At 48.1% G+C, this 43,391-nt stretch carries 29 protein-coding genes, 1 pseudogene and 1 riboswitch (1 of these 31 cut by a window edge); of the genes and pseudogenes, 13 read left to right on the forward strand and 17 right to left on the reverse strand.

Annotated features, from left to right (window positions below; all coding sequences use genetic code 11):
- The 3 genes from QNM19_RS07535 to QNM19_RS07545 all read left to right on the forward strand — a co-directional run.
- Window positions 1-270, forward strand: partial view of a CoA transferase subunit A gene (locus QNM19_RS07535; protein WP_010381521.1) — the 3' portion only. 429 nt of this gene lie to the left of the window's left edge; only the last 270 of its 699 coding nucleotides appear in the window; the start codon falls outside the window, past its left edge; it ends in the stop codon at window positions 268-270.
- A 10-nt stretch (window positions 271-280) separates the two neighbouring features.
- Window positions 281-943, forward strand: coding sequence for a CoA transferase subunit B (locus QNM19_RS07540; RefSeq protein ID WP_010381523.1), 663 nt, complete (start codon window positions 281-283; stop codon window positions 941-943).
- A gap of 400 nt (window positions 944-1,343) precedes the next feature.
- A complete protein-coding gene (locus QNM19_RS07545; protein WP_284026548.1) occupies window positions 1,344-2,921 on the forward strand; it encodes a BCCT family transporter in 1,578 nt (525 codons plus the stop codon).
- Between the two features lie 105 nt (window positions 2,922-3,026).
- Here the strand turns inward: QNM19_RS07545 and QNM19_RS07550 are convergent, their stop codons facing one another.
- Window positions 3,027-3,734: a 3'-5' exonuclease gene (locus QNM19_RS07550; protein ID WP_049864204.1), complete on the reverse strand. Its 708-nt coding sequence runs from the start codon at window positions 3,732-3,734 to the stop codon at window positions 3,027-3,029.
- Window positions 3,734-5,629, reverse strand: coding sequence for a putative nucleotidyltransferase substrate binding domain-containing protein (locus QNM19_RS07555; RefSeq protein WP_049864206.1), 1,896 nt, complete (start codon window positions 5,627-5,629; stop codon window positions 3,734-3,736). The genes QNM19_RS07550 and QNM19_RS07555 overlap by 1 nt, the downstream gene beginning before the upstream one ends.
- Window positions 5,630-5,961: 332 nt before the next feature.
- Here QNM19_RS07555 and htpX point away from each other — a divergent pair, with 332 nt between their 5' ends.
- Window positions 5,962-6,822, forward strand: a complete 861-nt coding sequence (gene htpX / locus QNM19_RS07560) for a protease HtpX (RefSeq protein ID WP_049864203.1) — start codon at window positions 5,962-5,964, stop codon at window positions 6,820-6,822.
- Window positions 6,823-6,931: 109 nt separating this feature from the next.
- On the opposite strand, the gene QNM19_RS07565 is transcribed toward htpX, so the two are convergent.
- Entirely contained in the window at window positions 6,932-7,588 is a 657-nt protein-coding gene (locus QNM19_RS07565) for a DUF2987 domain-containing protein (protein WP_082225411.1), read from the reverse strand.
- On the reverse strand, window positions 7,578-8,399 hold the full coding sequence (locus tag QNM19_RS07570; RefSeq protein ID WP_049864202.1) for a glucosaminidase domain-containing protein: 822 nt from the start codon (window positions 8,397-8,399) through the stop codon (window positions 7,578-7,580). Before QNM19_RS07570 ends, QNM19_RS07565 begins: the two co-directional genes overlap by 11 nt.
- Before the next feature lie 305 nt (window positions 8,400-8,704).
- Here QNM19_RS07570 and QNM19_RS07575 point away from each other — a divergent pair, with 305 nt between their 5' ends.
- A complete protein-coding gene (locus QNM19_RS07575; protein ID WP_049864201.1) occupies window positions 8,705-10,033 on the forward strand; it encodes an anti-phage deoxyguanosine triphosphatase in 1,329 nt (442 codons plus the stop codon).
- 46 nt (window positions 10,034-10,079) lie between these two features.
- Here QNM19_RS07575 and QNM19_RS07580 read toward each other — a convergent pair whose 3' ends face one another.
- From QNM19_RS07580 to QNM19_RS07590, 3 genes are all read right to left on the reverse strand, one after another.
- Window positions 10,080-13,766 (reverse strand): serine/threonine-protein kinase, encoded by a 3,687-nt coding sequence (locus QNM19_RS07580; protein WP_284026549.1) that lies wholly within the window; start codon window positions 13,764-13,766, stop codon window positions 10,080-10,082.
- Between the two features lie 8 nt (window positions 13,767-13,774).
- Window positions 13,775-15,898 carry a flavin monoamine oxidase family protein gene (locus tag QNM19_RS07585; RefSeq protein ID WP_049864199.1) on the reverse strand — a complete coding sequence of 708 codons (2,124 nt, stop codon included), beginning with the start codon at window positions 15,896-15,898 and terminating at the stop codon, window positions 13,775-13,777.
- Window positions 15,899-16,233: 335 nt separating this feature from the next.
- Window positions 16,234-17,304 (reverse strand): hypothetical protein, encoded by a 1,071-nt coding sequence (locus QNM19_RS07590; RefSeq protein ID WP_049864198.1) that lies wholly within the window; start codon window positions 17,302-17,304, stop codon window positions 16,234-16,236.
- Between the two features lie 176 nt (window positions 17,305-17,480).
- Here QNM19_RS07590 and QNM19_RS07595 point away from each other — a divergent pair, with 176 nt between their 5' ends.
- The gene (locus QNM19_RS07595) at window positions 17,481-17,726 is read left to right on the forward strand and encodes a hypothetical protein (RefSeq protein WP_049864197.1); all 246 of its coding nucleotides are present in this window, start codon (window positions 17,481-17,483) and stop codon (window positions 17,724-17,726) included.
- A gap of 40 nt (window positions 17,727-17,766) precedes the next feature.
- Here QNM19_RS07595 and QNM19_RS07600 read toward each other — a convergent pair whose 3' ends face one another.
- Genes QNM19_RS07600 through QNM19_RS07610 form a run of 3 tightly spaced genes read right to left on the reverse strand, consistent with a single transcriptional unit; the run spans window position 17,767 to window position 21,129 of the window.
- On the reverse strand, window positions 17,767-18,903 hold the full coding sequence (locus QNM19_RS07600) for an ABC transporter permease (RefSeq protein WP_049864196.1): 1,137 nt from the start codon (window positions 18,901-18,903) through the stop codon (window positions 17,767-17,769).
- Window positions 18,900-19,634 (reverse strand): ABC transporter ATP-binding protein, encoded by a 735-nt coding sequence (locus QNM19_RS07605; protein WP_284026550.1) that lies wholly within the window; start codon window positions 19,632-19,634, stop codon window positions 18,900-18,902. The genes QNM19_RS07600 and QNM19_RS07605 overlap by 4 nt, the downstream gene beginning before the upstream one ends.
- A 1-nt stretch (window position 19,635) precedes the next feature.
- Window positions 19,636-21,129 carry an alpha/beta hydrolase gene (locus QNM19_RS07610; protein ID WP_049864195.1) on the reverse strand — a complete coding sequence of 498 codons (1,494 nt, stop codon included), beginning with the start codon at window positions 21,127-21,129 and terminating at the stop codon, window positions 19,636-19,638.
- A 219-nt stretch (window positions 21,130-21,348) separates the two neighbouring features.
- Here QNM19_RS07610 and QNM19_RS07615 point away from each other — a divergent pair, with 219 nt between their 5' ends.
- A complete protein-coding gene (locus tag QNM19_RS07615; RefSeq protein ID WP_049864194.1) occupies window positions 21,349-21,597 on the forward strand; it encodes a hypothetical protein in 249 nt (82 codons plus the stop codon).
- A 71-nt stretch (window positions 21,598-21,668) separates the two neighbouring features.
- Here QNM19_RS07615 and topA read toward each other — a convergent pair whose 3' ends face one another.
- Together topA and QNM19_RS07625 are read right to left on the reverse strand one after the other, a co-directional pair.
- Entirely contained in the window at window positions 21,669-24,311 is a 2,643-nt protein-coding gene (gene topA, locus QNM19_RS07620) for a type I DNA topoisomerase (RefSeq protein WP_049864193.1), read from the reverse strand.
- 323 nt (window positions 24,312-24,634) lie between these two features.
- The gene (locus tag QNM19_RS07625; RefSeq protein WP_284026551.1) at window positions 24,635-29,110 is read right to left on the reverse strand and encodes a hypothetical protein; all 4,476 of its coding nucleotides are present in this window, start codon (window positions 29,108-29,110) and stop codon (window positions 24,635-24,637) included.
- Window positions 29,111-29,288: 178 nt separating this feature from the next.
- Here QNM19_RS07625 and QNM19_RS07630 point away from each other — a divergent pair.
- Window positions 29,289-30,635: pseudogene (locus tag QNM19_RS07630) on the forward strand (dicarboxylate/amino acid:cation symporter).
- 81 nt (window positions 30,636-30,716) lie between these two features.
- On the opposite strand, the gene QNM19_RS07635 reads toward QNM19_RS07630, so the two are convergent.
- On the reverse strand, window positions 30,717-31,601 hold the full coding sequence (locus tag QNM19_RS07635; protein WP_049866180.1) for an NAD(P)-dependent oxidoreductase: 885 nt from the start codon (window positions 31,599-31,601) through the stop codon (window positions 30,717-30,719).
- A gap of 132 nt (window positions 31,602-31,733) precedes the next feature.
- Here QNM19_RS07635 and QNM19_RS07640 point away from each other — a divergent pair, with 132 nt between their 5' ends.
- Both QNM19_RS07640 and QNM19_RS07645 read left to right on the forward strand, forming a co-directional pair.
- Window positions 31,734-32,249, forward strand: coding sequence for a glutathione peroxidase (locus QNM19_RS07640; protein ID WP_049866179.1), 516 nt, complete (start codon window positions 31,734-31,736; stop codon window positions 32,247-32,249).
- Window positions 32,215-33,192 carry a 2-hydroxyacid dehydrogenase gene (locus QNM19_RS07645; protein ID WP_049866178.1) on the forward strand — a complete coding sequence of 326 codons (978 nt, stop codon included), beginning with the start codon at window positions 32,215-32,217 and terminating at the stop codon, window positions 33,190-33,192. The genes QNM19_RS07640 and QNM19_RS07645 overlap by 35 nt, the downstream gene beginning before the upstream one ends.
- Before the next feature lie 63 nt (window positions 33,193-33,255).
- On the opposite strand, the gene QNM19_RS07650 is transcribed toward QNM19_RS07645, so the two are convergent.
- The 4 genes from QNM19_RS07650 to nhaD all read right to left on the reverse strand — a co-directional run bounded on the left by QNM19_RS07650 (window position 33,256) and on the right by nhaD (window position 38,354).
- A complete protein-coding gene (locus tag QNM19_RS07650; RefSeq protein ID WP_049866177.1) occupies window positions 33,256-34,581 on the reverse strand; it encodes a sodium-dependent transporter in 1,326 nt (441 codons plus the stop codon).
- A gap of 182 nt (window positions 34,582-34,763) precedes the next feature.
- Entirely contained in the window at window positions 34,764-35,294 is a 531-nt protein-coding gene (locus QNM19_RS07655) for a DUF924 family protein (protein WP_284026552.1), read from the reverse strand.
- A 90-nt stretch (window positions 35,295-35,384) separates the two neighbouring features.
- Window positions 35,385-36,731, reverse strand: a complete 1,347-nt coding sequence (gene lysC, locus QNM19_RS07660; protein WP_284026553.1) for a lysine-sensitive aspartokinase 3 — start codon at window positions 36,729-36,731, stop codon at window positions 35,385-35,387.
- Between the two features lie 84 nt (window positions 36,732-36,815).
- Window positions 36,816-36,989: riboswitch (Lysine riboswitch) on the reverse strand.
- A 117-nt stretch (window positions 36,990-37,106) separates the two neighbouring features.
- Window positions 37,107-38,354 carry a sodium:proton antiporter NhaD gene (gene nhaD, locus QNM19_RS07665; protein WP_049865110.1) on the reverse strand — a complete coding sequence of 416 codons (1,248 nt, stop codon included), beginning with the start codon at window positions 38,352-38,354 and terminating at the stop codon, window positions 37,107-37,109.
- A 157-nt stretch (window positions 38,355-38,511) separates the two neighbouring features.
- On the opposite strand from nhaD, the gene QNM19_RS07670 reads away from it, so the two are divergent.
- Genes QNM19_RS07670 through QNM19_RS07680 form a run of 3 tightly spaced genes read left to right on the forward strand, consistent with a single transcriptional unit; the run spans window position 38,512 to window position 43,102 of the window.
- A complete protein-coding gene (locus QNM19_RS07670) occupies window positions 38,512-39,768 on the forward strand; it encodes a hypothetical protein (RefSeq protein WP_049865109.1) in 1,257 nt (418 codons plus the stop codon).
- A gap of 8 nt (window positions 39,769-39,776) precedes the next feature.
- Entirely contained in the window at window positions 39,777-40,328 is a 552-nt protein-coding gene (locus tag QNM19_RS07675; RefSeq protein WP_049865108.1) for a condensin complex protein MksE, read from the forward strand.
- A complete protein-coding gene (locus QNM19_RS07680; protein WP_049865107.1) occupies window positions 40,325-43,102 on the forward strand; it encodes an ATPase in 2,778 nt (925 codons plus the stop codon). The genes QNM19_RS07675 and QNM19_RS07680 overlap by 4 nt, the downstream gene beginning before the upstream one ends.
- Window positions 43,103-43,391: the final 289 nt, after the last annotated feature.

Raw genomic sequence — 43,391 nt, forward strand, 5'->3', positions numbered from 1 at the left:
TACATCCTGGAAGAGTCCATTACCGGTGAGTTTGCTATCGTGAAAGCGTGGAAAGCAGATCGCTACGGTAACCTGGTATTCCGCCACACCGCAATGAACTTTAACCCTATGGCAGCAACAGCAGGTAAAATTACCGTTGCCGAGGTGGAAGAAATCGTAGAGCCAGGCGAGCTTGCGCCGAGTGAGATCCACACACCGGGGATCTATGTTAATCGCGTGATTCAGGGTAGCTTTGAAAAACGCATCGAACGTGTCACAACTCGTAAGTAAGGAGATCACCATGGCTTTAACTCGTGAACAAATTGCAATGCGCGTGGCGCAGGAGCTTCAGGACGGTTACTACGTGAACCTGGGCATTGGTATCCCTACCCTGGTTGCTAACTATGTACCTCAGGGTATCGAAGTAATGCTGCAATCAGAAAACGGTCTTTTGGGCATGGGTCCTTACCCAACAGAGGACCAGGTTGACGCGGATATGATCAATGCGGGTAAAGAAACCGTGACAGCAGCCACAGGTGCGGCTATTTTTAATAGCGCTGAAAGCTTTGCCATGATCCGCGGTGGTCATGTAGACTTGACGGTACTGGGTGCATTTGAAGTGGATCAGAACGGCAATATTGCCTCGTGGATGATCCCGAAGAAATTAATCAAAGGCATGGGTGGCGCAATGGATTTAGTTGCAGGTGCACAGAATATCGTTGTCACCATGACTCATGCCAGCAAGCACGGCGATTCAAAGTTACTGGAGTCTTGTACTCTGCCACTTACGGGCGTTAACTGTGTGAAGAAAATCGTCACAGATTTAGCGGTGCTTGAAGTGAAAGACGGTGCGTTCCATTTGCTAGAGCGCGCACCGGGTGTTAGTGTAGACGAAATTATCAGCAAAACAGCAGGTAAGCTTATTGTGAATGGCGACATTCCTGAAATGCAGTTTGCCAGCTAAATACACGCGGTCTGACACGAAAACACCAAACATGTACCGACCTCATTCCCAGTGCCAAAGGCGCTGAGTTACCCAAAATCCCTCGCAAGAGGGATTTTTTTTATCTTTTTCACTCGCATTGGTGTGAATTTATTCAGTTAAGCGCGCATTCGTTTACTTTTATATTCTAACGCTTACACTAATAGACGAAGATCTTTCTGGGCAAGGTGGCCAGAGGACCTCGTTTTGGTTGGTTTATCTTAATTACATCGAAACGACTTTTTTGATACTAAAAAGACGATCGTAATGGCAAGCCTCAGGCACCCATTACCGCTGTAACTAACATAAGCCCATCGCATGCAGTTTGCATCAAAGCTGGGTATTCCTGCCTTGCCATTCACTTCTCAACCATGAGGTAACAATGGCAGACAATCACGACAAGTACAGTATTGACAATACTGACTACACGGTGGGCCAGGACAACGTACAAAAATGGGGGTTTGATGTTCATAACCCGGTTTTTGGCGTCAGTGCCGGCCTGATTTTATTTTTTCTAATTGCAATCCTAGTGAGCGATGCCGAATCAGCGAAGGCAACACTGGATGGGCTGAAGTGGAAAATCATCGGCGCGTTTGATGCCGTCTTCATGTGGTCTGGCAACTTCTTTGTGTTGTTTTGTCTCGCGTTAGTACTGTCTCCCTACGGTAAAATTCGTCTTGGCGGCGATGCCGCCAAACCGCAATACACAACCCTCTCCTGGCTGGCTATGCTGTTTGCCGCCGGTATGGGGATAGGATTAATGTTCTGGGGTGTTGCCGAGCCTGTAGCTTATTATACGGGCTGGTACAAGACCCCTCTGAATGTAGCCGCAAACACACCTGAAGCTGCAGAGCTTGCTATGGGCGCGACTATGTACCATTGGGGCTTGCACCCCTGGGCTATCTATGCCGTAGTGGCGCTCTCGCTGGCCTTCTTCGCTTATAACAAGGGCCTGCCACTGTCCATTCGCTCTATCTTCTATCCGCTGCTGGGTGACAGAGCCTGGGGCTGGCCGGGTCATGTGATAGACATTCTGGCGGTACTGGCAACTTTGTTTGGCCTGGCTACTTCGCTCGGTTTGGGTGCACAGCAGGCCAGTGCCGGGATCCAGCATGTGTTCGGGATCGAGGCAGGCCTCGGACTGCAAATCGCAGTCATTGCCGCAGTTACTTTGCTGGCCATTGTTTCTGTGGTGCGAGGCATTGAAGGAGGTGTTAAAGTGCTTAGTAACACCAATATGCTGCTTGCTTTTGCCTTGTTGTTATTTGTTATGCTCGCCGGGTTTGCTGTTGCACTGGGTAACATCCCCACCACAGTGATTGCCTACGCTGAAAACATCATTCCGCTTAGTAATCCGCACGGACGTGAAGATAAAGCCTGGTATCAGGGCTGGACGGTATTTTACTGGGCCTGGTGGATCTCCTGGTCTCCGTTTGTAGGTATGTTCATTGCCCGTGTATCTGAAGGCCGAACTATTCGTGAATTCATCATCGCCGTATTGCTAATCCCAACACTGGTGACGACGCTATGGATGTCAGTCTATGGAGGCATCGCTATTGACCAGGTGATGTCTGGTGTTGGCTCACTGGGTGAAAATGGCCTGACCCAGGTACCACTGGCAATGTTTGAAATGTTTGAACAACTGCCGCTGGGCGATGTGTTGTCATTTGTCGCCATCGTACTGGTACTGGTGTTCTTTATCACCTCCTCAGATTCAGGCTCTCTGGTGATAGACAGTATTACGGCTGGCGGTAAGATTGACGCCCCAATTCCGCAACGCGTGTTCTGGGCTACAGTCGAAGGAGCCATTGCTGCTGCGCTGTTGTGGATCGGCGGTACAGAGGCTATAGAAGCCCTGCAGGCTGGTGCAATCTCGACCGGCTTACCTTTCACTCTGGTGTTATTATTGATGTGCCTGAGCCTGATCCTGGGCCTTCGTACGGAGCAAGCTCAGTCCTGATCCGGTATGACACCAACATAACAGCTCAAAATGGCATGTTCAGTTACATGCCATTTTTGTCTCAATCATAGGGTATGTTGTCGAAGTGTCAGGCGCACTGAACCGCTACATCCACAGAGTTTTAATCTCTGTCTGTAATGTATAATGGTGCTGCAATTGTGCCTGCAATAGCTCAGCAGTCGCCAGCGCATCGCTGAGTGCGTGATGTGCAATATAGTAAGGTAACCCATAACGTTTTCGACTATCGGCCAGGCGGATTGATGGGATTGGCTGGCGCTTAATTTGCTGCCACCAGGTTAAGCGGCTGGTCTCAATATGATGCTCCAGTGCCATAGTATCAATCAAGGGAAACTCGATGCCTTCACCCAAACGTTGCATTAATGCCTGATTAAAGAACGGACGTTCTATGTGGCGATAATGAACCACAATCACTCTGCCAGCCAGGCTCGCCAATAATTCTTCAAGAATGGTGTCCAGATCCGGCGCTTCGCGAACCTGAGAATGCGTAATTTGATGCACCACCACAGACTCTTCATGCAGCGGCGTAGCAGGCTTTAAGATCCAATGTTTGGCATCACGACAATAGGCCCTGCGTGCATCAAAAGGCACCAGGCCGACGCTGACTATGTCATCGGTTTCATGGTTTAACCCGGTTGTTTCAAAGTCGAGCGCGACAAAACGCGCTTCAGACACAGGTGTGTCGGGTAACTGAACACCTGCGTTATAGAACGCGCGCAGCCGCTCATCATTACTTCGCCGCGCCAAATGCGTAAAGCGATTTGGCCAGGATAAAATATCACCTTGTATCGCCATTACTTGAGTATCGCCTTGTTCTGATAACGTATCTTAAGATAGCTTTGGGCTTTATCCAGTACAGCAAAGGCTTCTTTGAGATTGCGCTGTTCAAACTCAGATAGCCGCTTGGGCAAAATATTATTGTCTGGTTGTTTACCCTGCTCTATTTTTCTCGCCTGGTGACGAATGCGGATCGTGGCGATATACTCCAGCGCGGCCTCTAAATCTTCTACCTTGCCAGGAGGCAATAACTGGGCCTCTTTAATGTCTTCCAGTCGTTCAAACGAGTTGTGTTTGCGCGAACCGATAGCCAGGGCATGGACGCGTACCAGATCAGATAAGGGTGCGGTACCACGTCGTTTGATGTTTAACGAATGCTTATGTTCACCATCTTGTTCCAGTACAAAGTCCTTAAAAAAACCAAGCGGCGGTGTTCTGCGCAGCGCATTATTTGCCATCGCAGCAAGGAAACGAGGAGCGATTTTCGCTTTTTTGGCCACCAGCTCACTGAGTCGACTGGCTAATTGAGTGTGTCCATAGACCCCATCGAGATCAAAAAAAATCGAGCTGTGTAACAAGGCTTCGGGTTTCGGGTTGTCTATCCAGTCTTCAAACTGTGTCTGCCATTCACAGGCCCGTAACCGCCACTGCGGGTTGGTGGCCATAATGCCCCCATCGCAAAGCTTATAGCCACATTGCGCAAGGCCGTCACAAACAAACTTGGCAAGCGCTGAGAAGTAACTGTCATGCTTGCCCGATTCAAAGGTATCATCGAGTATCAGCGCATTGTCCTGGTCCGTGACGATCAACTGTTCATCGCGTGCCATCGATCCCAGCGCAATAAAACAATAAGGTACAGGCGGCGCGCCCAGCTCGTCCTCTGCCAGCTCCAGTAATCGTTGCTTTATAGTACGACCAATCACGGACATGGCCGTACCAACCATGTGTGAGTTGGCGTCTTCATTGACCAGACGTACAAAGACACTGGCCAGCAACTGTGCATAATGAGCCAGATCCTCAACACTTTGCTGCTCCATAATCCCTTTAACAAACAGCAGGCTGCTCTGCGATTCATAACGTAATATATCCGACAGCGCTATCACGCCAATGGGTCGGCGTTTATGGACCACTGGTAAATGATGCAAGTTATCTCTAAGCATCATCATCATGGCTTCAAACACATAGGCATTGGAGTCAACTATGGTGAGCTCACGGGTCATAATGGTGGCGACCGGCTGATTGGTGTCTAAACCCTCGGCCACCACCTTAATACGTAAATCTTTGTCACTCAGGATCCCGACTATTTGTCCGTCATCATCCTCCGGGTCATCGCTGACAGGCTTACTGGGGTCATAGATCAGCAACGCCGATACCTGCTCTTCGGTCATCAGCTTCGCCGCATCACGAATTGAGCGTGTTAACTCAACCGACACTAACTCCCTGAGCAGGAGTGTTTTTACTTTGGCCGTGGTCAGGTCATTATTGTCGGCCTGATCGGAAACAGCCTGGATCAGGCCACCGCTGTCGTCCGCTTCAAAAAAATCGGCAAACGCCTCGTGCTCGTCGCAAAATGCCTCGAATAGGCTCACAGGGATGCAATAAACCAGCGTGTCTTCCAACGCCATGACCGGAAAACGAACTTTGCGGTTTGTTAACAAGCCTCGCTGACCAAACAGGCCGCCTTCCGAGATGCGGTTGTACAACTCACCATTGCGACGATATACCTCGACCGATCCGGCCCGCACCACATACAGGTTTGAGATGGACTCCCCGTAATGCAGTATTTCGCTGCCTGCGCGGTAATACCCAACCTCGACCTCGCTGGCAAGTTGCTGCACAGCGCTTTTGGGTAACTCGTTAAATGGCGGATGTGCAGACAAAAACTGCATGATCTCAAAGTGCTCTATTTGCATAATGACTTTTTTGTGACGCTGATAATCACTATTGTGGGTAATTGCCTGATTGAACGCAAGGAAAGTACCTGCTGCATCACACATATTCTGTCACACGAATTTTTTAGAGTGTGACTTGTAATGCTGGCGATATGCCATCATATACACAAGGTGCTTTGGAAGCTGAAACATACTGCAACTAAATCTATGATAAACCGTCTTGTCGCAGGAAATGGATCCCGCATGACGCTGTAGGTAAACGTAAGCAAGTATAAACAGTCCACCGTTTAAAAAAACTAATCCCGGTTTAAGTGGGCTGAACACAATGAGTTGAGTATAAGCTTGAGGTTAAGATGAAACGAATCGTGCTATTTTTAATCACCAACCTGGCAGTCATGCTGGTGCTGGGGGTTGTCCTGTCTATCGTCATGTCTGTGCTAGGTCTGTCTAGCCGCAGTTATGGCGGTATGTTACTGATTGCCGGTGTATTCGGTTTTGGTGGTGCCTTCATTTCGCTGTTTATGTCGAAATGGATTGCCAAAAAATCAACGGGTGCCTATGTCATTGAGCAACCGCGCAATGAAAGTGAGCACTGGCTGGTACAAACGGTTGCTAATCAGGCAAAACAAGCAGGTATTGCAATGCCTGAAGTTGCTATTTACGACAGCCCCGAAATCAATGCCTTCGCAACGGGTCCAAGTAAAAACAACAGTCTGGTAGCGGTTAGTACTGGGTTACTTCACAACATGACACAGGATGAAGCTGAAGCGGTGCTGGCACATGAAGTATGCCACGTTGCTAACGGTGACATGGTCACACTGACCCTGATCCAGGGTGTCGTGAATACCTTTGTGATTTTCATCGCTAAAGTGCTGGCGAACTTGGTGGATGGCTTTCTCAATGGCGACGAGGAAGACAACGGGGTAAGCTGGACTTACATCATTTTTGATATGATTTTCCAGATCCTGTTCGGTATTTTGGCATCAGTGATCGTTGCCTACTTCAGTCGTCAGAGAGAGTTTGCTGCTGACAAAGGCGCGGCAGAGCTGGTCGGCGCGCACAAGATGCGTGCTGCCCTGGAACGTTTGCGCAACAACCATGAGTCACAGCTTGAAGGTTCTATGATGGCCTTTGGTATCGCCTCAGGTAAGAGTTTGTCGGAGATGTTTGCTTCTCACCCGCCACTGGAGCAACGTATTCAGGCACTGCGCTAAATCGCACGGCTGAAAAAGAAAAAGGCTTCGCAATGCGAAGCCTTTTTTGTATAAGTGTCATTTCGACTAATACCAATTTGCTTAATTAAGTGTTCAGATAGCCAACAAGCTACTTTTCAATCCAGGGAGTCACCGTCACGACTTCACTTAGCGTGTTAAAGCGCGCAGTATCATTCTCCCAGTCATCGGTTACCTTGAACTGACAAACCTGCTTTTCACAGGTCACGCCGGGTGCCGACAAATTTGGCTCACTGGCAAATGTTACCTTCACGCCCTGTTGTTCAGGTAACAAAAAGCCCATTAGCTTGCTGACAAAAAAACCTGACAAGTCAGACAGGAGCTCGTCAAACTCATGATGCAGTTGATATAAGCGCTGCTTGGTCAGGTGAGTATTCGTGAAGTACGCGGACTCAATCTGAAATTTAATTTGACAATCATGTTGTGGATCCAATGGTTCTACAACGATGACCGCTTTATCTTTATCGAGTTTTTCACTAAAGGGCAGCAACAATTGTGCTTCTTGCGTATAGTTGAGCGGCTGTTCACTGGTTTCTGTGACAATTTTTCCTGACTTAATCCCGCACGGAGCCAAAGTCGCAATGTCTACCAGGTAAAAATTTACCCGGGCAAATTCAAACTCACCCTTTTCAATCACTTTAAGACGGTCATAAAACCCATCATACGAAACCACAAACTCTTCTTGAGCCTGTACTCCAGTGGCAACACCTGCCAGCCCCAGCAGCAGTGCCAATAAATTACTCTTCATCAAAATAAGCCTTGTTGTGTCTTATCATATCGTTAAGTTCTTCAATATAATGCACGCCCCGCTCTGAATATGACAAGAGTCCTGCGGTCAATGCCGTTGCTTCTATCGGCTTTTTTTGCTCGCGTAGCTGGGCACGTGTGGCCCTCAGTTCTTTATACGCATCGTGCGTATTGATATTTCTGAAATAAGATTTGACCGATGCCCGGACCGACTGAAACGCAGCCACTTCGTGCACGGCTTCGTCGCTGCGACGTTTTGGGATCATGCCGCACCCTTTTCGATAACACCACTGGCCAAAAAAGTTAAGGCCGATCCGGGCGAATCGTGACGTACCCCAGGCTGACTCGTTGGCTGCCTGCATTAACGCCAGCTCTTTAGGAATGATGTCCACCCGCCTTAACGCCCGTTTAAGATTCTCAATGGAAACGGTGTCATCTTCTATTCTGTAGAGTTCAAACACCTGATCAATCCTTTGCTGCTGAATATCACTGAGCGGCTCTTCAAACTGCAGCATCATCAACGCAATTTCTATGCTTGCTCGTTGTTGCAAGATCAATTCATTCTCTGCTTCAACATGAGGCTTAATAAAATCGAAGAACTGTTTCTTCTTGGTGGCGATATCACGGATTTCCCCAAACTCTGGTAGCTTCACCGAATGTAATGGCTGTTCCACTTCCTTAACCTGCGGCTCAGTCACGACGACTTCGGGCTCTGGCTCTGGCGGTGGGAGGGCTGGGGGTTTGACAATAAATGGATACAAAATCGCGAATATTGAAATCGCGGCAATAATAAACTTCACTAGTAAACGCATGATTCTCCTCACACTAGTACCAACTACCAACTCAAAGTGTCGAAAAAACACAGTGATATAGGCATGACTACGCAGGTTTTCTGAAAATCCCTAACAGAATGTCCCTGCTGTACTTTGCTCTTTCATTTTCAAATTAGCGGACAATGATACCAAAATTTACCACTAAACGCGAATTTCTGCATTTTATCGTGGCCCCGCCACTCAACAGACATTAAATTCACCTACTGCTTTGATTACTTTTTCTTTTATACCGGCATATTCCGTGGATATACTGAACACAGTAGCGTTTTGAATAAAGGACACCCATGAGTCAGTCACCCTGGCAACAAAGACAGCTGGATCAAAAAAAATATCGCCCTAATGACAACCGCTCAGCCTGGCAGATTGATCGCTCCCGGATCATCCACGCGGCAGCATTCAGGCGCTTGCAGTCAAAAACACAGATTATGAGTATTGGCGTCAATGACTTTTACCGCACCCGCCTGACTCACTCACTGGAGGTTTCTCAGATAGGCACTGGGTTACTTCGCCATCTCAGCAGTCAGCATCCCGAATTTGCCTGGTTTCCTTCCTCCAGCCTGATGGAAACCATCTGCCTTGCACACGATATTGGCCACCCTCCTTTTGGTCACGGCGGAGAAATCGCGCTGAACTATCTGTTGCGCGACCATGGCGGCTTTGAAGGCAATGCACAAACCCTGCGGATCGTGACTAAACTGGAGCCCTACTCCAAAGGGTATGGTATGAATCTGACCCGCCGCACTTTACTCGGGTTTATAAAATACCCGGCTGTGATCGATGAGCTATGTCTTAGCATGCCACAGCCCGACCCCAGTCAACGCTTTATCTATACTCAACAATGGCTGCCAGCCAAAGGCATTTATCAGTGTGACAAAGACGTGCTGGACTGGATCCTCTTACCGTTCAATGAAGACGATCGCAACTTGTTGCAAAGCCATGTTCCGGTCAATGAATTTAAAGCCAAGACCCGCTTCAAGTCGCTCGATAGTGCGATCATGGAATATGCCGATGATTTCGCCTATGCAGTTCACGATCTGGAAGATGCGATTGCCACCGAGACTCTGAGTGAGCGAGAGTGGCAACGATACGCCCTGCCTGAACTACAAAAAATCAATTCTCCGTGGCTGGATGAGCACCTCGACAGTATCAGTGAACGACTGTTCTCACACGATGAATCGTTGCGTAAAGATGTGATTGGAGAGCTGGTGAATCTGTTTATTGTCAACTGTGAACTGACCATTCAGGATACCGGATTCAGCGATCCGCTGCTACGTCATACAGTAAAGCTCTCGGACGAATTTGAAGCCATTTTGGGTGTGTTAAAACACTTTGTTTTTTCGCGGCTCATCCGCGACCCCAAAATGCAACAAATCGAATTCAGCGGCCAGAACATGCTGATTGATTTATTTGGTGCGTTCCAGAGCGATCCGTTGCGACTACTACCCTATACAACTCAGGCGCATTTCACGCAAGCCTCCGATGAAAGAGCGCAAATGCGTGTACTGGCCGATTATCTTTCCGGTATGACAGATGAATACGCTAGGCGTTGCTATCAGCGTTTGTTCGGTAACACCGGGATGCAATCCCCAATAAAAAGCGGCCCATCTATGTGAGCCGCATTGCAAAATAAAAAACCAGCTGGTTGCAACATTCAGGTACTTACTCTGGATAGAAAATCCGCTGGTACAACGCCGGTTCCTTGACCCCTAAACCACAAATATGTTCGTTTATTTCAATGACTCGTTCACCATCCTTGAGTGCCACCACCGCACAGCGTTTCATTATTAACTGATGTAGCTCCATTTGCGCTTTTGCAAAATAGTTTTCTGCACTTGCCAGCGCATCAAGAGGCGCCTCTTCAGCCCCCTTTATCCGCGCAATCCCGGCGCGTAAACAATAACCATATCCTCTCGCTGAGTGAGCTATCTCTTTCAGCAGGCTCTTTGCGTCCTGTTCTGCAACTTTAAGCATTTGAGATGCCTGTGACGGGTCGCGTTGTGCGCAGGCCAGTGCCACTCTGCCATGTAAGAACAGGTAATCCGTCCTGACCGCAAGCGAGCCAAACAGCCCGGCACGTTTCGCCAGGCGAACATCTTCACGCAATTTAACCCAGGTATTCTCGATATCCCCTGCCATCAGACCAATTTGAACGAGCGCTTTCGATGCAACCCAATGCTGATAAGTAAACTCGGCAAGCGGCCATGATGCTATCGCCTCATTGATAATGCCCCTGCCTTGCTCCATCTCACCATTGGCGGCGTGAAATACCCCCATAAACATAGTCAGTTCAACCAAAGAGAAGTGGTCTCCCCGAGATTTCGCATCCTGGATCCATTGTGGTGCTAATTCACCGATCTTGTGTATACGACCCATTAACCAAAAAATATGTGCCGCCGTTGTTCGCGCTATCACAGCGTTATTTTGCGCATTGAATATCTTGGTAGAGAATTGCTCCTCGGCATGCAATATCATTTCGATACTTGCCTGGTATTCACTCTGGATTGACAGAGACACCCCCTCCAACAGCGTTCGATGCATTTCATACTCAGGCTCTGTGAGGCGCTCACCTAGCTTACTCGCCTGCTCAAAGATCCGCGAGCTAATCTTCTTATGTCTTGCTGTTCCGCCATAAGACAGCGCAAATGCGTATATATTCAATCCCTGAACCGTCCGTTTCAAATCCTTTTTATTTATGGCCAAGCGCAAGCTTAGTAACGAAAAGTACAATCCTCTGATAGGATCCCAGTTACTTAAAGAGTTGGCCACAGAGAAGACTAGCTCTATTTTTGGGTCCGAGATATCAGCGCTTAACTTGTCCTTTTTCAGCCATCTCCGTTTCACTTCAAGCACCACAATACTCCAGATAATACGTAGCATCGCCGTTTTTGTTGAGCCCGGATAAGGTAATCGCCATTGTCTTAATAAGGGTTTAAAAAGGTCTTCGCCCTTTTCTATGTGTCCACCGTACATGAACTGACTGGCGGCGATGCCATTTAATCTGGCTCGCTCCGAGTCGCAGAGACCGTCTGTTTTTGCCAATTGAGCGAAAAGTTCAGCAGCCTGAACCCCATAACCACCTCTGGATAACGCAATGGCTCTTCGCTCAGTAAACTTATACTTTTCTGCCTGTCTGCTATCTGGCAACCAGGTGATCACCTGATGACAGGTGTCAGCTTCCCGACTAAAGGCCAGTGCCTGCTCAGCTTCGTCGGCCGCATGTATCATATAATCAATAGCACGTTGTGTTTGGCCAGACTGATAAAACAGTTGTCCCAAAAACGCATTATCCGTTTTACGATCTTCAGCCAATGCCTCAGCCAATTTGCCAGCTCTGCTCTTCAAAAGCACACTACACTCAATCGACAAGATTGATTCTCGAATTTGATCATGAAAGCACTGTACCTGATCGCCAGCCTGCACAACCAAAAGCCGCTGAGCTCGCAGACAGGTAAAGGCGAAATCATCAATATGAATATCACCCACAATGGCAAGGATCGTATCAAGCTTGACTGGTTGGCCCGCAATGGCCACTAAGCTGAGGATCTCTTTGGACTCTGGAGACAATTCATTTAATCGTAATTGTATGATCTCATAACCGTCTATTTCGCCAATATCCGATTGCAAACCAAACTGGAGCAGCTGCTCCATTAAAAAAGGTACGCCCTTACTGATCCGCACAATATCGAGTGCACTGCTTGACTGAGCGGCCTGGCTGTCCTCAAGTAAAGCCTCCAGCATTTCGGTGCTCTGACTCTGTGTCAAAGGGTTAACCTTGATCTGCCTCATCCTAATCGGGCAGTCAGGTGCTTGCTGAAACTCTTCCAGCACTGCTGCAAATCGGTTGTCCTGTGACACTTCTGTACGCTTACTCAATATGACAAATGGGCGTTTTTCTGACAGGTACTCTAAAAAGCTGACAAGCAATTGCGCACTGTCTTCATCACCCCATTGAATATCATCCAGGAACAAAATGACTTGCTGCTTATTCACCAGTAAAGACAAGCTATTTGCCAGTGCTTTCATTGCCAGCGCCCGGATGTGCATCGCATCCATATTTGGATCACACTTTTCATGCGAGACAAATCCACGCAACACAGGAAATAAAATCGCCAAATACTGAAAACCATCGACAATATATCTGCACCGTATCTGAGGGGGAATTGAGCTCAGGTATTGCGCAAAGTCATCAATCAACATATCCAGCGCTTTAAATGGCACGGTTTCTCGCTCGTGACACCGCCCTCGTAACACCAAAACGTTGTCTAATGAACTTAGAAACTGCTCTACCAGGCTCGTTTTTCCTATACCAGGCGATCCCTCAATGCACATCAGCAAATGCTGTCTTGCTGTGTGTGCACAAAACGCCTCATTCAGCATTGCCAGCTCTTTTTCACGACCCACAAAAACCCTGACCTCATCGGACATATCACTCGTTGCTAAAAAGGCATCATTGGCATCAAACGCCGCCAGTACCTCTTTTCCTGTCGGTCGGTCGTGCGGATCAGGGGATAAAGCTCTCGCCAGGATAGCAATCAACGCCTCATGCAGGTGTTGACGCAGGATCATCGAGACCTGTTTCTCAAACATTCCCTTGTCATCTGGTAAGATGGCCAACTCTTTGGCGCTTCGTCCTGTCACCAGCTCAAGTATCACCACCGCATAGCTATACCAGTCACTTGCCGCTGTTTGCACTTGCCCTGATAAACACTCGGGTGCCATGTACTTTGGCGTCCCCAACTGCTGCAGCGGTGTGTGGCCCCGTTGAGCCGTTTTTAACTGGGAAACCCCAAAATCAAGTAATTTCAGCTCACCACCTGAGGTGAGAATAATGTTGTTTGGCTTGATATCTAAGTGCAGTACACCCCCACCATGCAATGCACATACGGCTCTGGCAAGTTGATGAGCCAGACTCAACACATCGAGCCTGAGTGGCGCAATATAGTCCTGTCTCGCAGGTGTACTGAGTATTGGTGAGTCAGTCGAACACAGGGGACGCGTGGCCACTACGGTGTCCAGCATTGTGTCGCTATGACTTTGCGCGACAAAATGGCTGAGCAAGGAGCCTCTGATCAGCTCCATAACGATATAACACGCCCCTTCTATAAAGGTGAGACCAAACAGCCCCACTAAGTTTGGATGTGCTATCTGCGCGACTTGTCGATACTCTAACTTGAACCGATAAAGCGACACAGGCTCGGTGCCCTGGATGGTTTTCAGGGCAACAAATCGATTGTTTGCCTCATCCCAGGCTTCATATACCACCCCCATCCCGCCTCGGCCTAATATGCCTCGAATAACATAATCGCCAATACGGGATGGGTAGTTTACTGTTTGTTTGGAAAACACTGACAAGGTTACGACTCGCGGTTTTGTCCAAATAAACGCTTCAGGAAATCAACCTGACGCGGATCGTCGCTAGTGAATCCATCCAGGATTGCCTGATACGTCTGGGGCGATACCCGAGCTACTTCAGCCAGCGCATCAACAGCAATCTCATCATTGCTATTAAACAACTGTACTGCCCGTAACTTCAGCTGGGTGCCTATGCCGCCCTTTAGCTCACATTGCCTGGTTTCATCACCGAGTATGGCTGATATCAAATTGTCAATCTGGCTGTCGGAAATGACATGCAAAGCAGTCCCCAACTCTAAGAACGCTTCAATACCTCGGATAAATACGTAAGCGAGAGTTTTCACTTCATTCCAGACTTTGCTGTAAGCAGGCATCTTGTGATGCCTTACCTTAAATTCCGCCCCTTGTATCAACTGCTGCGCAGCATATTGGCCTGCATACAAGCCACCGTTCATATAACCCAGGTCGAGTCGGTTATCTGAGTATTGCGTAGCAGGTACTATTGCAGCTTTTTTAGGCTTGATAAACGCCATGGCATCCGGCGTTTTTGGGTCGTAGTTCCGTGCTACCTCAGAAGAGGTAAAATAGATAAGGTCTCGCCATGGCGTATTTGCAAAAGCCATCGCCGACTTGCCATCTTGCACAGGCTCAGTCAGGACGCCAGGCGCGAATACCGTATTTGGTCCGCCGCCTATAAATGCGCCTTTTTCAAAACCACTTTTGTCTGTTTGTTTGGCCCACAGATTAGCCGTGATGGCTATGGGTTCCATTGCCGGTTCATAATCATATTCACCGGTGAACAGATAACTAATATGTTTAGTCAAAAAGCGCTTTAACGCCTCGTCCGGATCACTGCCAGATTTAGCAATTGACGCTTCCAGTTCAGTAATTTGATCGCCAATAGTAAAGGTCATTAAACAAGGTCTTGGCTGACCATTCGCATCACAGGCTGTATTGTCCATGGTCCACAAAACCGGATATGACGCACCACCTGAGTAGCCCTGCCACCCGGTACCATCTATGTCATTCCACCAACTGGTCTCATAGAATACTTGCGCCTTCAAAGTTCTGCCCATCTTTTGACCCATGAGTACTTTGTAGGACTCGTCTAACTCTGCTGGCCACTGGATTTTGTTCGCCGTATGGGGTGATACAGCCACAATGAGCTTTTTCGCGCGATGGACGGCCCCATCGGACATAGTCAAGCAAACCGGAAATTCAGCCTGCTCATCCACCGAAACAGATTCAATCACCTGCTCATAGTGGATGCTGTCCTTGAAATCTTTGCTCATAAATTTCAGGACTTTTCCGAATCCACATCGTAACCAGTATTGCTGAGGGCCGTTTTTCGCATCGTTGACTTCATTGAAAAATCCGCCGTTACAGGCACAATACCAGAAGAAATATAACGCTGATATTTCGCTTGGATTAACTGATAACAGGGCCTGAGCCGCGATGGTTATGGAATCAAGCGCCGTTGGTGTCATATAACCACGGCGTGGTTTTTCATGCAGCCATTGCTCGAGTGTAATGGCGTCCAGTTGTTTAGCAGTATATACCCCCTTGAAGTCAGACGCCCAGGGCTGGTCCACGTTGATACATGATTCAATATACAGGATATCCAGTGACACCAGGCCTATCGCAGCAACACTGCGTTTGCCGATACCACTGGGTAACCCGGTAATACAATATGGCGTCTGGAACTTATTGAACGGGAACCGCTTTGGTTCGTTGTTCTCATCTCTGAGAATTAACACTTGCTCCGGAAAATCAAGTCTCTGTGCAAAGTTGTCTACAATATAGGGAGGTAACGTATCCTCATTGTACTCTGTGTCGGGTGTGTCCGGATGTACATAATCAGGGTAATGTGTTTTCAGCCAAGTATAGAACGGTTCGCCTTTAACCACAGACCATAAAGGCTCCTGCGACTTACCTATGTATTGAGAGCCGTGTTCATATTCCACACCTGGTGTATCAAGGTGTTGCGTGGTTTTGAAACTGAAGTTTCGCCCGCCCAGCCGGTTACTTGCTTCGAGGATCGCAAAATCTTGCTGGTTATTCTGCAGCTCGGCTGCTGCCGCTAAGCCTGTAAACCCTGCACCAATAATAATGGTATCTTTGTTCATATACGTCTCCTTCTCTTGAAATTGACTGCCAATGAAACAGGCAGCGACTAGTGAGAGTTAAGTTAACACTCGTTGTATAAGCGATATTATAACAAGCTTAACAATGAGCAAAACATCTTATAAAGCAAAGGCTTGAATAACACCCAGCGCATTGAATGATTTTCATCATTATTCTGATTTCATCTATATATTAGTAAAACTGCAATAATTGAATGAGATTGATCATTAAAAATATTCAAGTTTATATGGCGTAGGTTGAAGGAGTATTATGTAGAGAGTAATAGCAGGAAGAAGTACGGGCCCGAAGCAGGCCTCGTACTGTAGGCGTATGGCAGTTAATCTGACAGACCAGACACAGGTGTGTTGCCCACGACCATTTCTGTCACGGGCATACTCTGACGCAGTGCCACAGTATTCGCCGCGGTATTGCCCAGGAACACGGTTTGTGCCCCTTTCGTAAAACTATCATTGTGGATGCACTGAGGGCGAATAGCGAGTGCACTCCCATCGTTTGGTACCTCGAACACCGTGAAATGGAACTGCTCATTGGTGACGGTACGATAATAGCCGTCTTCGTGGTTGCAGTTGAATCTACGACCTAGCAGTATTCTGGAAACCGTCGGTTCTTTAAAGGCCGGATCTATGCCTGTCGCCGGAAGCCAAATATGGGGGAAAGGATGGTGCTCTACAAACAAGCCTCCACCTTTAGTTGGGCTAAACTCATACTCTGTCACATACTCAGGTAGCTTCTGATCGTACTGAATGCCCCACAAATCCTGCGTGAAGCCTAAGTCAAACTGCTCGCCCGGCTGAAGTAACGTTCCACCATAGTAAGCAAGCGTTTCAAGGTAATTACATTGCTCTTGCTCAGTTGAGCCAAATCGCAACAATGGAAATGTGAGCGACACCGGCTCGCCGGCACACTCAGGGTTGAGTATAAGCTGGCCAGTACTACCAAATACGTTAGAGGCGCCGTCCAGGCCGGCGATCCCCGCACCGTCCGTCGCAGCAGTCCAAAAACCGCTTACAGCCAACGCATTATCAGCCTCTGGCGGCTTACCTGTGCGCACATCGTGAAGCTGGTTAAGACGCGTGATAAGGTCCCCCTTTGGGTTAAGTGGTGCCCTGTCGCTCTGAATTACTTGATTCGCTGCATTTGGATCAAGGTGCACAATCGTGCCTGTCCGAATTGGGCCAAACAATCCGGTGGTTGTTTGCAATAGGTGTGTGCCTACTTTACGGTCAAGCACCGCCCCGTTTAAAAACTCAAAGTTGTTATCCAAATCAGCATCGGACACACCTTGAGTAACATATTGCCAGCGCTGCTCTTTCATCTGCTGAGCCCGATACTCAGCCAGCGTCTCCCCTCCAAACCCCATGACCCTTTTAATTGTAACATGTGACATGTTTTTGCTCCTCACCGCGTAACTTACTTTGCTCTGTGGTTGTAGATGCCTGATCGCACCCACTCTGAGTAGAGTCGAAAATCGGCTTTTTTGCCATTACGACCCATTACGCGGAAGTGCTTTATAGCCGGGGGGTTCTTTGCTAATGTACCTATTTTAACCAGGGTGCATAGACAATGAGAAATACGGTACCGGAAGCTTGGTATTTGGTGATATTAATCGTGGCGGTGGTTGTACTGCCATTTATTGTTGGTTTGCTCACTATGAAGGTATACAGGCACTTCAGGCCTTTAGAGCGGAATGAGCAAGATAGTATCGGTCTGGCTGATCTGACCGAGAACAGAGACGGCTTTTTCAAACTCTTTTTTGTCGGGCTGCTTATCTGCCTGCCTGTCTTTTTATTGCTCTATCAAGCCGGCTAAGGTCTGCCGGCTTGATATGAGGGTGAAAGTGTTGCTGTATTTATAAACCGAACACCACTTTTTCACTTTTCAGCATTCTGCTACTCAGGTAAGTGAACAGCCCAAATAATACCAAAGTTGAGACCGACGCCACCCCCAGTGGTGCCAGCGGTAAGGCGTTACCTTTTATCAATTCAATCATCGCGTATTGCTGCGCAGCAATCGGCAACCATTGAATTGTCTCGGTGGCGATATCGTAGCTGGTCATCATGCTCAAACCTACCGGTACCATCAGTACCATAGTGACGTAGGACTGTGCCTCTTTAAATGACTTCGCCATAAAAGAAACAAAAATCAGCATACTGGCAGACATGAGTGCGATTGGAATACCGATGATCAGGCTAACCACAATGAAGCGCAGATCCAGGGTAATACTAAAGCCCAGCTGCTCCCAGGCCACCATGGCATAGGCAAACTTTGATACGATCAGCACCAGGGCCAGCCCCAGAACCGAAAAACTCGCAATCGCGGCAACTTTGGCCAGCACAATCTGCATACTACTGAGCGGATGACTGAGTAATAGTGCCAGTGAATTACGTTCACGCTCACCTGCACTGGTATCTATGCCTAAGTTCATCGCAGAATAAAAAACCGCAATGATAATAGACAAAGTGACAATCCCCAGAAACAAGCCGCCTTTGGCATCTGGCGTGGCCTGATCCTGCGTTTGCACATCAAGGGCGCGCATTAACCCCGGATCGATCCCCCGAGCGACCAGACGCAACCCCGCGACTTCGCTGTTATACCTGAGTAATGCCGTTTCCAGTCGCCGAACTGACTTTATCAGCTTGCTATCAGACTTATCAGCAACAATCACCACTGTTGCACTGCGACCTGTCGCCATATCCTGCTGATACGCGTCATCAATCTCCAGACGGATAGGTTTTGTATCGGCTTCATCACTGTGGCTTATGTCGACACTGCCCAGATATTGCACCAGATTAGGCGCACGTTCAGCACCAGAAATGGTGATCTTAAGGGCTTCAGGTGAAGCCATTTGTTGTAACAGTACTGAAAACAGCAAACACATCACGATCGGTGCGCCAAACGCATAATAAAGCCCGGCCATGACCGAACGTTTATCGCGATACGCATCCAACAGTTCTTTCCTGAACAGGATATTGACTTGCTTCATCATGCCGCTATCCCCTCATCACTGCCTATCAGGGCAATAAAGGCTTCTTCCAGGCTCGATTTGGCCGTTTGTTCGCACAACTGCGCCGGTGTACCTTGCGCAACCACTTTGCCTTTTGCCATGACCACCACATGATCACATAAGGCGGCCACCTCCTGCATCACATGGCTGGAGAACAACACACAATGGCCCTGTGCCTTAAGCATCAATAATAATTCCCTGAGTACACGGGTACTCATGACATCCAGACCACGTGTTGGTTCATCAAGAATGATGTTACGAGGCTGATGCACAATTGCCTGCGCAAGTGCCGTTTTCATTCGCTGGCCCTGAGAAAAGCCCTGACAGCGCCGGTCTGCAATGTCCATCATTTGCAACTGCTCAATCACACGTTGCGTGGCCGAGATGGCCTGTGACTTAGCCATACCACTCAGCTCGGCATAAAACTGAATATACTCTCTGGGTGTCAGGCGTTCATACAAACCACATGGGTCCGGGAACAAGCCGAGCTGCTGCTTGGCAGCCATGGGATCTTCGTGAACTTTGATCCCGTCTATCTCAGCATATCCCTGATCTGCCTGTAGTAACCCAAACACCGTTCTCAGACAGGTAGTTTTGCCTGCGCCATTGGGACCAAGCAACCCAGTGATCTGGCCGTTCTTTGCACTGAAACTCAGCCCGTCCAGGGCATTCACCGACGCAATTTGTTTTTGCAGATTATGCACAGTGATCATATTACGGCTCCTCTTTTACTAATACCGGACCATTGGGGTTCATAAAATACCGCCGCACCGCTGTTTTATCCAAACAACTGGCATCCAGTGTATTAAGTTCACCATGATCAATAAACTCGGCGACCAGTTTGTCAGCACAGCTTTGTGCAGCCACACCATGTGTTGCCTCTGCGGCTATCAGGTGGCGTGCCTGCTCCATATTAACCATCGCCAGCTCTGCCCATTCAGGTGGTGTCGCGGGATCTAACCCGCCTGATAACAATAACGTTGGTATCTCCGTCGTTAATGGCTGATAAAAGGATTTTTCAACGGCATCAACCTGCCAGATCGGGCAGCTGGCATCGAGCGACTCTATCATCATGCGACCGAAGTAGGTCCCTGAAAAACGCGAGCGTTCTTGAGGTGTCAGCACCGGCCAGTCCTCACCGCAAACAATGGCACTGTGCATACCCATTGCCAGCGAACCAAACGCCGAATCACTGCCCATCAGGCCTACCAATGGCAAATAATTTTCTCTGCTCGCCTCGCTGATGGCCAGCGGTACCAAAGCACGCGTAGTATGGCTGTAAAGCGCCATACGAATGGCCGAGCGTACCTTACTCTGTGTCAATACCAAAGGGATGGATCGGTGTGTTCTGGGATGTGGGATTTGAACACTTGCTGGCTGCGCTTCTAACTTTGTCAGTAAGGTCTGATACTGCTGGTCCAGCTGAGGATACTGCTGACGGCAATCCGTATTATCGGCACAGTCAGTGAAAATTGCCTGCAATGAATTGTCAATGGCTTCACCAATGGCAACCAGGCTTTGCTGCATAGGCACTACCCCATCCAACGTTGCGCTTGCCACTACTTGCGGGTAGCGACGCATATACTCCTGTGCAATACGTGTCCCATAAGAAGCGCCGAACAGGTGCAGCTTTTGATATCCCAGTGCCAGTCTCACCGCTTCAAAATCACTGGCTGCGGCAACCGTGGTAAAGTGGCTCAGGTCTGTGTTGAGTTTGGTTTTACACTTTTGGGTTTCTGCACGGCTATATTCAATGATTGGCAAGGCGGCATCGTTAAAAGCAAACTGCGCCTCAAGCGGGTCCATGTCACATTGCAACAAGGTCGACTTACCCGTGCCTCGTTGGTCAACCAGGATAATATCCCGATCTTCGCGGGCATATCGTAAGACTCGGGCAAACACGGCGGCAACCTCAATGGCCGACTGGCCCGGGCCGCCAGCAAACGCCAGGATAGCTTCCGATGGGTGCACCTGTTTGATGGCCGGGATAACCGCAAAATGTATGCTGATTTTTTCGTCGTTATTGTTTGCCGAAAGAGGCTGTTCAACACTACCGCACATCAACCTGTCTGGCAGGCCTTCGGTATAACAAGGTGTCAGTTCGGCTTTTTCCGGCGTAGTTGCGTAACTGGCAAAAGCGCTAAGCAGACCCAAAGCAATAAAACCATGCCTGAACAGTGTGCGGATTCGTCCGCGATTGTTTGTCATTATTCCGTCCTTAATCGCCCTCAAAAAAGGCCATTGTTACGTCAAGTTGTTGAAGTATATCATTGTTAGAAAGGCAGTTCCCTAATCAAAAACACTCTATTTATTACTAATCACATTCACTTATCTTCAGGAGTGATTTATTTCGTTGTTCTTTTTCTGTCTTTTCATTTAAAAAATCACTGTGACGAAACGTGACACTAAACACTAAAGGAAACATCAATGAAACTATTTTCGGCCCTCGCGAGCTTCGTTTTAGCCGCAACTTTAACGTCAACCTCAGTTATCGCTGATGAGGTGCAGCAACAAAGTGCACCGGCCAGCCTGATTGCAGATCTGACACAAGTGTGTGTTGAATGGGCTCAGGATGACGAAGTGACAACCGATGCACTACGTCAGTACGTTTTGCAATGTGTTAACGAAGAGCTAACTGCCAGTGACTATATGACAGTAACTGACGTCGACATCTGATCTTCAAACAGTAAAAAGGCCAGCAGAGCTGGCCTTTTTGTTTTCTTTTGCTTAATACCCAAGCAGATCCATTAAGATTTGGCGCTCTTACGCTTTTTCTCTTCTTCGACCCACTTGCCACTTACATAAGTCGCTTTCCAGCCTGTGGCTTTACCTTCCACCTCAGTCATGACGTACTGTGTCTTGGTTTTACGTGAGTACCTGACAACGGCTAGATTACCATCATTGTCCTGCTCCGGCGCATCTGCCAGATAATAAAACTTAGGCGAAATACGATCTCTGAAACGCTTTAGCTCGGCCACTTTCGGTGCACGGGTTTCCCTGGATTTAGGGAAGGTATGTGCCGCCAGGAAGATACCAGAAGCACCGTCACGCAGCACAAAATAGGCTTCAGACTTCTCACAGGGTAGTTCTGGTAAGTGTACCGGATCTTCTTTTGGTGGCGCAGGCTCACCGCTTTTAAGTAGCTTACGCGTGTTCTTACAGTCATCACTGGTACAGTCAAAGTACTTGCCAAAACGGCCAGACTTAAGCTGCATGTCTGAACCACACTTATCACACTCTATCACCGGGCCATCATAGCCCTTGATTTTAAAGCTGCCCTCTTCAATGACGTAACCGCTACAGCCCGGGTTGTTACCACACACATGCAGCTTGCGCTTTTCATCTATCAGATAGGAATCCATTGCGGTTTCACAGATAGGGCAACGCTTCATCTGTCTCAGGCTTTCAGTTTCTGCGTCTTCAACATCGGCATCAACCGCTTCATCCCCGGGGATCAGGTTCATGGTGGTGGTACAGCGCTCTTTTGGTGGCAAGTTGTAGCCTGTACAGCCCAGGAATACCCCGGTAGACGCTGTACGGATCCCCATCTTACGACCACAGGTTGGACAGTCAATGTCAGTCTCAACCATCACATTCTGACGCATGCCACCTTCCGCTTCTTCTTTACCAGCCAAGTCAAGTTGGTTGGAGAAATCAGCGTAAAACTTATCAAGCACCTGCGTCCAGATTCGATCGCCTTCTGCGATTTCATCCAGGCGGTTTTCCATTTTGGCCGTAAAGTCAAAGTCCATCAGCTCATCGAAGTTTTCGATCAATCGGTCTGTCACTATTTCGCCCATTTTCTCGGCATAAAAACGGCGGTTTTCTACCCGCACATAGCCACGGTCCTGAATAGTCGAAATAATCGACGCATACGTTGAAGGACGACCAATGCCACGCTTTTCAAGCTCTTTAACCAGGCTTGCTTCGCTGAAACGCGCAGGTGGTTTGGTAAAGTGCTGCTTAGGATCAAGTGCCTGTAACTGAACAATGTCGCCCACCGCCACAGCAGGTAGCGCCTGCTCTTCTTCGTTTTTCTTACGGACTGCTGGCTGAACACGTGTCCAACCGTCAAAGCGTAACACTCGGCCGCGCGCTTTAAGCGTGTAATCGCCCGCACCCACAGTGATATTAGTCAGATCGTACTCTGCGGGTGTCATTTGGCACGCCACAAACTGACGCCAGATCAGCTCATAGAGCTTCTTAGCGTCGGCATCTACGCCCTCAACATGGCCGGAAAGGATGTTCACATCTGAAGGGCGAATTGCTTCGTGCGCTTCCTGTGCATTGTCTTTCGCACTATATTTAATAGGAGCACCCGGCAAGTACTTATCGCCAAAGTTATCCTGAATATAGCCACGTGCCATTTCAACCGCATCATTCGATAAGTTAGTTGAGTCGGTACGCATATAAGTAATGTAACCGGCTTCGTACAAACGCTGTGCCAGCATCATTGTCTTTTTAACGCCATAACCCAGTCGGGTACTGGCGGCCTGTTGCATGGTTGAAGTAATAAATGGTGCACTCGGGCGACTCTTACTCGGTTTCTCTTCAACCTTAACAACCTGATACTGCGCTTTTTGCAGTTCAGTAACCGCTTTATTAGCCTGCGTTTCGTTTAACGGTTTAAACGCTTCGCCCTGATACTTAGTGACAGCAAAACGAACGTCCTGCTCTGCCAGTGCGGTGTCTGCGTGAATATCCCAGAACTCTTCTGGAATAAAGGCTTTGATTTCACGCTCACGTTCAACCAGCAAGCGTACCGCCACAGACTGAACACGACCTGCTGACAATCCGCGCGCGACTTTTTGCCACAACAACGGTGACACCATAAAGCCCACCACGCGATCCAGAAAGCGTCGTGCCTGCTGCGCATACACCATGTCGGTGTTTAGCTGGCCCGGTGCTTCAAACGCCTGAGTAATGGCATTTTTGGTGATTTCGTTAAATACAACACGTTTGTATTTGCTTGCATCGGCTCCAATCACTTCTTCCAGGTGCCATGCGATGGCCTCTCCTTCTCTATCCAAATCGGTTGCGAGATAGATGGTGTCGGCATTTTCTGCGAGCTTAGCCAGCTCCTGAACCACTTTTTCTTTGCCGGGTAACACTTCATAGTGTGGCTCCCAGCCCTTTTCCGGGTCTATCCCCATCCGGGCAACCAGGTTCGCATAATCTTTCTTTTTTCTGTACTCAGCTTTTTCCTCTGGCGACATTTTTCTCACTTCAGCAGGAGATTTAGTTGCCAGACCTTTGGTTTTGCCTGCGCCTGAGGTAGGAAGATCACGGATATGACCGACACTGGATTTTACAATGTAGTCTTTACCCAGGTACTTATTGATAGTTTTTGCCTTTGCGGGAGACTCTACGATTACTAGCGATTTGCCCATAGCTGCCTATTTGACTTCTGTCTGGTTGTTGCCCTTCATTGGGCGCGATTAAATATAGGTATATCCACAAATACCTATTGTTACAAGCTTTTCATTCGATCTTTTCGCCAAGCAGTGATTTTATGAACAATTGTTGCTGTTAATTTACCCAGGCGTATAGATTGCTTAATGGAAAGGGCGAATATAGCGGATATAAAAGGAATTTCAAGGGGTAAAGGTAAAGAGGATAATTTAGGATGAATTTATGCGGGCTCATTTAGACGAGTTTTTCCGCCCATGAATAAAGGCCAGAGTTCCCTCTGGCCTATCCAAATCATGTCAAATTAGCCAGCATCTTCAATGGTCACCGTATGGACTACTACCGAGCTTTCACCACCCTCAAAAGCACTTGGGATAGTAAATTGAACAGTTAGATTACCAATCGCCAGACTATTTGCTGCTTGCTCTCTTGATATCGTAACCGTCGCGCTCTGAACGCCATCATTTGATGCTCTGGACACGATACCCTGTAATCCACTGACTGTCGCGACGCCGTTATCCGTTGTGATTTGAACTTCTGTTCCTTCAGGTAACGAATTGCCATAAAGATCTGAGTAATACACAACGAAATCAACATTATCGGTCGCTGGCAAAGTAGAATCTGTTAAATCGATACCGCTAAAATCACAGTAATTGCTATTATCTGACACTTCCAGGCCCAATACGCCACGCCGTGCAATATCATTACCCAGAGTATCGACTTTACTCAGACACGTATTATCCTGATAAGCCACCCCAGAGGCGAACTGAGGACAGTTATTACCATCTAGACTTAAGTTACCATCGCCATCATCTTCTGGTGTGCCGATTTCAAGCGCACAAGCAGTACCCAAAACGGTTGGTCCACCAGACACCGCAGTCGTATTATCGAACTGTAAGCAATTTCTATTATCGAGCTCCAGATTACCATCTGCATTGAGCGTTGGGGTGCCCGAATAAAGAGGACAATCTGCGCCGGTTTCATACTGTACGCTGATATCATTTTTGTGCACAGCGAAGCGAATATAAGGCGTGCTGCCTGAGGCAATAATTTCAAACTGTTTACGCACCTCAATCAGTTCTCTGGAACAATAAGGGCCGCCGTCAGCATTCATGGCTTCTTCGGAACACAGCAATCCATTATAGATGCCATCTCCATTATCATAGATACCATTGTTATTGCTATCATTATAGGTCTCGTTATGGCCACCACGCGTGCCGTTAGGCTCACACACACCACTACCATCGCAGACTACGGGTTCACCACAATTATTGCCATCAACATCACATAGAAACTTACCGTCTTCGTTGTGATCAACAAACGCTTCGGGCAGGTCGAACGACGTATAAAATTCTCCCTGATCGAACCGGCCATTACGACGTTCAACGGTCACATTGCCGTCATCGTCAACTGTACTGGGTCGGTCTATAAACGTCTCCTGCCCTTTCGCCGTTACCAGAACAGAAATTCGTCCTCCCCGGATTAAGATATCCCCGTCCCGATTTACCTCTGGCCAGGCGCTACAAGGTGCAGGTGCCCCGAAATAAGTATCACACACTTTATCCAGGGTGTTGCCCCACTTGGGGTCGGTAAATGGCATTTCACCCTGGCCGCGCCACTGCACGGTACAGCGACCGTCTACCGCTAAACACTCGTAGGTATTTGTGCCACCCTGGCCATCAATACTTCCCACGATGCCCGCCTCAACTTGTACGTTTGCAACAATATTGTCACCCGTTAGCTGATTGAATTGGTCACCAAAAAATATACTGATGTCATTTGTGAACCCTATCGTGTCCATGGCATTCATATAATAAGTCTCAGAGCCTGCGTCAAAACTGTTTTGATCTGGCACGCCTGACGACAACACAATCCCTGAGGACACAGCATTAATTTGCTTATCCGCCGCCAATAATTGTAGGGTTTCACCATCCGGGCAACGTACATCGGCTGGGTCGGCGTTACAAATATCAATTCGTGATTGCCAGCACGTAAAGTCTTGACCATCCGGTAAGGTGGCCAGTTCCTCATCTGAGATATAACATGCTTCGACAATAATATCGCCGGGCACTATCCCTGAGCGGATTGTCGTCTGAGCAATACCTTCATTATCTGTGCTACCGGTATAAGCTGTTAAAAGTGCATCGCCCGTTAGATCTGAGATCTTGAAATCGATGCGCTTTTGATTAAGCGGCCGATTATCACTGTCAATCAACTTAAACCTCACAGTTGACGTAGTTGGCACTCCCCCTATACCAGGCGGCAAACCAATAAAACCCTCACTGGCATCTAAGAACTGAATCGCCTGTGCGGAAGCTTCAGATACAGTAAAAGAGATATTTGCAGGTTGGTTCACCCCTCCTCCGGAAACCACAGTTGCGGTCACTGTATCCAGACCTCGGCAGCCGTTAGCACTGTATGTGGTACCTGCACGCCCTTCACTAGAACTCACTGTTTTATCAATTGTTGCAAGGCCTTCGTCAACACACCCTGACGTGAACTCGACATCTATAGGCTGCGTATACAGTGCAGACTTAAGTTCATCGACATAGATATCGGCAAATATCACCATGCTACCACCAGCATTCAATGGATTATCTTCAGAAGCTGGCGCGGAAAGTTCAACAAACAAACTCTGTAACCCGACAGAAAAGTTCACATTACCCTGCTCACCTTCATACTCTGCGCTGATTGTCCCCGCTCCGCCAGAGTCGCCAGGCTGGAATTTAAGTAACGCAATACCAAAGTTGTCGGTCAGTACACGGCCCGAAGCAGGTAGCACCTGGCCAATATCAGACGTCACCGTAATTATCTTGTTAGTGACATTTTCATTGTTTGTATTAGTAACCTTTATAAAGACGTCAGGCGTGTCTGTTGACTCCAGCTGATTAGTTTCCGTACAGCCATTAGTCAAAGGGTTAGGTACGAGTTCGATTTCGTCTCTCTGACTTTCCCAACCAGCATCACAGTCGTTCAGTACCCTGATATTAAATCTATAGTCACCGTCGCTGTCATCAACACCATCAGAGTGGAATAGTACACTACCACTTTCAAACTCTTCACCGGCATCTGACGTGTACTTAGCTCTGACAAGGCCAATGCTTCTGACACTCGTCGGGTTAAGATCAATTGTCGCTATGCCATCCGCGTCTGTTTGTGCTCGACCATCAACGGGACTTAAGGTTGCGACACTATCAGTCGTAAACTCGACCAACACCCCCGCAAGCGGTTCATCATCTTTTAAGACTTTTGCTTTGACTACCCCTTTGGTGTTGTCATCCAGGGGATTGTCACGTGAAATATCAACACCCTGTGTATCTTCCAGGCTAATAATTTCAATCGTAATACCACGTTCAACGGCAATAATACCGGCCGAGTAAAAGCGACCAGAGACGGATGCAAATGTTGAAATTTCCGGCAGCGACACGTTAAACGTACCTAATCCGTCCTCAGCTGTCGCTTTTATATCAAATGTTACTGAGCCATCGGCATTGGTCTCCGCCTTACCATTACCGCCGTCAAATTCGGCCAAGGTCAAGTCATCAATTGAGACGACTTCCTTCTCCATCGCGACACCATCTTGCGTAAGCAGAACATTGATGGTGGCTCCGCTGGTCGCATTAAGCGGGTTCTGTTCAGTAATTGGGTTATTACTGCTGTCAAGCACTGTGATAGTCATCTGAATACCGCCATCACCCGCACCTACATAGTTGGCAACAGCTCTTGCCGCTTCCTGACCATCAACGGAGTAAATTGCTGTAAAGGCATCAAGTTGCTGCGCAACAGTAGCCGTTTCAGTTGCAAAAAACTGTATTTCGACCAGGCCATTGGCATCGGTTCGGACTGATTCCGTCGGCTTGGCAAAGCGCGCACTCTCTTCTACCTCTACCAAAATATCGGCATTTGCAACTGGTTGCTCGTTTAAAGTCAGCTGAATTTTTGCCGTGAGTGGTGTTGCCAAAGAGAGGCCTGAAGAGCTCTGCTCACTGGCATCAACCAGTTGTACACTCAAATCATAGATTTCTTTGTCGTAAAAAGGGTTTCCGGCGGACTCAAAACCGATACGCGCATTGATGTCTTCATTATAAGTAACCTGCACATAACCGGCACCAACTTTGTCCGTCGCCAGTACCAGTAAACGGGCAGCACCGTTTGCGTCAGTTTGCACGTTAGAATTGCCATTGGTGACCAGCAGGTCCTCACTATCCACCTCTTTAGAAAACTCCAGTACCTGGCCTGTCAAAGGCGTACCATTGTCTGTAAGAACCGCAGTAACAGTCGCAACTTCTGCCCCAGAAATAGGGTTGCTGGCATCAATTGCTTGACCATCTGACCCAGTGATGGTCATGGCAATCTGAATGCCCCCATCGCCGTCAGCTGCGTATGGCACCGAGCCAGTTACGGTATTTTCACCCACATCAGCGGTGGCAGAAATGGTGCCTGCGCCTCCTGCCCGGTTAGCGATAATGGTTACTTTGGCTTCACCGTTACTATCAGTTAATTGAGAACTGACAGAAGCAAAATCTGAAAACTCATCATTAGTGAAATTAACCAGGTTGTTTGCAATGGGCGCACCATCGTTAGTGAGCTTTGCTGTAATAGTTATGGGGTTACTAATACTCAGGCTACCACCACTTGCAGAACTAGTAGTAAGTACCAGTTCGTAGTCTGTATTTGTACCGTCACCTCCCGAGGTGTCTTTTTCAATCGAACCACCGCCACCACAGGCGATCATCAGCAAGCTGAGCAAAGTAATACTAAACCAGCGCATCAGAGACATTTTCGATTCTCCCTTGCAATCTAATAATTTTGAGTTATTTTCACCATGTTAACCCAATTGCGGATCTAAAATCACAAATTTTTAGCGACCGTCATCGATTTTTTCTGTTCATCTTCAACTATCCTGTTAGGCTATAGCGATTTTGTAAATTAGAAGTGTTAGGACAATGTCAAAGGCTATGTCACAAAACAAAAAAATGAGCCTAACAACCCGTATTATGCTAGGCATGGTATTGGGTGTTATTTTGGGTCTGTTAATCCAATCCATCCTGGGCGATCAGCCTGAAGTTGCAATTCCGCTGGGCCTGTTCGATTTACCGATTTAAGGCTTTTTCGTTGATGGTTTGTTCCATATTGGTGGACAAATTTTCATCGCCAGTTTAAAAATGCTGGTTGTTCCTCTGGTCTTTATTTCTCTCGTTGTCGGCACCTGTAGCCTGAGCGATCCAAAGAAACTCGGTCGCCTGGGTGGAAAATCCATTTTGCTATATCTGTCCACGACGGCTATCGCAATTACGGTTGCTATCTCACTGGCTCTGCTCGTTAGCCCGGGTGGTGGTGTTGAAATTCCAACGACCGCGACATTCAACGCACAACAAGCACCTACATTGACTCAAGTCATTATCGGGATGTTCCCAACCAACCCAATTAACGCAATGGCCAGTGGCAACATGCTTCAGGTGATTGTGTTTGCGCTGTTGTTTGGCATTGCTATGGCATTAAGTGGTGATGCAGGTAAGCGCTGTGCGAAGGTATTCGAAGATTTAAATACCGTAGTGCTAAAGCTGGTAACCCTGTTGATGAACCTGGCACCCTATGGTGTTTTCTGTCTGATGGCCAAACTATTTACCAGTATTGAAATGAGCCTGATTGTTGAGCTAGGTAAATACTTCCTCGTTGTTGTTGCAGCCCTGCTGATCCATGCTTTTGTCAACTACAGCATTTTGCTAAAAGTGCTGACAGGCCTGAACCCACTCACTTTCCTTGCAAAAATGAAAGATGCCTGTATGTTCGCATTCAGCACATCAAGCTCCAGTGCCACTATGCCAGTGACACTGGAAACGGCCACCAAAAAGCTAGGCGCTAATAACTCGGTCGCCTCTTTTACCGTACCTCTGGGCGCAACCATCAACATGGATGGCACCGCCATCATGCAAGGGGTTGCAACTGTCTTTATCGCACAAGTCTTCGCTGTAGATTTGACCCTGAGTGACTATCTGATGGTCATTCTCACCGCCACTTTGGCTTCAGTAGGTACCGCAGGTGTGCCAGGCGTCGGCCTAATCATGCTGGCTATGGTCCTTAATCAGGTCGGCCTGCCAGTTGAAGGGATCGCCATCATTATGGGTGTTGACCGTCTACTGGATATGACGCGTACCGCAGTCAATGTTACTGGTGATTGTATGGTGACCTGTGTGGTGGCCAAGTCCGAGGGTGAGCTGGATACCGAAGTATTCAATGATGCCGATGCAGCCAAAGCATTGGAAGAAGACATCGACTTAGACAAGCTGTCGAAAAAAGCTTAGCTGAGTAAATAGATATAAAAAGGCAGGTTGCATAAGCACCTGCCTTTTTTATTGCCTGCCACGTCTCACAAAGACGAGACGCTATTTTTTATCATGAATCGCATCAAGGCGTGCTAACAAGCTCGAGGTATCAAAACGTCCGCCCCCGAGTGCCTGTACATCAGCATAATACTGGTCGACCATAGCAGTCAGTGACAATGATGATCCATTGCTACGCGCTTCGTCCAGTGCAATCCCCAAATCTTTACGCATCCAGTCGACAGCAAAGCCAAAGTCATACTCTCCCGCGAGCATGGTTTTATAGCGATTTTCCATCTGCCATGAGCCCGCTGCACCTTTGGCAATTGTCTCAACCACTTTTTCGCCGTCCAGGCCAGCCTGTTTCGCAAAGTGAAGTCCTTCTGCCAGCCCTTGTACCACACCAGCAATACAAATCTGATTCACCATTTTGCACAGCTGGCCCGAGCCCACTTCTCCCAGAAGCTGGCTAAAGCGACTGAAGGCCGCCATCACAGGTTGCACACGTTCAAATACTTCAGGGTCACCGCCTACCATCACGGTTAATACCCCATTTTCAGCGCCAGCCTGGCCACCTGATACAGGCGCATCCAGGAATGCAACGTTTTGCTCGGCCGCTCGCTGCGCAACCTCACGTGCTACCTTAGCCGAGGTTGTCGTGTGGTCAATCAAAACGGTATCAGGCTTCATACCAGCTAAAACCCCATTATCGCCGTAAACAACGGACCTGAGGTCATCATCGTTGCCCACACACATGAATACCAACTCAGCATCTGCGACGGCTTCTTTCGGTGTGGCTGCGAATGCGCCCTGATACTGCTGCGCCCAACGCTCTGCTTTTGCGGTCGTGCGGTTGTAAACGGTCACCTGATGACCCGCGTGTTGTAAATGACCGGCCATGGGATAGCCCATCACCCCCAATCCGATGAATGCAACTTTGACTGACATAAATTTGTCCTATTTGGCTGTTAAGCTAGAAAGATGGAGTTGTTATACCTGAGCCATCTAGCCATGGCAAATGAAAAATACCAGCTATGAATCAAGTGATTAAAAAGAAAAAACATCAAGGAGCCTGACAGGATGGAGAACATTTATCGTTTCAGCGTGAAACTACTTAACGGCGAGACGCTGGCACTCAGATCCTTACAAGGCAGACCCGTGTTGATCGTCAACATTGCCAGTAAATGTAGCTTTGCGCCGCAGCTGAGCGCATTAGAAAAGTTATATAAGAAGTACCACCCTATGGGGTTAGAGGTTATCGCCTTTCCCTGCCACCAGTTTGGTCGCAATGAGCCACTGGAAAACGAAATGCTGAGGGAGTTTTACCAGTCGCACTTCAATCTGAGCTTTCACATTTCAGAAAAAATACTGGTGAATGGCCCGGATGCCCACCCACTCTTTAATTACCTCAAGGTAAATACACGAGGGATTGCGCAAAACCGCGCTATTAAATGGAATTTTACTAAGTTTTTAGTAAACTCAGAGGGCGCTTTATTGTCCCGCTATGCACCCAGGACAAAGCCCGAAACCTTAAAATCGATTATAGAGAGTCAAGTGTCCAATGAGAGTCGCCCTATTCAGTTCGCAAAAGTATGAGCTGCCATTTTTTGAGCATGCACTGACCCAGTTTCCTGATATTGAGTTTGAATTTTTTGAGCAAGCACTGAACGACAAGACTGTTGCACTGGCGCAGGGGTTCGATGCCATCTGCGTGTTTGTGAACGATCAGGTTGATACCAATGTGTTAGCCGAACTGGCAGAGTTGGGCGTTCAAAGTATTGCACTACGCTGCGCAGGCTTTAACAATGTCGACATAGAGGCAGCGCACGCATTAGGGATCAAAGTAGTACGTGTGCCTGCATACAGTCCTGAAGCCGTGGCAGAGCATTGTATTGCCCTGATGCTGACACTGAGTCGTAAAACACACAAAGCCTACAATCGGGTACGAGAAGACAATTTTGACCTCAACGGCTTGCTGGGTTTTAACCTGCACAATAAAACCGTCGGTATCATCGGCTGTGGTAAAATTGGTCAGGCTCTGGTGGCCATTCTCAACGGCTTTGGCGCACACGTGCTGGTCTACGACCCGAATATCGGAGAAGGCTCATACACCCAAGTATCATTGGATATGTTGCTTGAGCAAAGCGACGTCATTACCCTGCATTGCCCACTCACCGATGCCACGCATCACATGATCGACGATGCAGCCTTCGACAAAATGAAGCAAGGTGTAATGCTGATCAACACCAGCCGGGGTGCACTGGTAGACAGCAAAGCCTGTATCCGCGCGCTGAAATCAAGAAAACTCGGCTACCTTGGACTGGATGTGTATGAGCAGGAGTCTGAACTGTTCTTTAAAAATCGCAGTGATGAGGTGATTCAGGACGATGTCTTTATGCGCCTGGCCAGTTTTCACAATGTACTCATCACCGGGCACCAGGGCTTTTTCACCAAAGAAGCCTTAACCGAAATCGCCCACACCACAGTGACTAACCTCAATGCCATCCGCACTGGGCAGACGCTGGAAAATCAGGTCTGAGTCACGGGGTACAACAGACACAAAAAAGCCCGGCAAGCCGGGCTTTTTTGTGTCCAATGAGGGCTACTTAAAGAACGCCACATTGGCAAAAACAGCAGTCATCAGCACCGGGCAGACAAATCGTACATACTGAGCAAACCAGTACATTTTTCCACTGCATTCCAGTGCCAGCTGGTTACCACGACGCCATACCCAACCTACAGTAATAAAGTAGAACAGGCCCATCAATGGCAGCTGATATTGGGTAAATACCTGGATAACCAGGCCAAATAACCAATCAAAATTCATGATAATGGTGCCTGAACAGACAAACAGTATCAGGGTTACTACCCAGGTTGCCTGTGAGCGCTTGAAACCATGGTTTTCGACCAAAAATGACACCGGAATTTCGGTGGATGAAATGGTTGAAGTCAGTGATGCTATCGACATCAGCACAAAGAAAGTCAGCCCAACGAACAAACCTATCTCGCCCATGGTCGCAAATAACTCTGGCAGAATTGCGAAAATAAGCCGGCCCTCGCCGACCAGTTTACCATTTTGGAAAACTTCAACCCCGTTGTTCTGCGCGATAAACAAAGCCGGGATGATCAATAATCCGGCCAGAAACGCCACACCGGTATCCAGCATTGCCACGCTGAAAGTCAGTTTAGGCAGGTTCTCATTTGGTTTCAGATAAGAGCCATAAATCATCATGCAGCCTACGCCCAGGGACAAAGAAAAGAATGCCTGCCCCATTGCTGCAATGATTAATTCAGGATCACCAATTTTGCTGAAGTCTGGCACCAGATAGGCTTTAAAGCCTGCCGCAGCGCCTTCTAACGTGCCCATATAAGCAATCAGCGCAATAAGTAACAGCAGTAACAGTGGCATTAAACGGCGGGACCAGGCTTCAATACCTGATTTCACCCCCTGCAAAATGATCGCAGCGGTCAACAGCAGCATCAAAGGGGTAAATATAAAGTTCCGTAAGGTTGAATCGCCAGACAAAAATTGGCTGGCAGCATCCCAGCCAGTCAAACGTGCTAGTGGCTCCAGAGAATGCGCCAACATCCAGCCGGCAACAATAGAATAGAAACTGAGCATGACAATGGCACCGGCAAGGCCGATGTAACCTGCAGAGGCCCCGATTTTAGGCTGCTTTTCCTGCCACGCCTGCTTAAGCGCTTTCACCGGGTTGGCTTGCGCCTGATGGCCCAGGTACAGCTCCGTATACAAAGCCGGTAATGCCAGTAAGAATATGACGATAAAGTAAACCAGCAAAAACGCGCCACCACCGTGGTTCGCTGCCTGAGTGGGAAATCCCCAAATATTACCAAGTCCGACTGCCGCACCGGCTGCCGCTAACACAAAGCCCAGACGGCTTTGAAAACCTTCACGCACTTGAGCCATAATCGAATGCCAAGTTAATTATTGTTGTAGACTGGCGATTATACGCACTTGTAAACAAATTGCGAGTGTCAGTTCAGGCAAATCGGAACAGCCAACGGTGACAAGGGTTTACGCCCTCAGATCAGAGCTGGCCTACCGGCCTTCACCAGGTGACAGCAAGCCCGAACACAGCTCAGCCAGACTTAAAAACTCGAACCAGGCGTTTGCAAAAAAGCCAATTCTTCAGCGCTCGACTCACGCCCTAAAATGGCATTTCGATGGGGGTAACGGCCAAACTGTTCAATGATTTTTTTATGCGCCAGCTCAAACTCATAGTTTGGTAATGATTTAAACAGGGCATCCGCCTGCTGATGTACGCTCAGACTTTCACTGTGCATGTAGGGCAAATACAAAAAGGTGCGCTGGGTTTTCTCTAGTTGCTGATCAAACCCTTTTTCAACGGCATGCTGCGCTAAACACAAAGCCTGCGGGTCGCTGGCAAACGCTGCTGGCGTGTCGCGGAACATATTGCGCGAAAACTGATCGAGTACAATGATTTCACACAGCGCCCCCACCGCAGTCTTTCGCCATTCAGCCAGTTCTCCGGCCACAGCCTGCTGGTGTATGTGGGTAAACCGCGTCGTGATTTTATTGTCGAACTGTGTCGACTTTTGCCACCAGTCTTGTTCCTGACATTCGACAAACCAGAACTGATAAATTTCCTGATATTCCATGGACACACCTGTGAGTAATTGATTTCGGTATCAGAGCGAGTATTACCCGCTCGTGATAAAGTGTCCAGCCTGACTTGCCAGACCCCTGAATTATGCCGCTTCCAATAATCGGCTGTGGATCGCTTGCACGACTGCGTCCGATTCCGTTTGCTCAACCAAGAAACACAGGTTATGGCGACTTGCGCCATGACAGATCAGGCGAATATTAAAGTCAGCCAGTACTTGCATCAGACTCGCTTCACCATGGCGCAGCTGGATTTCAGAACCTATCATGGCCACCAGTGTCAGATTGTTTTCGACACTGACCTGACAAAACTCTCCGAGTTCATCCAGACAAGCCTGCGCCAGCTCGGGGCGTGTGGCATTTGGCGCATTGTCCAGCGTCAATGCAACGCTGATCTCAGAGGTGGTTACCAGATCAACCGAAATATTATGTGCACTCAAAATGGTGAAAATACGTGCCAGAAAACCACTTGCAAGCAGCATTTCCGGGCTCTTTAGTGTTAACAGGATCTGGTTCTTGCGTTGCGTGACTGCACGGATCCCAGGTTCTGAGCGATTATTCTTTTCAATCCAGGTCCCACCAGCATGCGGGTCTTTACTTGAGCCCACAAACACTGATATTCCACTGCGGCTGGCAGGCAATATAGTGGCCGGGTGTAGCACTTTAGCACCAAAGGTTGCCATTTCTGCGGCTTCATCAAAACTCAACCGGGCGATTGGCTGCGCTTTTTGGCACAAACGCGGATCTGTACTGAAGATACCAACCACATCTGTCCAGATATGTACACTGCGTGCGGCAATTGCCTCAGCCAGTAGCGCCGCACTATAATCAGACCCGCCGCGTCCCAATGTGGTGGTTTGTCCCTGATTATCACTGCCTATGAACCCTTGAGTTACCACCACCTGCTCCTGCAACAAAGGAATTAAATGAGCCTCGGCGGCTTCACGTGTTGCGTCAATATCTGGCACTGCCTTGCCAAACTGGCGGTCTGTTTTAAGCACCTGTCGCACATCAAATCGGCTGCTGGCGACCCCTAAATCTCTCAGTACCTGAGTAAACAGATAAGACGAAAAACGCTCTCCAAAACTCAGCATTTCGTCACACTGCTGTGCATCCAGCGCAGGTAATTGAGCAAGTGTGTGAAAGTCATCCCGTGTTTCAGTAAACCCTGCTTCCAGATCAGCATCGAGCGTAAGACATGCCAGAATGCTCTGTTGAATATCCATCACAGACTGAAACAGTGCCTGGCGTGCCTCTGCGTCTACTTTTTGCTGCGTCAGGGTTACCAGGTGATTCGTCACACCGGCACTGGCGCTAACGGCCACAACACGGACACTCGGATCATCGTGGACTATCGTGGCGCATCGCTGCATGGCTTCAAAGTTTGCAACACTGGTGCCGCCAAATTTAGCAACGACATACTGGGAATTCATTTTATCTCCTTGGGATCACACAGGGCGATCAACATCAATAAGGAGAACTTGGCAATAGGATGGACTAACCATAAAGAAATGACCTCTGCCAGAAGCTCTCCACCTGAAAACGGTGACAGTCCCGAGGATTCAACCTCAAGGACCGAAAAATCACGCTGACGCAACCTGACTTTTCTCGGCGAGTACTTCCCTCACTGATGGTCACGGGTAATCGTCACCTCACATCAGCTACCTAAGCATCGCGCCTCTTCTGTTTATTTTGCCGGGATTTAACTGAATCCAGACAAAATAAAAGCCCGCATTTTAAGCGGGCTTGAAAAAGGTATCTTTTAGACGTCTAGGTGTCAAGTACAAAATTGCCCCTGTCACCAAAGTTTAAATAAATTGTCCCATAAAATAGGCGCCCGCATAACCTGCCGTATAGGCAATTAACAAATACAGGCTCATTCTTAAGTAACTGGTAAAGGTTAGAGCTTTTACTTTACTCATTGCAATAATCCCGGCAGCAGAGCCGATAATCAGCATAGAGCCACCGACACCCGTTGCATAAGTAAAAGTCAGCCATTGTTGAGGGCTCATAACAATGTCCGCCTTTAACAGGGCAGCCGTCAGGGGCACGTTATCTACCGCTGCACTCATCAGGCCAACCAGGTAACTGGCATACTGAGGATCAATGAATTCATACAACTGGGTAAACATATTCAGGACACCCACCTCTTTCAGTGCCCCAACCAGCAGCAACACACCGACGAAAAACAACAAAGTGTCGTACTCTATCTCACGAATATAATCGATGATCTTTTTGTTGACGTCTTTCTTGCGCATCAGAAACTGCGCCATCAAAAACATCACCGACAGACCACACAGGAAAGTCAGCATAGGTGGGACCTGATATTGCACGCTCAGATACAGCGTGGTGAGTACGGTTGTCATGAAGATAACGGCAATCGTGATGTCCGTTTTCTCTATTCGACGCAGCGCTTGTTTTTCGAATAGCAGTTGATCTTTCATGCCAATGGACAACAGTGTAGCCAGCAACAACACACTGACAATTGAAGGCGCAACCAGCAGCAGGAGATCAGGAATGGTGACCTTGCCAGCCAGGAAAATCATCAGTGTCGTGACATCGCCGGTAATGAGCGATACCCCCCCTGAGTTAACACTAAAAATGATCAATGTGGCATACTTAATCAGTTTCTTCGGGTCGAGTTTGAGTGACATGACCACAGCCAGTGAGATAAGTGTCGCAGTAATGTTGTCAGAAATCGAAGAAAACAAGAAGGCAAAACCGCCAACCAGGAACATCATTTTACGTTCGCTGATCTGGGTTGGCATCACACGGTGGACGATGTTTTGTATAAATCCTTTGGAGTTCAGGTAAGCAACAAAGGTCATCGCAGCCATCAGGAATAACCACAATGTGGCAATTTCCAGAATGTTGTGATCGAGCCGATGTTGTATAGTTTCTGAGCTTTCGCCATGGATCGGAGAGATAAATAGGATAATCCAACATAAAGTGCCAAAAAAAAGGGTCGTTTTGGCCTTGTTTACATGGATAATATCCTCTATAACGATAAGCACAAAAGCGACCGCTATCAGGGTTAGGATAATGGGCGTGACCATATGCGTAAACAACCTGTAATTAAAAGTAAAAATTGTGAAGAGTAACGTAATCGGCGCGGAGTCTAACACTTAGCAGCACACTGTGCCACGAGTAGTTACACATTATGACAATTTTCTTACCTGATACCGTCACAAAATTGATACACACTGGAAAGCTATGATCCCAGCTAAAAAAGTATTAAATACGCTGAATGAACACTGGGGCGTCCTGGAGCTGCTTTTTAAACGCTTTAAGATGGCCGATTTCAGCCTAAAAGATGTGCAAAACATCATCAAATTAAAAAATCCAAACTGGTCGAGTGAGCGAATTTATAGAGAAACCAATCGGTTACTAAACCAGGAAATAATTATTCCTCTGGCCAAATCGTCGCAACTCGAAATTAACCGAGCCGTAGCCGACTTCGCCAGCTTTCTATTACAAGAAGAACATCTTGGCCTGGCTGAAGAAATCACCGTATTAGTTAAAGATTTGCAACGCCTGGGTGAACGCCTGGCCCAGGCAGGCGATGAAGGCGATCACAGTGAACTGCGTCGTTTTAGTCGCATTATGGATGAACGTGTGCGTAAAATCGTCAAGCTGTATCATCACAATGAAAGCGCAATCATGAACCTGGTGGAACAGGCCAAATCAGATCAGGGCAACCTGTCTTTGCAAAAACGCTACCGCGCCGTGATTGAAGCATTTGATGAGTATATTGAGCCCATGCTGGAAATGGTCGATATCCACGGACCCTTCCAGGCCTGCTTTACCACTATAGAGCATCAGATCAGTGAACAAATCGCGCAAATCGAACAACTTGGCCGTGGTGCACAGGACAAACGTATGCTCGAGCAATTGCGTACCCGGATCCTCGATATGCACCTGATCGGGCGTGAGAGCTTAGGTAAAAGTGCCGATATGCTGATGCCGTTGCGCGAAGAGCTCAGACGCAATACCCTCATTACCCGCCAGGCGGCAAAAGTCCTCGGTCTGATCCGCAAAAATGGCGTTGATCGTATGCTCAGCCCGGTGCAACCCTACTTTGTCTCGGACATACAGCGTTTCAGCCTGGGTCAGCAGCGTCATATGGTGGCTTATATGGCCAGTCTCAGCGAGTTCGAACACGAAGAATATCAGTTACCGGACCAGCAGGATGTGCCTGCGTATCAAAGCCCCAATATTCCGGATTATTCGGACGTCCGTAAATCGTTTAAAGGATCTGGTAAAAAACGCACTGCTCTGCTTGGCTTTCTGAACGAACAATACCCGACACTGGAAGCAGATGAAATGCTGTTCCTGTACCAGAAGCTGATCAGCGACCCCGAACTCGATATTGCCCAGGACGAGCAACAACAAACGATGCAAATCGCCAATACCCGCATTCGACTTTATCCGTTCAGTGCAACGGACAAGCAATCAGATAACCAGAATTAGTAAACACCATGACACACATTAATCTAGACGAACTCAGCCAGTTACAGGCGATCAATAAAAAATTGGTCAGTGGCTACCATATCAGCGAGCAGGACACGACACAGTGGCAAGAGCTGGATCAACACATAGAGTCTTATCAGGCACTGTTCAGCGCCCTTGGCCATGACCTGCAACACGACAGTCGCGGCTTTTATTATCTGGCCAGTGATGAAAGCACGCCTAACATGGGGAAGATCTCCCGTGCCATTGCCCTGACTGTATTCATCCTGATCGAGCACTTTGCCAACCAGGGTAAAGATCCGCTGCGCGCTTTGTTTGATGAAGTACTGGATTTGGAGCTGATGCAGACCCTGGTTCAGCTTAATAAACACCTGTTCGACCAGCTAGAAATTTTCTCAGGGTCCGATCTTCGCAAAGACGTTTGTCTGCGCATGGTTCGCCTGGGCCTGGCTCGCGAAGTAGAGCAAGGTTTCTCGCTACTGGCACCGGTATATCGTTATATCGACGCACTGATGGAAGTAAATGAGGACAATTACGACACACTTGAGGAAGAAGTATGAACAAGCTGTATGGTCTCAGTAAACTCGCCCTGCTCAACACCGCAGGTTATGCCAAGTGTGTGATCCCGCTGGATAAAAGTGCCTCTATCTGTGCCCCGAACAACACAGGTAAAAGCTCAGTCATCAATGCCCTGCAATTCCCGCTTATCAACGATTTGCGCCTGACCGAGTGGGATGGTCACGACCTGGAAGAAACCCGTAAGTTCTACTTTTCTAGTGATCAGTCCTACATTCTGCTTGAAGCAAATCTGCCTCATGGCGACGTCGTCATCGGCGTTGCGGGGTTAGGCAAAATTGCCGGTTATGCGCACCAGTTCTTTTGCTATAACGGCAAACTCAACCTGGATGACTTTACCCAGGGAAAAAGCATCATTAAATACACTAAGTTGTTCAATCACTTACAGGAAAAAGGCTTTAAGCCCGTTGAACTCAAAGCGGCCGAACTGAATGCCTTGCTGACTGGTGGAGCAACGCCGTACGATGGTGACATCAACCTCAAAATGATCCCGCTGAACAACGTCCAGGATGCCGCGGTATACAAAGAGATCTTCCGCCGAATTCTGAACTTGCATAAACTGGGTGCCCATGATGTCAAACGCTTTATGCTTAAAGTCTTTGAGCGTCATATGTCCAACTCCAAAGTCGACTTTTATGACGTGTGGCGCCGTGCGTTTGATAAAGTAAACCGCTCTCGCCGAGAGCTGAATGCCCTGGAGTCCATGCAGGAACCCATTGCTGCGCTGGAACAAATGATTGAAGGCGAAGCGACCCTCAAAGGCAAGCTTGCTGCCTACGCACCTAAGCTCGACAAAGCCATAGTGGAGTTCGATGAGTATCAGCAGAGCCAGATTAGCGAGCTCAATGATCAACTTGAGAATATTGAGCAGGAAAAACGCGAGTTTGAGGAAAAGCAACAGCTCTATGTGCAACAGTCACGTGATATTGAGCGAAAGCAAACACAGATAGAGCAATGGTTTACTGACTATCACGCGCTCAAGTCTGAGTTTGAGCTCACCAACCATGCAACGCTAAAAACCAATCTGACGCTACTGAAAAAAGAGTACGAACAGCTGTCGTTCTCCATTAACAGTGCACAGGGTCAGAGCCTCCATACACTGGACTATCGAATTGGCGAAACGCAAAAGCAAGTCAAGAGCCTGAAGCTTCAGCTGAAAAACCTGGAGTTCAACCTCTTTACCCGAATGCGTGAAGACCTGTCACTGAAAGAAGTAGAAGAGATCTCTCGGATTCTGAACCCGGATATTTTGTCTTTTGCCACGACCGGAAAAGGCGAAGTTGAGATCAATGATGACGACGCCTTTGGCGACTTTCTGGCGCAATTATCTGCGGCAGTCAAAGGCGGTGAACTTAAGCTTCCCGGTGCCACCATAAAACTGAAAAAGCTGGCACCAGTGCAAATGCAAAGTGGCGAAAACAAGACCCAGTTGCAAGCTCAGCTGGAAGCATTACAACAGTCGCTGCTAGAGCTAAAACAACAGCGCGAAGTGTCTGCCAATGTGGCAGAAAAGCAACAAGAGCGCGATGCACTCTACGATGAATTGATGGCCACCGAAGCGGCATTAAAACGCTTTGAGCAATTCCAGACCATGGCGCAATCGGCTGAAGCCCAACAAGCATTGCAGGAACAGCTGCAAGCTGAACGCGAGCAGGTAGACGATTATTTGCAGGATGTGCAACGTAACGCCGGGTCAATTTCAGATCGCCGCTCCATCATCAAGAGTAAACAAGATCTGATCCTGCGCCAGGCCGATCGCCTGAAGCAAGTAAAGTCTGAACGCATCGATCATACGCTCGACTTGTATAGCGGCAAACAAACGCCCTACCCGGTTGAGATTAAGTTGGACTTTGATAACCTGGCCGAAGTGATCCATCAATTCAACAAAGACTGTCAGGAACTACGTAACCTGGATGTCAATGTGCGCAATACTTACCTGCACATCTACAACGCCGGGATTACTAAGTTCGACAACGAAACAGACGATGCGACTAAGTACGCTAAGCTTATCAGCGCCTATCACAACCTCGATAATGAACGTGATGCAGTGGAACGTCAGGCTCGGGTGGCACTGACGGAAGTCGCAGCGACCATCAAAGGTCTGCGTGAAGACTTAGATCGCCTGCGCCGGGAAATGAACAGCTTTAACAAGGGGATCAGTCAACATCGCATCTCTAACCTTAAGGCATTTAAGATCAACGTGATCCCAAGAAAGATGCTGGTTGAAAGTATCGATACCATCATCGCAACATCCGACTTGTATGAGCAAGGTGAAAGCTTTGACTTACTCAGCGAGCAACCCGCCGACAACAATGCAGTCAACGAAGCCAAAGATCATATTATCAAGCTGGCCAGCGACAAGGCAGGCCTGACACTCACGGATCTGTTTGATATTCGCTTTGAAGTAGTAAACCGCGCGGGCGATACTGAGCACTTTGATAAGATTGACTCTGCTGGCTCAAATGGTACCCGGATCACCATTAAACTCCTGTGCGGCATGTTGTTTATCCGTTATTTGCTATCTGATCAGGAGCAGGCTATGTATCGCATCCCTATCTATATTGATGAGGCAGCCGATATTGACCCGCAGAACCAAAAGGCGATCATCGAAACCGCCCTCAGCTTTGGCTTTGTGCCTATTTTCGCATCGGTAAAACCGCAGATAAGTTGTGATTATCTGGTACCAATCCGCAGCGTCAATCAGGGCAGCCAGAACTGGGTTGACGAAAAAGACTGGATCGAAGTCGAACACAATTAATATCAAAAGGGCACAACTGAGTGCCCTTTTTTGTGCGCATCGGTAAAACCGCAGATAAGTTGTGATTATCTGGTGCCAATCCGCAGCGTCAATCAGGGCAGCCAGAACTGGGTTGACGAAAAAGACTGGATCGAAGTCGAACACAATTAATATCAAAAGGGCACAATTGAGTGCCCTTTTTTGTGCGCATCGGTAAAACCGCAGATAAGTTGTGATTATCTGGTGCCAATCCGCAGCGTCAATCAGGGCAGCCAGAACTGGGTTGACGAAAAAGACTGGATCGAAGTCC

This window comes from Pseudoalteromonas ardens, from assembly GCF_030125445.1.
GTDB classification, from domain to species: Bacteria; Pseudomonadota; Gammaproteobacteria; order Enterobacterales; family Alteromonadaceae; genus Pseudoalteromonas; species Pseudoalteromonas ardens.

Coding starts and splice junctions, on each gene's coding strand:
- QNM19_RS07540 (WP_010381523.1), top strand. CDS start 281: ATGGCTTTAACTCGTGAACAAATTGCAATGCGCGTGGCGCAGGAGCTT.
- QNM19_RS07545 (WP_284026548.1), top strand. CDS start 1,344: ATGGCAGACAATCACGACAAGTACAGTATTGACAATACTGACTACACG.
- QNM19_RS07550 (WP_049864204.1), bottom strand. CDS start 3,734: ATGGCGATACAAGGTGATATTTTATCCTGGCCAAATCGCTTTACGCAT.
- QNM19_RS07555 (WP_049864206.1), bottom strand. CDS start 5,629: ATGCAAATAGAGCACTTTGAGATCATGCAGTTTTTGTCTGCACATCCG.
- htpX (WP_049864203.1), top strand. CDS start 5,962: ATGAAACGAATCGTGCTATTTTTAATCACCAACCTGGCAGTCATGCTG.
- QNM19_RS07565 (WP_082225411.1), bottom strand. CDS start 7,588: ATGAAGAGTAATTTATTGGCACTGCTGCTGGGGCTGGCAGGTGTTGCC.
- QNM19_RS07570 (WP_049864202.1), bottom strand. CDS start 8,399: ATGCGTTTACTAGTGAAGTTTATTATTGCCGCGATTTCAATATTCGCG.
- QNM19_RS07575 (WP_049864201.1), top strand. CDS start 8,705: ATGAGTCAGTCACCCTGGCAACAAAGACAGCTGGATCAAAAAAAATAT.
- QNM19_RS07585 (WP_049864199.1), bottom strand. CDS start 15,898: ATGAACAAAGATACCATTATTATTGGTGCAGGGTTTACAGGCTTAGCG.
- QNM19_RS07590 (WP_049864198.1), bottom strand. CDS start 17,304: ATGTCACATGTTACAATTAAAAGGGTCATGGGGTTTGGAGGGGAGACG.
- QNM19_RS07595 (WP_049864197.1), top strand. CDS start 17,481: ATGAGAAATACGGTACCGGAAGCTTGGTATTTGGTGATATTAATCGTG.
- QNM19_RS07600 (WP_049864196.1), bottom strand. CDS start 18,903: ATGATGAAGCAAGTCAATATCCTGTTCAGGAAAGAACTGTTGGATGCG.
- QNM19_RS07605 (WP_284026550.1), bottom strand. CDS start 19,634: ATGATCACTGTGCATAATCTGCAAAAACAAATTGCGTCGGTGAATGCC.
- QNM19_RS07610 (WP_049864195.1), bottom strand. CDS start 21,129: ATGACAAACAATCGCGGACGAATCCGCACACTGTTCAGGCATGGTTTT.
- QNM19_RS07615 (WP_049864194.1), top strand. CDS start 21,349: ATGAAACTATTTTCGGCCCTCGCGAGCTTCGTTTTAGCCGCAACTTTA.
- topA (WP_049864193.1), bottom strand. CDS start 24,311: ATGGGCAAATCGCTAGTAATCGTAGAGTCTCCCGCAAAGGCAAAAACT.
- QNM19_RS07625 (WP_284026551.1), bottom strand. CDS start 29,110: ATGTCTCTGATGCGCTGGTTTAGTATTACTTTGCTCAGCTTGCTGATG.
- QNM19_RS07635 (WP_049866180.1), bottom strand. CDS start 31,601: ATGTCAGTCAAAGTTGCATTCATCGGATTGGGGGTGATGGGCTATCCC.
- QNM19_RS07640 (WP_049866179.1), top strand. CDS start 31,734: ATGGAGAACATTTATCGTTTCAGCGTGAAACTACTTAACGGCGAGACG.
- QNM19_RS07645 (WP_049866178.1), top strand. CDS start 32,215: ATGAGAGTCGCCCTATTCAGTTCGCAAAAGTATGAGCTGCCATTTTTT.
- QNM19_RS07650 (WP_049866177.1), bottom strand. CDS start 34,581: ATGGCTCAAGTGCGTGAAGGTTTTCAAAGCCGTCTGGGCTTTGTGTTA.
- QNM19_RS07655 (WP_284026552.1), bottom strand. CDS start 35,294: ATGGAATATCAGGAAATTTATCAGTTCTGGTTTGTCGAATGTCAGGAA.
- lysC (WP_284026553.1), bottom strand. CDS start 36,731: ATGAATTCCCAGTATGTCGTTGCTAAATTTGGCGGCACCAGTGTTGCA.
- nhaD (WP_049865110.1), bottom strand. CDS start 38,354: ATGGTCACGCCCATTATCCTAACCCTGATAGCGGTCGCTTTTGTGCTT.
- QNM19_RS07670 (WP_049865109.1), top strand. CDS start 38,512: ATGATCCCAGCTAAAAAAGTATTAAATACGCTGAATGAACACTGGGGC.
- QNM19_RS07675 (WP_049865108.1), top strand. CDS start 39,777: ATGACACACATTAATCTAGACGAACTCAGCCAGTTACAGGCGATCAAT.
- QNM19_RS07680 (WP_049865107.1), top strand. CDS start 40,325: ATGAACAAGCTGTATGGTCTCAGTAAACTCGCCCTGCTCAACACCGCA.